Genomic DNA, 56051 nt, shown 5'->3' on the forward strand with positions numbered 1-56051 from the left:
GCCCCTCCCCGCGCCGCCCCACCACCCCGAAAGAAGGAAGGGCACCTTCTTATCGCTCCAGGTAGCGGAAGGGCACCTTCCTAACGCCCCAGGTGCCGCGAGCAGGGCAGGAGAGGCGCGGGTCAGCGGACCGGTGTCGGGGTGGAGCACTGGGCGAACTCCAGGGCCGGCGGTCCCGCGGCCGGGCCGGTGCACAGCTCCCGCATGACGCCGCGATGCCCGAAGGCGTCCTCACGGGTGTCGGTGAGCACCTCGACCCGCCCGTCCTGCTGCACGGTGTACGTGAAACGGATCGGGTCGCCCTCGATGGTCAGCCGGGTCACCCGCAGCACCGCGGGACGGTGCGCGCTGACGGCGTCGAGCAGGCAGGACAGCGAAGCGGGCGGCAGCTCGCTCCGGTGGCCCAGGTCATGGGTTCCGCAGTCGGCGGCGAGCATGGCGCCGGCCGTGGGCGAGGCCGACCCGGCGGGGCTGCCCGCAGGTGTTCCCGGTGCGCCCGCGGTCGTCCGGTCGGAGGTGCAGGCAGCCGCGGACAGCAGCAACAGCAGAGCGGGCAGGGCCTTCCAGCGCATCATGATCCTCCGTCGACGTCGTCGGCGGTTCGACCCGGCGCAGCGCCCAGCGGTTCCGCTGCACGGGCACCCGGCGGCCCGCCCCGATCGCCAGTCGGTGCGCACCTGGGCCAGACCGCCCCGGAGGTTGCTCAGCGGACCAGGGGAAGCAGGCCGCCGAGCGGGGATTCACGACTCATGCGGCGTTAACACCGGGCCGCATAGCCTTGCCGCCCATGAGGTACGTACGCGCAGTGCAGACGGCGATGTGGCTGCTCGCCCTGGTCGTCGGCGCACCGCTGCTGGCGCTGGGCCTGGAACGGACCCAGGCGATCTTCGGTGGCTGGTCGGACTGGCCGGAGTGGTGGGCGCGGGACATGTGGGCGCTGGCCGTCGGCCTGACCGTGTGGCTCGGCGCGCTGGCGGCGGGAGTGGCGTTCTCGGCGGTGCACCGCCGGTGGTCGGCGGTGGCGACCTTCGGGCTGGTGCTGGTGATGTCGCTGACCGCGGTCGGGTTCGTGTACGCGGCCCATCCGGAGCGTTTCGCGGACGTGTGGGAGCAGGTCGCCAGCGGCGAGCTGCCGCGGCTCTGACCGGCCGGTACAGGGACGGACGACTCGGCCTGTACGCCGGATGGAGTGTGCTATAGGCCGACTGAACTGCGGAAATTCACCGTCAACACCACCGTGGGCCGTCGTCGGGCCGGATGCGAGCGGAACAGGTTGTCAATGGCAGCCCGAGACCGTGTTCAGATCGAGATGCCCGTTCACCGCTTCAAGCCGGCAGGGTCGGCTAGCTCGGAAGTTCGACGGTTTGCTCGACCTGGAAGTCCTTCTTCGGAGGCGGCACCGTCGGCCAGGTGAAAACGTTGACGGTACGCGGGCCGAGCCAGCGCAGACTCCGCCCGATCTGCGCGAAGGCGTCGCTCTCGCACGGCGACTCCCACGCCTCACCCTCGTAGACCGGTGCGCCGCTGCGATCCTCCACGTGCAAGGTCGTCCGTCCGTCACCGTTGCCGTCAATCGTGTACGCAACGAACGCCTTCAACCGCCGATCTGGACTGGCCTTCGGCTTGGAAACAAGATGCAGTACGAGGTCGTCTGCCACACATGCGCGGTAAGCGGCTTCCAATGGTGCGGTCGCCCAGCCCTCGCTGGCAGCCATCCGCATCAAGTGGTACTGGACCACGTCAAGCGTGGCCAGCCTTCGCCTCCGATCGGGCAAGTCCAGGATCGCGGCGGCGAGGCCGAAGCCGCCCGGCGCGTTCAGCTTCGGCTCACAAGGAAAGCCGGCCGGAAGGCCGTCCAAAGGTTCACTGAACCGAACCCACCACGTATCCGACATGATCGGATCCCCGGCTGCGAGGTGGCGTGAGTACAGCTCCGTGACAGCCGCGGATTGCTTGCTGAATTTCGCTGGGGCACCACCTGCGGTGTAGCGACTGGGGAAGAGCGACGGCCAACAGTCGACATATCGCAAGCGGGTACTTCTCGGCATAGACCAAGCATCTCAAGCCGCGCCGACGCAGCTCCAGCGCCGACGCTCACCGACCGTGTGATCTCCGTGCCGCAATTGATCACCGCACCCAACCGGGCAGCACGCCACCCGCCATCAGTGTCTAGTCCCAGTACCCGCTTGGCCGATCCATCCCACCAGCTGCTTGACCCATCACCTAGATTTCTCTCGTGGACCAGGCGGGAAGCTTCAGTGAGGAGACGCGCGGGATCCTGCTCGAGTACGGATGGCATCCCGGCCGCAGCGTCGACATAGCGGGGTGGGAGGCCGAACTCGCCACAGCCGGATTCCCGCCCCTGCACCAGGCGGCGCGACAGTTCCTGATCGAGTACGGCGGGCTCAAGTTCCTGGACGGCGGGTCAGGCGTCACACGCGCCCGAGAGCCGTTCAGGCTGGTGCCGACCGCGTGCTCGGGCGAAGCCGACCGGTTCATCGACTGGGGCGAGCACATCAACCGCGACATCTCACCGATTGGTGAGCTGGCAGCCGGAACCTGTGCATGGGCCTACTTGGGCATGGATGAGCGCGGAGAGGTCTACGTCGTGATTGATCGTCTAGCATCCTTCGGCCGCCTGCCGCTGGCTTTGGACCGCCTCGTTCTCGGGCACATGCCACGTGAAGTCGAGTGATCTGGCACTTCTCGGCGCGTCAAGCAGCTACTGGAACGTCGATGTAAAGCATCTACGGGGGACAGCACACATGTTGGTGGCGGGCATGTTGGTGGCGGGCAAAGGGCCCGAACTTTCCCTACGAGGTCAAGGCGGCCGCAAGCGGCCGCGCCAGGGTCCCAGGGGCCACGGGTCGACACGCCAGCCTTCGGCGCGCGCCGACCCGGACCCCGGACCCCGGCAGCCAATCAGCGGACGCCTGTACCTCGACTGAGCAGATCGACTTTGCCGAAGGCGAAGAGTTGCCGCAGGTCAGCGCTCTGATCAATGCGGCTGGTGATCGATTGGCCGACGCTGCGGCCGTGGCTAGCGACGACGTACGTCAGAGCGTGCCGGAAGTGATCAAGCTGAGGATGGCCGCTCAGCGTGAGGAGATGATCTTTTGTCGACAGGGTGATCACAACGACGAAGATCATTTATTGTTTGATTCATGATCATTTCTTCGCACGTCAGCCGGACTAGCTGACCGCCGCTCCCGCCGCCGTCACATCCGTGCCACCTGATGTCTTTCAGGGTCAAAGTCAACCCCTCAACCTCGGGTTCCGGGGAGTCGCACCCCGCCCACCATCGACCCGGGCAAAGCCTTCATGATCTCCGGCCGTGGTCAAGACCGTTCCTCCAGTGGGGAGCTCCGTCTTGACCACGGCCGGAGATCATGACCACGGGGTGCGAGCCGACGGCAGACGGGGAGCCAGGTGGGACAACATCGTGCAAGCGTGTGCACCAGGATGTATCTGATGAACATGAACTGGCACGGCGTGCCGCAAGAATGGGATGTGCCCTGGGGAGATGTGTTCGAGGCGTCCGAGGAGGGTTCTCGGTTGGCCGCGCCATGTCCTGTGTGTGGCTCACATGCACTGCGCAGGTGGTTCGATCTACACGACCCGACGCCCCGACTGTCTGCCGGGATCCGCTGGGCGGGCAGGGGAAGCCAGTGGCAGTGGTGTGGTGATTGCCGAAGCTATCTGCACACCAGCGGTCTGGTACCCATGTGGTGGCACACCGACCTGGTGGTAGATCCCGAGACGCTGATGCACGATCCCGGTCCCATCCACGCAGTGATGGACGCATCGGAGCCAGGCGGGACAAGATCATGAGCGCTACGGCGTTCCCGCTATGTTCCCGTAGCCCTGCCCCGCACGGCTGGCGACCTCGGCCATCAGATCATTCCGCGAGATAGTCACGGCCACACAGTAACGGCGATAGCCCCATTCGCTAGGCCGCCAGGTAGTCACTGTCGCCTGCCCGTCAGGCCGCCTCCAGGCCGTCGAGCATGACTCCGGGCCGTCCTCAGGCCGTCAAACGGCGACCAACAACGACCGGCGTTGGCTGACAACACGAAGTTGAACAGCAGCTCAGAAGGCACGCCGGTGGCGCGACCATGAGGACGACGGACGAGTCGGCCTGTACGCCGGATTCTGTGCCGCGCTCGCGCGCGGCGGCGGCCATCCATCTAGGCCTGCCGTCGCCGGCAGGATCGAGCAACCTACCCGCGGACATCGGGCGGGCCACCCTCGAACGTCCGCGCGGCCACCCGCCCGCCGAAGCGGATCGAGCGGCCTTTCTTGGTCTTGCTCCGGGTGGGGTTTACCTAGCCACCCCGGTCACCCGGGGTGCTGGTGAGCTCTTACCTCACCGTTTCACCCTTACCCGCTGCCCCGGGGGGCGGCGGGCGGTCTGTTCTCTGTGGCACTGTCCCGCGGGTCGCCCCGGGTTGCCGTTAACAACCACCCTGCCCTGTGGAGTCCGGACGTTCCTCGGCATCGCCGGGCCGGAGCCCGTGATGACGCGACCGCCCGGCCGACTCGTCCGTCGCGTTGACCATGATACGTCCCCTGCCGCCGCCCGCGTCCGGGCCGCCGTCCGGGCAGTCCGGTGGATAACCTCGGGGGCGATGGATCTCGGTGCGCTGTTGCTGCTCGGTGCTGTCGGCGTCGCCGCCGGGAGCGTGAACGCCGTGGCCGGGGGCGGTTCACTGATCATGCTGCCGGTGCTGCTGGCGTTCGGGGTGCCGCCGGTCCAGGCGACGGTCACCAACTCGGTCTCGGTGACCGGCGGCTACTCCGCGAGCGTGCTGGGCACCCGGCCGGACCTGCGCGGCCAGGGCGCGCGGCTGCGGCTGCTGGCGCCCACGGTGCTGCTCGGCGCGCTCACCGGCTGCGTGCTGCTGCTGCACACGCCGCCGGGCGTGTTCGCCAAGCTGATGCCGCTGCTGGTGCTGGCCGCGTCGTTGCTGCTGGCGTTCCAGGAGCGGGTGGGCCGCCTGGTGGGCGAGCCGCACGCGCAGCCGGTCTGGTTGCGGTTCGTGCTGCTCTTTCTCGTCGGGGTGTACGGCGGTTACTTCAACTCGGTGCTCGGCGTCATCCTGATCGCGGTGCTGAGCGTGGTCGTGGTCGAGTCGATGAACCGCATCGTGGCCCTGAAGAACATCCTCCAGCTCGTCGTCGGCGTGGTCGCCACCACGATGTACTCGCTGTTCGGGCCGGTGTACTGGCCGGCGGTGGCGGTGCTGGTGCCGGCGACGCTGCTGGGCGGGTTCGCGGGCGCACGGGCGGGGCGGCGGCTGCCGGCGCGGACGCTGCGGGCGGTCATCGTGGCCTTCGGGGTGACCGTGGCAGGTGTGCTGTTCGTGCGAGCCATGTCATAGCGCGATGAACGCCCGTTCAGTGCGAAGATCGGGTATGGCATTGGACCTGGCTTCCCTTCCCGACGTCAGCGCGCTGACGGTAGGCATCCTCGGCGGCACCGGCGATCAGGGCCGCGGGCTGGCATACCGGCTCGCCCTGGCGGGGCAGGCGGTGCTGATCGGCTCCCGCAGCGCGGACCGGGCGGCGGCCTCGGCGGCCGAGCTGGCGGAGCTGTCCGGTGGGAACGTGGCCGGCGGCGACAACGCCGACGTGGCGGCGCGTTCGGACGTGCTGATCGTCGCGGTGCCCTACGCCGGGCACGCCGAGACGCTGGCCGGACTGGTCGAGCAGCTGGTCGGCAAGATCGTGGTGGACTGTGTGAACCCGCTCGGCTTCGACAAGCAGGGGCCGTACGCGCTGCGGGTCGACGAGGGCAGCGCCGCGCAGCAGGCGGCGGCGATCCTGCCCGAGGCCCGGGTGACCGCGGCGTTCCACCACGTCAGCGCGGAACTGCTGGCCGACCCGGCAGTGACCCGCATGGACCTGGACATCCTGGTCCTCGGCGACGACCGCGAAGCGGTGGCCGTGGTCCAGGCGCTGGCGGGCCGCATCCCCGGCATGCGCGGCATCCACGCCGGCCGCCTGCGCAACGCCGCCCAGGTCGAAGCCCTCACCGCCAACCTCATCGCCATGAACAAGCGCTACAAGGCCCACTCCGGCATCCGCATCACCGACGTCTGACCCACCCCGGCCCAACCCCCTGGCAAGGCCGGGGCGGCCCGGTCGGTCAGAAGGTGTGGTCGGCGGTGGGGAAGGCGCCGTCGTGGACGTCGGCGGCGAATTCGGCGGCCGCGCGGGCGAGGACGCTGTGCAGGTCGGCGTACTTCTTGACGAAGCGGGGGGTCGGGCCGGCGGAGGCGGGGCGCAGGCCGGCCATGTCCTGCCAGACGAGGACCTGGGCATCGGTGTCGGGGCCCGCGCCGATGCCGACGGTGGGCACGCCGATCTCGGCGGTGACCTGCTTGGCCACGTCGCCGGGCACCATTTCGAGAACGACCGCGAACGCGCCCGCCGCGACGACCTCGCGGGCCTGGCGCAGCAGCGTCGCGGCCGCGTCGTCACCGCGGCCCTGCACTCGGTAGCCGCCGAGCTGGTGCTCGGACTGGGGGGTGAAGCCCAGGTGGGCCATGACGGGGATGCCCGCGCCGGTGATCATCTCGATCTGGGCGGGGCGGAAGCCCTCCAGCTTGACCGCGTGGCAGCGGGCTTCCTTCATGAAGCGCACCGCGGTGCGCAGCGCGACCTCGGGGGACTCCTCGTACGTGCCGAACGGCAGGTCGCCGACGACCAGTGCCCGCTTGGTGGCGCCGACCACGGCGCGGACCAGGGGGAGCATCTCCTCGACGGTCACCGGCAGGGTCGACTCGTAGCCGAACACGTTGTTGGCGGCCGAGTCGCCGACGAGCAGCACCGCGATGCCGGCCTCGTCGAAGATCTGGGCGGTGTACTGGTCGTACGAGGTGAGCATGGCCCACTTCTCGCCGCGCTCCTTGGCCAGCTGCAGGTGGCGGGTGCGCACCCGCGAGCCGGCCGGCCCGCCGTAGAGGGAGGGCACACTGTCGGACATCGCTGTCTCCTCTCGCCTCGAGGCCGCGTTCACGGTCCCCGGGTCTCGAGGAGAATGTTTCCACCTGTTGAACACCCGATGTCAGGGTTCAGTGCACTAATTCACTGAGACATGCCCGCCGGCTACCGCGGGCGGCGATCAGCTCTCTCGCCACCGGTTCGTGATGGGCAGGCGGCGGTCGCGGCCGAACGCCTTGAACGAGATCTTGGTGCCGGGCGCGGACTGGCGGCGCTTGTACTCCGCCCCGTCGACCAGGCGCAGGATCCGGTCCACCAGCGCCGGATCGTGCCCCTCGGCGACCAGCTCGTCGCGGCCCTGGTCGCCGTCGACGTAACCGGCCAGGATCGCGTCCAGCTGGTCGTACGGCGGCAGCGAGTCGGTGTCCAGCTGACCCGGGCGCAGCTCGGCGCTCGGCGGCTTGGTGATGGAGCTCTCCGGGATCACCTCGCCGACCGTGTTGCGCCAGTGCGCGAGCTTCCACACCAGCGTCTTCGGCACGTCCTTGAGCGGGTTGAACGCGCCGACCGAGTCGCCGTAGAGGGTGGAGTAGCCCACCGCCAGCTCGCTCTTGTTGCCGGTGGTGAGCACCAGGTGCCCCTCCTGGTTGGACAGCGCCATCAGGATCACCGCGCGCACCCGTGCCTGCAGGTTCTCCACCGCCAGGCCGGACAGGTTCAGGTTGGACAGGAACGCGTCCACCATGTGCTGGATCGGCTCGACCCGGTAGTCCAGGCCGGTCAGTCGGGCCATCTCGGCGGCGTCGTCGCGGGAGTGCTGCGAGGAGTGCCCGCTGGGCATCGAGACGCCGACGACGTGCTCGGCCCCGAGCGCGTCGACCGCGATCGCGGCGACGACCGAGGAGTCGATGCCGCCGGACAGGCCGAGCAGGACCGACTTCGCGCCGTTCTTGCGCACGTAGTCGCGCAGGCCCATCACCAGGGCGTTCCACACCTCGGCCTCGTCGCCGAGGCGGTCGGCGATGCCCGCGTCGGCGGCCGGACCCTCGGGCGTGGCCCAGGAGGTGGTCAGCGGGATCCGGGCGACCCGCATGGTGCCCAGGTGCCCGACGGGCGCGTCCGGGTCCGCCTCGGGCAGGTGCAGGTCGTGCACCAGCAGCGCCTGGTGGAACTGCGGACCGCGGGCCAGCAGCGTGCCGTCCGCCGCCACGATCATCGAGTCGCCGTCGAAGGTCAGCTCGTCCTGGCCGCCGATCATGTTGACGTACGCCACGGCCGCCCCGGCCTCGGCGGCCCGGCGCTGCACCAGCGGCAGCCGCACGTCGTCCTTGTTCAGCTCGTACGGCGAGCCGTTGATGTTGATGACGAGCCCGACCCGGGCCGACGCGGCCACCGCGAACGGGCCGCCCGCCTGCCAGATGTCCTCGCAGATGGTCAGCGCGACGTCGGCCTGGCTGCCGTCGGCCCACTGCGCCCGCACCACGGTCAGCGTGTCGCCGGGCACGAAGTAGCGGTCCTCGTCGAAGACGCCGTAGTTGGGCAGGTGGTGCTTGTGGTAGTGGGCGGCGACCACGCCGCGGTGCAGCAGCGCCAGCGAGTCGCGGGGGCCGACCGGCGAGGTCGAGTCCGCGCCCAGCCGCGCCGGGCCGTCCGCGTCGAGGAAGCCGACGATCACCGCCAGGTCGCCCAGCCCGTCGGCGGCCAGGTCGGCGGCCAGCCGCACCAGCGCCTGCTGGGAGGCCTCGACGAAGGACTGCCGGAACACGAGGTCCTCGACCGGATACCCGGTCAGCATCATCTCGGGGAAGGCGACGATGTGCGCGCCGGCCTCGGCGGCGCGGGCGGACCACTCGCGCACCATGGCGGCGTTGCCGGCGAGGTCGCCGACCGTCGGGTTGACCTGGGCGAGAGCGAGACGCAGCGTGGCGGTCATACCCAACATCTTCGCGCACACCCCACCCGCCGCGCGTTTCCCACCAGGCGTGTGCCCTGCCACAGTCCGGCAGGGCGCCGCCCGCTCCAAGGTCATCCGACTTGCCTGGCACCCGTGCGTATCTTGCGACCGCATTCGCCCACCTGCCAGGCAAGTCGAATGATCAAGGCGAGGCGCGGGTGCGGCGGTCGAGGAGGTGGTTGGCGGTGTAGTGGGTGAGGTTGGTGACCAGGATGGCCGGGGCGACGACGGCGACCACGCCCGCGAACTGGGCCTCCAGGCGCAGCGCGAGGATGATCGCGGTGATGCCGTTCTGCTGGGCGAAGGCCAGGTGCAGCCGGTCAGCCGGGGGCATGTTGCGGGTGAGCAGCCAGCCGACCAGGATCTGCGCCGCGAACGCGGCCACGCCCAGGCTGATGCCCTGCGGCAGCGCGATCCCGCCGATGAGCAGCAGCCCCAGCAGCACCGTCGCGGCGTACAGCGCGCCCTGGGTGATCCGGGGCAGCAGCCGCTCCAGCCAGGCGGGCCGCAGGAACAGGCCGACCAGCGCGAGGCCGAGCATCAGGAACTGCCACACCGCCACCGCCGCCGCGAGGGCGAGCAGGGCGGTGGCCCGGCGCGGCCGGTCCCGCACCCCGAAGCGCCACACCAGCCACACCAGACCCGCGAAGAGCAGGTTCAATCCCAGATCGACGGCGTACGCCGCCAGCCCGTCCGCGACGTGCACGCCCTGCTCGCCCCGGTGGTCCAGACCGAGCGCGTCGGTCGCGACGGCGGCCGCGTAGACGGTGAGCACCACGGTGATCGGGTCGTCGAACGAGGACCACGCGGCCAGCACGGTGCGCGCCCGGGGAGAGAGCCGGTCGTCGCCCAGCAGCGCGGCGACCGACAGCGGGTCGATCTGGGCCACCACGATGCCCAGCAGCAGGAACAGCGGGTCCTGCCAGGCCAGCGCCAGCGCCACCCCGATGACGGCGGCCTTGACGACCACGCCGACGGTGACCGCGGTGACGATGAGCCGCCGGTCCTGCCGCGCCCCCGCGGTGTCGATGCCGTACGTGCTGCCGTACAGGCCGATCGCCAGCAGGGCCGCGGTGGCCAGCAGGTAGGGGGTGGAGTCGGTGGCGTCGGCGATCCGGACACCGGTGACGGCGGCCGCGCCGAGGCCGATCAGGACGGCGAGAGCCAGCCAGGCGAGACGGCGCATCGAGCCATCCTAAGCGGACGGCTCCACGGCACTCGATGTCCGTTCAGCCCAGCGGGGTCGGCCGTACACCGCCGAGGGTGATGGGCAGCAGCTTCTTGGCGGCCTGCTCCAGCAGCCCGGTGAACCGGCCCAGATCGGCGACGGCGCCGCCCTGGCGCTCCCCGGAGTCCATCTCGCGCAGCATCGACAGCACCCCACCCACCCGGCCCAGCGCCAGGTAGCCGGTCATGGTCCGGTCCTTGCCGGTGAGCGTGAAGCGCAGCGCGTACGCGTCGCCCTCCAGCTTCAGCAGGTCGGCGGGCAGCCGGTCGCGCGGCACGTCCTCGACGCGCACCCGCACCGCGGTGCCGTCCTCGAGCACCGCGTTGAAGTCCCGGCAGCGCTGGCCCATCCGGCGCAGCTCGTTGAGGGTGCCGAGCGCGCCGTCGCCGGTGAAGGTGCTGAGCACCTGCGTGATCAGCGTCGGCCCGCGGTGCCCGGAGACGGCCTGAGCGCTGGGCTGCGTGCGGGCCTTCGGGTGGGTGGCCACGGTCGCCGCGGCCGTGCGGATCAGCTCGTCGGGCGCACCGAGCAGGGCCGCGCAGCGCTCCGGCCGGGGCGTGCGCACGCGGGGCGACGGGCTGGGCGGCTGCGGGGCGTAGCTGGCGGGCAGGTCGACGTCGGCCAGCAGCGCAGCCTGTAGCTCAGGCTGGGTCGCGGTGATCGGCAGCGTCTTGCGGGCCTCGGTCGCCTGGGCCTGCTGCTGGCGGTGGGTCGCGCCGAGCACCCCGGCCAGGGTGAGCGCGCCGATCAGCAGCCCACCGAGGGCGATACCGCCCGCGATGGTGCGGTGGCGCACCGGGAAGAGGGTGTCCAGGCGGTTCATGGGCGCTCCTTGCGCATCGAGGGGAGCTCCGATTCACTGACCGGTCCAACGGGGTGAAGGGCGTCGAAGTTGCGGCATCACGGTGCCCCGGCGTACAGCTGGGGCATGGCGTAACGTGCCCGTAATGAGGCCGCGCCAGACTGGCCCGGAGATCTCGTCTGAGAGAGGCATGCCGTGGATCGTCAGCAGGAGTTCGTGCTGCGTACGCTTGAGGAGCGCGACATCCGCTTCGTGCGCCTCTGGTTCACCGACGTGCTCGGCACCCTGAAGTCGGTCAGCGTCGCGCCGGCGGAGCTGGAGTCGGCCTTCGAGGAGGGCATCGGCTTCGACGGCTCCGCGATCGAGGGCTTCGCCCGGGTGTACGAGTCCGACATGATCGCCATGCCGGACCCGACCACGTTCCAGGTGTTCCCGTTCGAGGGCGGCGGCTCCGGCGAGAGCGCCCGGATGTTCTGCGACATCCTCATGCCCGACGGCACGCCCAGCTGGGCCGACCCGCGCCACGTGCTGCGCCGGGCGCTGTCGAAGGCGGCCGACAAGGGCTTCACCTTCTACACCCACCCCGAGGTCGAGTTCTTCCTGCTCGCCGACGCGCCCGCGGACGGCGGCGTGCCGACCCCGGTCGACGCGGGCGGCTACTTCGACCACACCACGCACGCCATCGCGCGCGACTTCCGCCGCCAGGCGGTGCTGGCGCTGGAGCGCATCGGCATCTCCGTGGAGTTCAGCCACCACGAGGTCGCCCCCGGCCAGCAGGAGATCGACCTGCGGTACGCGGACGCGCTGACCACCGCCGACAACATCATGACCTTCCGGCACGTGATGCGGGAGGTGGCGCTGTCGCACGGGGTGCGGGCCACCTTCATGCCCAAGCCGTTCACCGACCAGCCCGGCAGCGGCATGCACACGCACCTGTCGCTGTTCGAGGGCGAGCGCAACGCCTTCCACGACCCGGCCGACCCGCACAAGCTGAGCAAGACCGCCAAGGCGTTCATCGCGGGCGTGCTCACCCACGCGCGGGAGTTCACCGCGGTCACCAACCAGTGGGTGAACTCGTACAAGCGGCTGTTCCCGCAGATGATCCCGGACCGGATCAGCGAGGCCCCGGCGTACGTCTGCTGGGGCCACCTGAACCGTTCCGCCCTGGTGCGCGTGCCCGCGTACGGCAAGCCGAACTCGGCCCGGGTCGAGGTGCGCTCGATGGACTCGGCCTGCAACCCCTACCTGGCCTTCGCGGTGCTGCTCGGCGCCGGCATGAAGGGCATCGAGGAGGGCTACGAGCTGCCTCCGGGCGCCGAGGACGACGTGTGGGCGCTGTCGAACGCCGAGCGCCGCGCGATGGGCTACTCGGCGCTGCCGGAGAACCTGTCCGAGGCGATCGACGTCATGGCCGGCTCCGAGCTGGTCGCCGACGTGCTCGGCGAGCACGTGTTCGACTTCTTCCTGCGCAACAAGCGCGCGGAGTGGGAGGAGTACCGGCGCGAGGTGACCCCGTTCGAGCGGATCCGTTACCTGGGTGCGCTCTAGCAGCCCAGGTATCGGTGGCTCAGCCTGGGTGCGCTGTAGATAACCTGCTCAGCCCCGTGCGGACGCCCGTGTTGCGGGCGTCCGCTAGCCTCCCGAGCGACATTCGGATGCAGTGGAGGCATAGATGGTGCAGGACCTGGTCACGGGTGCGTGGCAGAGCGTGGTGTTCGGGGTGGCCGGCATCTGTCTGATGGCGGTCGGATTCATCGTGGTGGACCTGCTGACGCCGGGCCGCCTGCGGGAGCTGATCTGGCACCAGCGCAGCAGCAACGCGGCGCTGCTGCTGGCGGCCAACCAGCTGGGCATCGCGCTCATCGTGTTCACCGCGATCTTCACCAGCTACGAGGACTTCGGCAAGGGCCTGGCCTCCACGGTGATCTTCGGTCTGCTCGGCGTCGGCCTGATGGCGCTGGCCTTCCTGGCGCTGGACTGGCTGACCCCCGGCCGCCTCGGCGAGATGATCGCCGAGATCGAGCCGCACCCCGCCGCCAAGGTCACCGCCGCCACCCACTTCGGCGCGGCCCTCATCGTCTGCGCCTGCATCGCCTGACCCACCCGGCCACCGACCCTCCGCGACGTGTTGCGCCGGTGGGTGCAGAGCAAGCTTTCGGGTGCAGAGCAAAGTCTGCGCCATCGATCACCGCCCGGCCCGCGCGCCCGGCGGTGATCGCCGTTTGCGGTCAGAAAGTGCGGTCGAACCGCAGATCTTGAAACGAAACGGCGATCATGCCGGGGTCAGGGTGTCGGCGAGGAGTCGGTCGCAGGCGGCGAGCAGGGCGGCGCGGAGCGGTGCGGCGCGGTCGGCGAAGGAGCGCTGGGCGGCGGCGTATTCGGCGCGGCCCTCGGGGGTCTCGATGCGGACCGGGGGGAAGCCCAGGTCGGCGAGGTCGTAGGGACTGGCGCGCATGTCGAGTTCGCGGATCTCGCGGGACAGCGCGAAGCAGGCGGTGACCAGCTCGCTCGGGACCAGCGGGGACAGCTTGTAGGCCCACTTGTAGAGGTCCATGTTCGCGTGCAGGCAGCCGGGCTGCTCCAGGGCGGGCTGCAGCTCGCGGGTCGGCTGGTGGACGTTGAGCGGGCGCGCCGGGGCGGTGAAGAAGCGGAACGCGTCGAAGTGGGTGCAGCGTACGCCCCGGTCCTGGACAACCTCGGCCGTCGCGGCGGGCGACAGGCGCAGCGGCCAGGAGTTGTGCCGGACCTGGTCCTGGGTCTGGCGGTAGACCATGGCCCACTCGTGCATCCCGAAGCAGCCCAGCTGGGCCGGGCGGGACGCGGTCGCGGCCAGCAGGTCGCGGATCCAGCGCACCGCGTCGGCCCGCCTGGCCAGCAGGGCAGGGTCGAGCACGACACCGCCGTCGACGGCGAGGTAGTCGCGGTCCGGCGCGCCGTCGCGCAGCACGACGCCGTGGCCGGGGTGCCAGCGGCGCAGCTGCGCCGGGCGCAGCGAGTAGTACGTGAACAGGAAGTCGTGCACGGGGTGCTTGACCCCGTCACGGCGGCGCGCCAGGTGCTGCGCCAGCCAGCCGTCCACCAGCTCCTCGTGCGCCTGCCGGCGGGCACGCCAGACGTCGGCGTCCAGAACCTCGGTGGCGGCGGTTTCCACCAGGCCAGGGTACCGGCGCTCGCGGACTAGGTAGCGACACCAACTAGCTTGCTGTGCTACCGTCTCGCGCCATGGAGCTGGAGCGGCGCAGCCAATGGCTGCGGGGAGTGCTCGACCTGTGCGTGCTCGGCGTGCTCGCCCACCGCGAGTCCTACGGCTACGAGCTGATCCAGTCGCTGCACGCGGCGGGGCTGGACGGCATCCAGGGCGGCACCCTCTACCCGGTGCTGCTGCGGCTGCAGCGCGGCGGCCAGGTCGCCGCGCACTGGCGCGAGGGCGGGTCCGGCCCGGCCCGCAAGTACTACCGGATCACCCCGGCGGGCGCCGAGACGCTGCGGCGCTCCGCCGCCGACTGGGAGGCCTTCGCGGGTGGGGTGAGCGCGATTCTGCGAGAGGTGGCCGCACGGTGAGACACGACACCTGGCTCGATGCCCTCGCCGGCGAGCTGCGCCGGCACGGGGTGGCCGAACCGACGGCGGGCAACGTGCTCGCCGAGACGGCGGCCCACCTGTGGGAGAGCGGGGACGACCCGCTGCGGGCCTTCGGGCCGCCGCAGGCGTACGCCGCGACGGTCGCCGAGAGCGTGCGCCTGGAGCCGCCACGGCGTGTGCCGGGCGGGCCGGTGCTGCTGGAGGTCGCCGGGATCACCAAGCGGTACGGCCGCCGCACCGTGCTGCGCGAGGTGAGCCTGGCGGTGCGCGCGGGCGAGGTCGCCGCCGTGGTCGGCGCGAACGGCTCCGGCAAGAGCACGTTCCTCGGGATCTGCGCGGGCCTGGTCAGCCCCGACCGGGGCGAGGTGCGGGTGCACGGCAGCCTCGGCTACTGCCCGCAGGGCGGCGGCACCAGCGACTTCCTCGTGCCCGACGAGCACTTCCTGCTGGTGGGCGCGGGCCGCGGGCTGCCACGGGCGCAGGCGCGCGACACCGGCCGGGCGGGCGCCGCCGCGCTGGACTGGGATCCGCGGGGCGCCACGCAGGCCCGCCACCTGTCCGGCGGCACCCGGCAGAAGCTCAACCTGGTGCTGGCGGGCCTGGGTGACCCCGACGTGCTGCTGCTGGACGAGCCCTACCAAGGCTTCGACCAGGGCTCGTATCTGGATTTCTGGCAGCAGGTGCGGCGCTGGCGCGACGCGGGCAAGGCGATCGTGGTGGTCACCCACCTGCTGAACACCCGCGACGGCGTCGACACGGTGCTGGACCTGACACCGCGGGAGGAGCGGGCATGAACAAGACCTTCGTGGTCGCGGAGATGGCGCTGCGGGAGATCGCCCGTCGCCGCGGCGTGCTGGCCATCCTGCTGATCTTCCCGCTGGCGTTCTATCTCAGCCGCCGCGACTCCCACGCGGGGCAGTCGATCCGGTTCGTGTGCCTGGGGATCGGCTGGGCGATGAGCACCGCGGCGCTGTTCGCGGGCAGCGCGGCGCGGGCCGTCGAACCGCGGCTGCGGCTGTCCGGATACCGCAGCAGCCACCTGTACCTGGGCCGGCTGGCCGCGCTGTGGACGGTCGGCCTGCTGCTGTCGGCGCCCTACTACGTGCTGATCCGGATCGACCAGGAGCACATCCGGTACGGGGCGATCGCGCTCATCATGCTGCTGACCGTGGCGGTCGCCGCACCGTTCGGGCTGGCCCTCAGCGCCGCCCTGCCGCGGGAGCTGGAAGGCATGCTGGTGCTGCTCATCGTGGTGGGGCTGCAGATGATGATGGACCCGGCCGGCTCGGCCTCCCGGCTGCTGCCGTTCTGGTTCAGCCGCGAGATCGGCACCTACGCCGTGGACCACACCGACGGCGGCTACCTGACCCGGGGCCTGATCCACGCGGTGGCATGCCTGGCGGCACTGCTGGCCGTGGTGGCGGTGGCGTCCGGCTGGCGGCTGCGACAGCGGTCACACCTGCGCTTCGTGGCCCGGCGCTGAGGCGGCCGCCGCATCCGTCCCGGGTGGAGCGAGCGAGGTCACACCGGGCCCACGGCGTAAGTTGGAGCTGAAATCCGATAAAAGATCTTCAGCTGGGGGCTGTGGTGCGCATCGCACGCTTTGTTCATCCGGGTGGCATGTCGTTCGGGGTGGTGGAGGGTGATCCCGACGCCGGCGCCCAGGCGCTGACGGTACGGGCGATCAACGGCCACCCCTTCGGTGAGCTCGACCTCACCGAGCAGCGCTACGCGCTGGCCGACGTACGCCTGCTCTCGCCGATCCTGCCCAGCAAGGTGATCGGGGTCGGGCGCAACTACGCCGACCACGCCGCCGAGCACGGGGCGGAGGTGCCCAAGGAGCCGCTGCTGTTCCTCAAGCCGTCCACATCGGTGATCGGACCGCACGACATCATCCGGCTGCCCGAGCAGTCGCACCAGGTCGAGCACGAGGCCGAGCTGGCTGTGGTGATCGGCGCCACCGGCGCGCGCCGGGTGGACCGGGCCGGGGCCGAGAAGGCGATCTTCGGGTACACCATCGCCAACGACGTCACCGCACGCGACCTGCAGAAGAGCGACGGCCAGTGGACCCGGGCCAAGGGATTCGACTCGTTCTGCCCGCTCGGCCCGTGGATCGACACCGCCGTCGACGTCTCCGACGCCGAGGTGCGCTGCGAGGTCAACGACGAGGTCCGCCAGCTCGGCCGCACCTCGCAGATGGTCTTCGACGTGCCCACCCTGGTGTCGTACGTGTCCCACGTCATGACGCTGCTGCCCGGCGACGTCATCCTCACCGGCACGCCCGCGGGGGTGTCGCCGCTGGTGGCGAAGGACGTGGTGGCCGTGCGGATCCAGGGTCTGGGGGAGCTGCGCAACCCGGTCGCCGCGCGATAGGGATACCGATTTGGCGCTGCCGGGGAGGTCAGGTAAAGTTCATCCCCGGCAGCGGAAACGGTGCCAATGGGGTATGGGGTAATTGGCAGCCCAACTGATTCTGGTTCAGTTAGTCTAGGTTCGAGTCCTGGTACCCCAGCAACCAAGCAAGATCGGGTGAGAGCCTGATTCGCGCGAGGCTGCTGGACCTGCTAAAGTTCAGCGGGCCGCCAAGCTGAGAGATCAGCGAGGCGGTCGAAAACTGAAGAAGATGTTCTCCGGAACATCGACCTGGCCCCGTCGTCTAGCGGCCTAGGACGCCGCCCTCTCAAGGCGGTAGCGAGGGTTCGAATCCCTTCGGGGCTACCAGGTTTTCAAGAAGCTCACGAGCGATGCTCGTGGGCTTCTTTCGTTCACACGGGTCGGTCGGGGCGGCGTTCCCGGATTCCGCGAACAGCCCGATGGCGACGGGCCCCGCGCCGCGCCGTCATGGCGCGGGGCGGGGCCCGTCGCGTTCGCTCAGAGGCCGGAGAGCCGCTGGCCGGCGCGTACGACGGCCATGGCGTGCCGGTCGCCTGGGCGGCGGCCGAGACGCTCGATGGGGCCGGAGACGCTGATCGCGGCGATGACGCGGCCGGTGCGGTCGCGCACGGGGGCGCTGACCGAGGCCACGCCCGCCTCGCGCTCGGCCACCGACTGCGCCCAGCCACGGCGGCGCACCTCGGCCAGCGTGCGGCCGGTGAACTTGCAGCGGGGGAGCAGGGGCATGACCGCCTCGGGGGGTTCCCAGGCGAGCAGGATCTGGGCCGCCGAGCCCGCCGTCATCGGCAGGATCGCGCCGACCGGCACGGTGTCGCGCAGGCCGCTGGCCCGTTCCGCGGCGGCGACGCAGAGCCGCTCGTCGGCCCTGCGCAGGTAAAGTTGTGCGCTCTCGCCGGTGGCGTCCCGCAATGCGGACAGCAGCGGCTCTGCGGCTGTCAGCAGGACGTCGGGGGCGGCGTTCGCGAGTTCTCCAAGGCGGGGACCGGGACGCCAACGTCCCTGCGTGTCCCGTACCAGCATCCGATGAATCTCCAGCGCCTGCGCCAGCCGGTGCGCCGTTGCTCTCGGCAGCTTGGTGCGATCGACGAGTTCGGCGAGGCTGGCGCCGTCGACACACGCGGCAAGGATCACTACCGCCTTGTCAAGGACGCCCACGCCAGACATACTGTGTCCCACAGACCGAAACATACCTCCCAAGATGCGGGATGTCCAGATGGTGGGAGCAACCCAGTGAGCAGGACCCTTGCCCAGAAGGTCTGGGACGCACACGTGGTACGCCGCGCTGACGGTGAACCGGACCTCCTCTATATCGATCTTCATCTGCTGCATGAGGTGACCAGCCCGCAGGCCTTCGACGGCCTCCGGCTGGCCGGGCGCAAGGTCCGCCGGACCGATCTGACGATCGCGACCGAGGACCACAACACGCCCACCGACAACCTGCTGACGATCGCCGACCCGGTGTCGCGTACGCAGATCGAGACGCTGCGCGCCAACTGCGCCGAATTCGGCGTGAAACTGCACCCGCTCGGCGACCCGCAGCAGGGCGTCGTCCACGTCATGGGCCCGCAGCAGGGCCTGACCCAGCCGGGCATGACGATCGTCTGCGGCGATTCGCACACCTCGACGCACGGCGCGTTCGGCGCGCTGGCCTTCGGCATCGGCACCTCCGAGGTGGAGCACGTGCTGGCCACGCAGACGCTGCCGCAGGCCCTGCCGAAGCAGATGGCGGTCACCGTCACCGGCGAGCTGCCCCCGGGTGTCTCGGCCAAGGACCTGATCCTGGCCCTGATCGCCCAGGAGGGCACCGGCGGTGGCCGGGGTTACGTGGTGGAGTACCGCGGCCCCGCGATCGAGAAGCTGAGCATGGAGGGGCGGATGACCGTCTCCAACATGTCCATCGAGTGGGGCGCCAAGGCCGGCCTGATCGCGCCGGACGAGACCACGTTCGCCTGGCTTAAGGGCCGCAACTTCGCGCCCAAGGGTTCCGACTGGGACGACGCGGTGGCCTACTGGCGCAGCCTGCCCACGGACGAGGGCGCGGTGTTCGACAAGGAGGTGTTCCTCGACGCGAGCGCGCTGACGCCGTTCGTCACCTGGGGCACCAACCCGGGTCAGGGCGCCTCGCTGGACGCGGTGATCCCGGACCCCGAGTCGTTCGCGTCCGAGTCGGAGCGCGCCGCGGCCCGCCGGGCGGTGGAGTACATGGACCTCACCCCGGGCACGCCGCTGCGCGACCTGGCCGTGGACGTGGTCTTCGTCGGCTCCTGCACCAACGGGCGGCTGGAGGACCTGCGCACCGCCGCGGACGTGCTGCGCGGGCGCAAGGTGGCCGACGGCGTGCGGATGCTGGTGGTGCCGGGTTCGGCCGCGGTGCGGGCGCAGGCCGAGGAGGAGGGCCTGCACGAGGTCTTCACCGAGGCGGGCGCCGAGTGGCGGTTCGCCGGGTGCTCGATGTGCCTGGGCATGAACCCGGACACCCTGAAGCCGGGCCAGCGCTCGGCGTCGACGTCCAACCGCAACTTCGAGGGGCGGCAGGGCAAGGGCGGCCGTACCCACCTGGTGTCCCCGGCGGTGGCCGCGGCGACCGCCGTGACCGGCCACCTGTCCGCTCCCGCCGACCTGGACGCCGTCGGCGCCCGCTGAACCGAGGTAGATCGAAATGGAGAAGTTCACCGTTCACACCGGCACCGCGGTGCCGCTGCGGCGTTCCAACGTGGACACCGACCAGATCATCCCGGCGGTGTACCTCAAGCGGGTCACCCGCACGGGCTTCGAGGACGGCCTGTTCAGCGCCTGGCGGGAGGACCCGTCGTTCGTGCTGAACAACCCGGCCTACGCCGGGGCCAGCGTGCTGGTCGCCGGGCCGGAGTTCGGCACGGGATCCTCGCGCGAGCACGCGGTCTGGGCCCTGAACGACTACGGCTTCCGGGTGGTCATCTCCCCCCGGTACGGCGACATCTTCCGGGGCAACTCGCTCAAGCAGGGTCTGCTGACGGTCGAGCTGCCGCAGGCGGCCGTGGAGACGTTGTGGGACCTGGTGGAGGCCGATCCGGCTGCCCCGATCGAGGTCGACCTGGTCGCCCGCGAGGTGCGCGCCGGTGGTCAGAGCTGGGCTTTCGACCTCGATGACTTCCTGCGCTGGCGGCTGATGGAAGGCTTGGACGACATCGGTTTGACGCTGCGCCACGAAGAGGCGATCACCGCGTTCGAGGGCCACCGCCCGGCTTTCGGGGTACTTGTCGGATAGGTGCTGAACCGCGACAGCAACGTTATTGCCCCCGTCCTGTTATCAGGATGGGGGCAATTTTCTTTGCGACACATAGGTGGTTTTTAACCCTCCTGTTGGCATATTGCTGACGTTGGGCCTACTGTGCGCACAGAATGACTGTTATGAGTCCAGTAGCACCATACGGGAGGAATCCGTGAACAAGACTGAGCTGATCGACGCGATCGCCGCTCACCCGACCGTGGTCGACAAGAAGACCGCCGCGGCCGTGCTGGAGGCCACGCTCACCGAGATCCAGAACGCGGTCACCAAGGGCGACAAGGTTTCGCTGACCGGCTTCGGTGTCTTCGAGAAGCGGGCCCGGGCCGCTCGCATGGCGCGCAACCCGCGCACCGGCGAGGCGGTCAAGGTGAAGAAGACGTCGGTGCCGGCCTTCCGGCCCGGCGCGGGCTTCAAGGACACGGTGGCCGTCGGCAAGGTCGCCGCCCCGGCGAAGAAGGCGACGAAGTCCGCCGCCAAGAAGACCGCCGGCGCCAGCACCCGCCCGGCCGCGAGCAAGGCCACCGCCGCGTCGAAGACGGCCCCGGCCAAGAAGACCGCGACCAAGAGCACCGCCAAGGCGACCACGGCCAAGGCCACCACGGCGAAGGCGACCGCGGCCAAGGCCACCACCGCCAAGAAGACCACGGCGGCGAAGACGGCCCCGGCCAAGAAGACCGTGACCGCGAAGGCGACCACCGCGGCGAAGAAGACGACCGCCAAGGCGACCACGGCCAAGAAGGCCCCCGCCAAGAAGGCCGCCAAACGCTGACCGGTCCCGATATCCCTTTCCGAACAAAGCCGCACCCGCGCCGAGTTGAGACGGCGCGGGTGCGGCTTTTCCGGCTCCGGTGCGGCGGCGGCAGGGCCGAACACGGCTCGGCGGCCCGGCACGCGGTAGGCGGGCCGCTCAGCGTTGCGGCGGCTGGGAGCGCCCCTGGCAGCCCGAGATGCGCAGCATGGCTCGCACCGTCTGGCGCGGGGTCGGGGCCGCGGGCAGGGGTTCGGCGTCGCCGCCGGTCCGGAACGCCTGCAGCAGGTAGCCGACCAGCCGCCGCCACGCGTTCGGCGCCGCCTGGGCGGTCCCGCGCAGCACCCCCGCGTTGGCCATCAGCATGAGCGGCAGATCCTCGGGCACGTAGTCCTCGCGCAGCGAACCCTCGGCCTTGGCCCGCTCCACCAGGCCCACGAAACCGTGGTAGAGCGTGACACGGCGGGCCTCGAACTCCCGCGCGCCCGGAAACGACATGGTGAGCACGTCGGCGAGCCCGCCGTCGGACGCCTGCATACGGCACACCTCCTGCACGTAACCGGCGAAGCCGGTCCAGCCGTCGGGGGCCTGCTCGGCCGTGTGCAGCGCGTGCTCGTACTGGTCGAACTTGCGGGAGGCGGCCGCGACCATCAGGTCGTCACGGGCGGGGAAGCGCCGGTAGAGCGTGGCGATGCCGACCCCGGCCCGGGCCGCGATCTCCTCCAGCGGCACGTCGAAGCCGCGCTCGGCGAAGGCGTCGCAGGCGGCGTCGACAATGCGCTCGCGGTTGCGGGCGGCGTCGGCGCGAAGCGGTGGTTCCACCATGATCACCAGGGTAGCAGGACTGGAGGTGAGCCTCCGGTTAGTGCTACCGTCGCGGCACAAACGGAGGAGATCCACCACTTAGCCTCTCGTTCGACAAGGAGATTCTCGTGAACATCGCCCTTTGGGTCGTGCAGATCCTGCTCGGCGCGGCCTTCCTCGGCGCAGGCGTGATGAAGTCCACCAAGAGCAAGGAGGACCTGGCCCCGAAGATGCCGTGGGTGAACGACTTCTCGCTCGGCACGCTGCGGCTGATCGGCGTCACCGAGCTGCTGGCGGGCATCGGCCTGATCCTGCCCTGGGCGACCGGCATCGCCCCGATCCTCACCCCGCTGGCCGCGTCCGGCCTGGTCGTCATCATGGTGCTGGCGGCCGTGGTGCACGCCCGGCGCAAGGAGTACCCCGGCATCGTCGCCAACGTCGTGCTCGGCGCGCTGGCGCTGTTCGTGGCGCTCGGCCGCTTCTGATCAGCGCGTTCACGGGGTGAGGGTTAAGAAGGGCACCTTCTTATACGTGGAGCGACAAGAAGGTGCCCTTCCTTTGGGTTTTGCCCCAGCGGGCGGGGTAGGCGCGGCGGGCGATGGTGGCTTGGGCGCGTTCGTGGTCGGCGAGGCGGGTCAGGGTGGTGGCCAGGTCGGGGTGGGACTCGGCCAGGGTGAGCCAGGTGGCGGCGGCCAGGGCGGCGTCGGTGTGCTCGCCGAGGGCGTCCTGCAGGCGGGCGAGGGATTTGGCCAGCCGGGCGGTCGGCCGGTCGCCGGCGGCTGCGGCCGCCTCGGCGGCGTACCGGGCGCGCTTGACGTGGATGCGCACCTGGTGCCAGTCCACATCGGGCGCGGAGCGCTTCAGCGAGCCGGCGCCGGGCACGCCCTTGGTGCCGTGGACCAGGCGACCCCAGGGACGGGCCAGCAGCCCGGGCAGCGCCTGCGCGGCAGGCGCCGTGGCCGCGGGTGACAGCGGGACGTGCCGGGTGGCCGCGGTGAGCCGTTCCATCAGGGCCAGGTAGCGGCGGGTGCGCAGGGCGGCCAGCAGGTCCGCGTACGCCTGCTCGCGCCGTGCCGCCAGGATCGTGTCCAGGGCGGCCAGCTCGCCGTCGTCGGCGCCGGGGACGGCGGCGGCCGTGGTGTGCAGCCGGTCGCGCAGCACCTCCGCGTCGCGGGCCGCGCCCAGCAGGTCACCCAGCCAGCCCAGCTCCGCCCGCAGCGGCCGGGCCCAGCGCTGGTCCAGCAGCGGCTTGAAGGTGCGCAGATCCGACCGCAGCCGCCGCACGCCGACCCGCATCTGGTGCACGGCCGTGTCCGCGTCGGGCAGCGGCTCGTCCAGGCGCACCAGGGGATCGTGCGCCACGATGCGGGCCACCGCGCCGCGCACCGCGGCGATGACCACGTCCGCGGCCCGGGCGGTCGCCGGCAGGGTGGCGGCCGGGGGCAGCAGATCCGGGGGGTACGCCGCCGCGGCCCCCAGCGCCCGCACGAGCTTGGGCGTGAAACCGCCCGCCCGGGCGCCCGCCGCCAGCAGCAGCTCCTCCACAGCGGACAGCAGTTCCGGCGACCCGCCCGTGCGCTCGACCTCGATCTCGCGGAACGTGCGCGGCACCGCCGTGCCGGAGAGCACCTCGACGGTGTCGTCGGCGACCTCCGCCAGGCGGGAGCCCGCGGCGTCGCACAGGTCCACCCGCTGCCGCCGGGTGCGCAGCACCGCGACCGGAGTCAGCGGCGACCCCCTGGTCAGTGCCGCGACCAGCCAGGTCAGCGCCTCCGGCGGCACCGCCGGGTCACCGCCCGCCAGCGAGATCTCCTGCCGCACCCCGGGCACCGCCGTGGGCAGCTTGACCGTCCACGGCAGCGCGTCGCCGACGCGGTGGCGCAGCGACGCCCCGGCCCGGGCCAGCCGCAGCCCGGCCGTGTCGAAGTAGGTCGCGGTCAGCGTCACGGCCGGCCGAGCCGCCGGGCGGGCATCCGCCACGGCGAGCTCGGGCAGCACGAACGAGGGCGAGACGTCGTACTTGCGCTCTTCTTCCAAGGTCACCGCTTGAGCATCCGCTCCAGCAGCAGGGCCTGCAAATCGACCCGGGGGTGATCCGAAGTGGAGATGTGGTGGGTCCAGGTGCCGTCCGGATTGAGGTCGAACGCCTCGATCCGGTCCGACATCGACACGTTCAGCAGCTCGGCCAGCTCGGTCCGGGACGGCTGGTCGGTCACCTGGATCAGCGCCTCGACCCTGCGGTCCAGGTTGCGGTGCATCATGTCGGCCGAGCCGATCCAGAACTCGGCCCGCCCCCGGCCCGCGGCCACGTCGCCGTTGCCGAACCGGAACAGCCGCGAATGCTCCAGGAACCGGCCCAGGATCGAGCGCACCCGGATGTTGTCCGACAGCCCCGGCACCCCGGGCTTCAGCGCGCACATGCCGCGGATCAGCAGATCGATGTGCACACCCGCCTGCGAGGCCCGGTAGAGCGCGTCGATGACCTGCTCGTCGACGAGCGAGTTCACCTTGATCTGCACCAGCGCCGGCTTGCCCTCGCGGGCGTAGCCGGCCTCCCGCTCGATGCGCTCGATGATGCCCGCCCGGATGCCGTGCGGCGCCACCAGCAGCCGCCGGTACGCCGTCTGGCGGCTGTACCCGGTCAGCGTGTTGAACAGGTCGGTCAGGTCCGCGCCGACCTCCGGATCGGCGGTGAGCAGCCCGAAGTCCTCGTACAGCCGGGCGGTCTTGGGGTGGTAGTTGCCCGTGCCGACGTGGCAGTAGCGGCGGATCTGCCCGCCCTCCTCCCGCACCACCAGCGCGGTCTTGCAGTGCGTCTTCAGGCCGATCAGGCCGTAGACGACGTGGCAGCCCGCCCGCTCCAGCATCCGCGCCCAGCCGATGTTGGCCTTCTCGTCGAAGCGTGCCTTCACCTCGACCAGCACCACCACCTGCTTGCCCGCCTCGGCCGCGGCGATCAGGGCGTCGACGATCGGGGAGTCGCCCGAGGTCCGGTACAGCGTCTGCTTGATGGCCAGCACGTGCGGATCGGCCGCCGCGTGCTCGATGAAGCGCTGCACGCTGGTGGAGAAGGAGTGGTACGGGTGGTGCACCAGGATGTCGCCGTCACGCAGGATGTTGAACATGCTGCGGGTGGACTCGCCCTCACGCAGCCGGGCGTGAGTGGCCGGGACGAAAGGGGGGTCCTTCAGATCCGGGCGGTCGCAGTCGTAGAGCTGCATGAGCCCGGACAGGTCCAGCGGGCCGGGCACCCGCAGCACGTCCCGCGAATCCACCTCCAGCTCGGTGACCAGGGTCTGCAGCACGTGGTCGGAGATGTCCGCAGCGACCTCCAGACGCACCGGCGGGCCGAACCGCCGCCGCATCAGCTCGCGCTCCATGGCCTGCAGCAGGTCCTCGTCGCGGTCCTCGTCGATCTCGACCTCGGCGTTGCGGGTCACCCGGAACACGTGCCGCTCCACCACCTCCATGCCGGAGAAGAGCTGGCTGAGCTCGTTGGCGATCAGCTCCTCGATCGCCAGGAAGCGGTAGGTGTTGCGGCCCTCGGCCGAGGGCCGGCCGACCGGTTCGATCCGGACGAAGCGCGGCACGTTGTTGGGCACCTTGACCCGGGCGAACAGCTCCTGGCCGGTCTCCGGCTCGCGCACCACCGCGGCGAGGTTGAGTGACAGGCCGGAGATGTACGGGAACGGGTGCGAGGGGTCGAACGCCAGCGGGGTCAGCACCGGGAAGACGTGCTCGCGGAAGTACACCCGCATCTGCTCGCGCTCGGCGTGCTCCAGATCCGTCCAGCCCAGAATGTGGATGCCCGCCTTGCTGAGGGCGGGGCGGATCACCTTGGTGAACTCGGCGGCATGGTCGGCGACCAGTTCGGCGGTGCGCTCGGAGACCATCTCCAGCTGCGCCCGGGGCGGCAGCCGGTCGGCGCCGCGGGTGGGCAGGCCGGTCTCCAGCCGCCGGCGCAGGCCGGCGATGCGGACCATGAAGAACTCGTCGAGGTTGCTGGCGAAGATCGCCATGAACTTCATCCGCTCCAGCAGCGGCAGGCGCGGATCCTCCGCCAGCGCCAGCACGCGGGCGTTGAAGTCGAGCCAGGAGACCTCGCGGTTGAAGTAGCGGTCCTCGGGCAGCTCGGTCAGCGCGGTGCTGGCGAACTCGGGGACGACCACGGTGACCGGCGGGCTGGCCGGATGCGGTCGGGAGGTCGGCTCGGCCGGGCTGCTCAGCACGGGCAGGTCGGCGGTCTGCTCGGGTGAGGCCTGCGCAACGACGGTGTCGGCGGGCGGTGCCGGGGCGTCCATCACGACGACGGCGTCGGCGTACGGCGGCACAGAGGTGTCCGTGGCGGCCGCAGGGGCCTCCACAGGCGTGGACGGGGTCGGCGTCGGGGCGTTGCCGGCCTTCTTGCGGGGTCGTCGCGGGGCTGCGCTCACCAACTCATTTTTGCCCTATCGGGGTGAACAAGAGATGAACTCGGCTCAGCGCGCCGATGGCCGACGCACGCCAACCGGACGCGGGTCACACCCGGCGCAGATCAGGGCATGGTGGGAATGGTGACCCGGCGCAGCCTGCCCTCGGCGTCGTGCTCCAGGCGCACCCGCTGGCCCAGGCGCAGCAGCCGCAGCCCGGAGGCGTCGAACGCGGCCCGGTCGAAGGCGACCGGGGTGCCGTCGTCGAGCAGCAGCGAGCCGGTCCGGGTGTCGGGGTCGAATGTCGCGACGGTGCCCTGCATGGCGTTCACGCTACGCGGTCACGTCCTCGCAGAGCACCCCCCAGCCCCGCACCACGGCGAGATCGGCGGCGGTGTCGACGTCGCGCCGCAGCGTCGGCCACGCCCCGGCCAGGCGCAGCGCGCCGGAGCGCTCGTGCGCGCCGGCCGACCCCGGCCCGAACCGCGGGTCGAGCGCACCGCCGGGCGCGGCCACCAGCAGCACCGTGCCCACGCCCGCCGCGTCCGGCACGAACGCCCGGCGTCCGGCCGCCGCGGCCAGCGCTTCGGACAACTCCGTGGGGCGTAGCGCCGGGACATCGGCGGGCAGCGCCACCACCGGCCCGGCAGCGGCCGCCGGACGGCTGAGGTCCCCGGTGCCGACAGGGGCTCCGCCGGGTGGCGCGTCGCCCCCGGCCACCGCGGCCGCGGCCCGCCGGAGCGCGTCGTTCAGGTCCCGGCCCTCGTCGGCCAGCACGCCCGCACCGCAGGCGCGCAGCACCGCCGCCGCGCGGGAGTCCCGGGTGACCACCAGCACCCTGGCCACACCCTCGGCGGCCAAGGCGGCGGACACGGTGGCGCGGGCGAGATCCAGCACCAGATCCTCGTGCCGGGCGGCGGCCCCGCGCAGCCGGCTCTTCGCCTCGGCGAGCGGCTTCAGCGGCACCAGCACGGTGACTCCGGGTGCGTACACTCGGCCATTCTGGCAGCCCGTCCGGTCGGTCAGCGGGGCGGCGGCCTCCGGCGGCTGAGGTCGTCACCCGGGCGGACATGGCATGATGCGCTGAACATGGACGGCACGACGGCGGGTCGCGGCAGCGACGGGCCGGTCGGCCCAGCGCCCCGGTGCGTGGCGGAACGCCCGAGGCCGGACCATGATCCGTGAGGATTCACTCGCGGGCGGTGTTACAGACACCCTGACGCGGGCATGCGGACGGGTGGAGGACAGGGAGGCTTCGTTGGCGCGGCGCAGGCTGGGCTTCTGGTCGCGGTTCGCGGTGTGCTTGGTCAAGCCACCGCTGATCGCGCTGACCAAGCGGGACTGGCGTGGCTGGGAGCACATCCCGGCCGACGGCGGCGTGATCCTCGCGGTCAACCACGTGTCGCACGCCGACCCGTTCACCACCGCGCACTACGTCTACGACTCCGGCCGCTGGCCGCAGTTCCTGGGCAAGGAGAGCGTCTTCCGGATCCCGCTCGCCGGGAAGATCCTGTACTGGTGCCGCCAGATCCCGGTGCACCGGGGCACTGCCGACGCGGTCAAGGCGCTCGACGCCGCGGTGGCGGCGGTGCGGGCGGGCGGTGCGATCGTGATCTACCCCGAGGGCACCACCACCAAGGAACCCGACCTGTGGCCGATGCGGGGCAAGACCGGGGTGGCCCGACTGGCCCTGGCCACCGGCGCCCCGGTGATCCCGATCGCGACCTGGGGCCCGGAGAAGATCTTCGACCCGCGTACCAAGAAGATCCGGCTCATGCCGAAGATCCCGGTGTCGCTGTGGGCCGGACCGCCGGTCGACCTGTCGAAGTGGGCCGGCGCGGAGCCGAGCGCGACGGTGCTCAACGAGATGACGGACGCCGTCATGATCCGCCTGCGCGACCTGCTCGCCGAGATCCGCGGTGGCCAGGCCCCGCCGATCTGGAGCCCGGGTGGCGGCGACGCCGCGGCCGACCAGGCCGTGACCGCGGCCGCGGACAAGCCCGCCAGGCCGGATGCCGCCAGCAAGGACGGGGCCCGATGAGGGCGGCCGTGCTCGGCGCGGGTTCCTGGGGCAGCGCGTTCGCGAAGATCCTCGGCGACGCGGGCAACGACGTGGTGCTGTGGGCGCGCCGGCCGGAGATCGCCGCCGCCATCCGCGACACCGGCCGCAACCCGGAGTACCTGGAGAACACGCCGCTGGGCGAGCGGGTGACCGCCACCGCCTCGGCGACCGAGGCGATCAAGGGCGCCGAGCTGGTGGTGCTCGCCGTGCCGTCACAGACGCTGCGGGTCAACCTGGGCGACTGGGCGGCCGACCTGACCGAGGACTCGACCCTGGTGTCGCTGATGAAGGGCATCGAACTGGGCACCACCCAGCGGATGAGCCAGGTCATCGTCGAGGCGGCGCGGGTCGCGCCCGACCGGGTCGCCGTGGTCAGCGGCCCGAACCTGGCCGGCGAGATCGCGCTGGAGCAGCCGGCCGCGACCGTGGTCGCCTGCAGCGACATCGACCGGGCCACCCGCGTGCAGCACGCGATCACCACGCCCTACTTCCGGCCGTACACCAATGACGACGTGGTGGGGTGCGAGCTGGGCGGGGCGGTCAAGAACGTGATCGCGCTGGCGTTCGGCATCGCGCACGCCATGGGACTGGGCGACAACACCAAGGCGATGCTGATCACACGTGGGCTGGCCGAGACCGCGCGGCTGGGCGTCGCGCTCGGCGCGGACCCGCTGACCTTCTCCGGCCTGGCCGGGCTCGGCGACCTCGTGGGCACCTGCATGTCTCCGCTGTCGCGCAACCGCACCTTCGGCGAGCACCTCGGCCGGGGCAAGAGCCTCGAACAGGCCCAGGCCGCGACCCGGTACACCGCCGAGGGCGTCAAGAGCTGCCTGGCGATCCGGGATCTGGCCCGCTCGCACGGCGTCGAGATGCCGATCACCGAGCAGGTGGAGCGGGTCTGCCACGAGGGCGTCGACCCCAAGGTCGCCGTCGCGGCCCTGATGTCCCGCTCGACCAAGGCGGAGTGACCAGGGGCTACGTTCTCTGCATGACAATGCAGTACGGGGACAGCACCCGTTCCCTCCATGCAGGCATGCCCGAACCCGTCCCGGGAGCACCGATGCTGCCCGGTCCCGTGTTCGCCGCGCCCTACCACCTCGACCCCGAGGGCTACACGCCCGGCGTCGACGGGTACGGGCGGGGCGACAACCCCACCCGGCGACTGCTGGAGAGCGCGATCGGGGAGCTCGAGGGCGGCGACTGCCTCGCCTTCGCCAGCGGCCAGGCGGCGATCACCGCCCTGCTGCTGTCGGTGCTGCGCACGGGCGACACCCTGATGATCCCGTCGGACGGCTACTACAACGTCCGCTCCTTCGCCGCGTCCACGCTGGCCCGCCTCGGCGTGACCACGGTCGAGGCGCCCACCGCCGGGCCGTACCCGTCGTTCGAGGGTGTCCGGCTGGTGCTGCTGGAGACCCCGGCCAACCCGGGCCTGGACCTGGTCGACATCGCCGCGGTCGCGCGGGCCGCGCACGCCGCCGGGGCGCTGGTCGCGGTCGACAACACCACCGCCACCCCGCTCAGTCAGCGGCCCCTGGAACTCGACGCCGACGTGGTCGTCGCCTCCGGCACCAAGGCCCTCGCGGGTCACTCCGACATGCTGCTGGGCTATGCCGCGACGAACTCGGCCGAACTGCTCGACGCGATGCGGCAGTTCCGCACCCTGGCCGGTGCGGTGCCCAGCCCGTTCGAGTGCTGGCTGGCGCGGCGGTCCATGGGCACCCTCGCGCTGCGGCTGCGCCAGCAGTCCACCAACGGGGCCGCGGTGGCGGCGCTGCTGCGCGAGCACCCGCTGGTCGACGCGGTCCGCTGGGCCGGCGACAGCGACCTGGCCGCCCGCCAGATGCGCATCATCCCCGGACTGGTCTCGTTCGAGCTGCCCTCGGCCGAGCACGTGGCGGCGTTCCTGCGCGCCTCGGCCCTGGTCGCCGCGGCGACCAGCTTCGGCGGCCTGCACTCCAGCGCCGACCGCCGCCACCAGTGGGGCGACAGCGTCCCGCCCGGCTTCGTCCGCTTCTCCTGCGGCGTCGAGGACACCGAGGACCTGCTCGCCGACCTGACTCAGGCCCTGGACGTCGCCGCGAAGCTGTGACCAGGGGCCGCCGCCGGCTCAGTCCTGGTCCGGCGACGGCGGGAGGAGTACTCCCCGAACGTATTTGCTCTGCACCCAAAAGCTTGCTCTGCACCCACCCACGCAACGTTGCGCCGATGGGTGCAGAGCAAGCGAATGGGTGCAGAGCAAATACGGTGGAGGCGTATGTCGCTGGGGATCAGGCCTGGGCCGGTGTGGGGGCTGAGCCAGGCGTTGGAGCCGGGGTCACAACGGGCGGGGCGGCACCGGGCGGGGCGGCCTCGGAGACAGCCAGGGCCAGGATGTGGCGGCGGACGATCAGCAGCGGGATGATGCCGAACAGGCCGAACGAGATGTCGATCGGGATCCACCACCAGGGCAGACCGCGGATCGGGGCGGCGATCAGCGCCAGCGGGACCACCGCGACGCAGCACAGCATGCCCCAGTGGATCACCCAGAGGTTGCGGACCGGGTCGCGCAGCGGGCCGTAGAAGGCCATCGCGATGACCAGGTGGGCGAAGGCCAGCCAATCGGTGCCGTACGCCAGGAACGGGAAGTCCCGGTCGGCGGTCTCCGCGCCGGTGCGGACCGTGCCGATGAAGTCGACCAGCGCGTCGGGGGCCGGCACCCAGCTCTCCCGGAGCAGGCCGTCCACCCAGCGCAGCTCGGTGACCAGGGGGAAGGCCGTCACGCCGCTGAGCACGAGGCCGACGATGAAGAAGACGAGCCAGTACCGGATGCGCCGCAGGCGCGCCTGAGGGGTCACGCTCCGGGATGGTAGTGCCACCCTGGGGTGCCGTGCGACGTGCTCTTCACCGGATCGCCACAACGCACGGTAGGGTCAGCCGCGTGAGTGAAAGCAGCCAGCGTAAGACCCGTGTCGCCGTCGTCTTCGGCGGTCGCAGCACCGAGCACGCCATCTCCTGTGTCAGCGCGGGCAGCATCCTGGCCGCGCTCGACCCGGCCGAGTTCGAGGTCGTTCCGGTCGGCATCACGAAGGAGGGCCGCTGGGTGCTCACCTCGGGCGACCCGGCGCAGCTCGCCATCGAGGGCCGCAGCCTGCCCGAGATCACCGCCGCCTCCGGCCAGGCCATCGTGCTGCCCGCCGACCCGACCAGCCACGAGCTGGTCGTGCTGGAGCCCGCCGAGGGCGCCGCCGCGCTGGCCGGGGTCGACGTGGTCTTCCCGGCGCTGCACGGGGCGTACGGCGAGGACGGCACCATCCAGGGGCTGCTGGAGATGGCGGGCATCCCGTACGTCGGGGCCAACGTGTTCGCCTCCGCGGCCGCCATGGACAAGGAGTTCACCAAGAAGCTCGCCGCCGCCGAGGGCATCCCGGTCGGGCCGTACGCGGTGCTGCGCAACGGGCAGGAGCTCAGCGAGGCCGACAAGGAGCGGCTGGGCCTGCCGGTGTTCGTCAAGCCGTCGCGGGCCGGGTCCTCGTTCGGCATCACCAAGGTCTCCAGCTGGGACCAGCTCGACGCCGCGCTGGCCAAGGCGCGCGCGATCGACCCGAAGGTGCTCGTCGAGGCGGGCATCGTGGGCCGCGAGGTCGAGTGCGGCGTGCTGGAGAGCGAGGCCGGCGGCAGCGCCGAGGCCTCCGTGCTGGCCGAGGTGCGGGTCGTGGCCGGCGGCCACGAGTTCTACGACTTCGAGGCGAAGTATCTCGGCGAGGACTGCGAGTACGACCTGCCCGCGAACCTGCCCGCCGAGATCGCGGCCGAGGTCCAGGAGCTGGCCGTGCGCACGTTCACCGCGCTGGACTGCGCGGGCCTGGCCCGGGTCGACTTCTTCGTCACCGACGACCTGAAGGTCTACCTCAACGAGATCAACACCATGCCGGGCTTCACCTCGACCAGCATGTTCCCCCGGATGTGGGCGGCCAGCGGCCTCGACTACCCGAAGCTGGTGTCCCGCCTGATCCGCACCGCCCAGCGGCGCGGCACCGGCCTGCACTAGACAGGTCAGGCGCGGGTGCCGCAGCCCGGCGGGATGCGCTCGGCGTGGGGCACGGTGGCGACCAGCGTCTTGGAGAAGTTGATGACCCACTGGCCGGGCGTGTCGTACGCCGCCGGGACGGTGACGCGCACGGGCACCTCGCGGTCGACCGTGGTCCACGCGCCGTCGCCCTTGTGCCAGCAGACGCCGTCCAGGGTGTACACGTCGTCGGTGGGCGGGTAGGTCGGGGACGGGCCGCCGCAGGCGAGTGTCAGGGCCGGTTCGCCGTACGCCGCGTTCTGCTCGTGGCCGGCGGTGACCGCGCGGCGCGGCAGCTCGCGGACCTGCTCGGGCAGTTGTGACAGCAGCGCCCGGCACACCGTGGCCTGCCGCTCGTTCAGCGCGGGGGCGTCCATCGTCACCGGCGTGGTGGGCATCACCTGCGGGCCGGCGGCGACGCTGGGCTCCGGGGCGGGCTCGGCCGGCGGCCGCATGGCCTGGAAGAAGCCGAACCCCGCGAGCAGTGCGATCGGCAGCGCGACCACGGTGGCGATCGTCTTGGCGGACCGTCGGCCCGACCGTGCCGTCTGGTCGTTACTCATAGGTGGATGATGGGGCACGTCAGGGTGCGGGTGATGTTGGGTATCAACTGGATCTGTGACAGCACCAGTTTGCCCAGTTCGTCGACGGTGTGCGCCTCGACCATGGCGATCACGTCGTACGGGCCGGTCACCGCGTCCACCCGGGTGACACCCTGGATTTCGCCGATGGCCGCGGAGACGTCGACGGACTTGCCGACCGACGTCTGAATCAGGATGTAAGCGTGGACCACGGACGACTCCTTCACACGTGCCGCCTGTGAAAGTACCTCAATGAGGGTGCACAGGCTGCGGCAGGAGGCGCAAGGGTGAGGAAGGAAGCCACATGAGCAGGCGCGACGAGGAAACAGCATGAGCGAGCTTCGCGAGCGAATCATGGTGACACGGGCTCATGCCGCCGACGAGCGTAGCGAGGAGAAGGCATGAGTATTGCGCGGACGGGGGAGTTCGGGCTGATCGAACGGGTGGTGGCGCGGTTGGGCACCGGGCCGGCCACCATCATCGGGCCGGGCGACGACGCGGCACTGGTCATCGCCTCCGACGGGCGGGTCGTCGCCTCCACGGACGTGCTCGTCGAGGGGCGGCACTTCCGGCGGGACTGGGCCGAGGCCGAGGACATCGGCCGGCGGGCGGCGGCGGCGAACCTCGCCGACATCGCCGCCATGGGCGCGACCGCGACGGCGCTGCTGGTGGGCCTGTGCATCCCGCCGGACCTGGACGTGGCCTGGGCCGAGCAGCTGTCCGACGGGCTGGCCACCGAGGCCGCGCTGGTCGGCGCGAGCGTGGTCGGCGGGGACATGACCGCCAGCCCCACGCTGACCATCGCGGTGACCGCGCTCGGCGACCTGCACGGGCTGGCGCCGGTGCTGCGGTCGGGCGCGCAGGTCGGTGACGTGGTGGCGCTGGCGGGGCGGGTGGGTTTCGCGGCGGCCGGCTACACGGTGCTGTCGCGCGGCTTCCGCACCCCGAAGATCCTGGTCGAGGCGTACCGGCGGCCGGTGGTGCCGTACGCGCTGGGGCCGGCCGCGGGGCGGGCCGGGGCGACCTCGATGATCGACGTGTCGGACGGGCTCATCGCCGATCTCGGGCACATCGCGCACGCCAGCAAGGTGGGCGTCAACCTGCACCGCAGCGCGTTCAAGGTGCCGGAGCAGATGCGTGACGCGGCGCTCGCGCTGGGCGTGGACCCGTACCAGTGGCTGCTGGCCGGTGGCGACGATCACGCGCTGGCCGCGACGTTCCCGGTGGACGTGCCGCTGCCGGAGGGCTGGCACGTGATCGGCGAGGTGATCGAGGGCAGCACGGTGACGCTCGACAACCGCCCGTGGTACGGCCCGAAGGGGTGGGACCACTTCCGGGCATAGCGGGCATGCGCAGTATCCTCGGCGCCGTGACCGAGATTGAGATCAAGCCGACGCGCTACGGCGGGTCGGTCGCCCGAAAGCTGATCGCCGAACTCATGGCTGACCTGGCCGAACGTTACGGCGATTCCGACGCGACCCCGATCGAGGCCGTCGAGTTCGACCCGCCGGACGGCGGCTTCTTCGTGGCATACCTCGACGGCTCGCCGGTCGGCTGCGGCGGCTGGCGCAGCTGGGCGGGCTCCGAGGAGATCGCCGAGATCAAGCGTGTCTACACCTCGGCCACGGTGCGCGGCAAGGGCGTGGGCAGGGCGATCATGGCGGCGCTGGAGTCCGACGCACGGGCGCACGGCCGCGTCCGCGCGATCCTCGAGACGGGCACCGCCCAGCCCGAAGCGATCGCCCTGTACCACGCCATCGGCTACCAGCTGATCGACAACTTCGGCCACTACCGCGACGAGCCCGGCTGCCGCTCCTTCGGCCGCACTCTCTGACCCCCCACCCCGCCCCCTTCCCGGGTCGCAACTCTTAAACACTCGCGCCTTCACCCCGCTCGTGAAGGCGCAAGTTTTTAAGAGTCGCGCCAAGTTGGGGCGGGGTATGGGACGGCAAAAGGCCGCCGAGTGGAACTCGGCGGCCTTTTGGGAAGTCTCGCGTCAGGCGCGGGTGACCTTGCCGGCCTTCAGGCACGAGGTGCAGGCCTGGACCTTGCGGGAATTGCCGCCACCAGCGGGGGTACGCACCGTCTGGATGTTCGGGTTCCAGCGGCGGTTGGTCTTCTTCTTCGACCAGGGCACGTTGTGACCGAAGCCCGGTCCCTTGCCACAGACGTCGCACACGGCAGCCACGGAAATCTCCTGAGTTCGTCTTGATCAACCAACCCGACCAAGCGTCACTGTGCCGGGAACTTTGCCAGGGTACCTGACTCGCACGGCACGTGCCCAATCGGGGCGGAGCCGCACGACGGCATCTGGCGCGTACGACGGCTGGCAACACTCTACCGGCCGCCACGCCGAGCGCGAGAACCGGGTGCGGCACCGATAGGCTTGCGCGCGTGCTGGAGGTCCTGGACATCGCGGCGGTGCGGCGCTGGAGCTCGCTGGCCGTGGCCGGTTTGAGTCGGCACGAGCAGGCGCTGAACCAGCTGAACGTGTATCCGGTGCCCGACGGCGACACCGGCACCAACCTGCTGCTGACGCTGTCCGCGGCGGAGCAGGCGCTGGCCGGCTCGCTGACCGACGCGCCGTCGGCGGGGGTGGTGCTGCGCACCATGGCCCGCGGCGCGCTGCTGGGCGCGCGCGGCAACTCCGGCGTCATCAGCGCGCAGTGGCTGGCCGGCCTGGCCGACTCCGTGGACGGCGACGGGCTGGCGGCGGCGCTCGACGCGGCGGCCAAGTCGGCGTACGCCGCGGTGGCGCACCCCGTCGAGGGCACCATCCTCTCCGTGGCCAGGGCTGCCGCCGAGGCCGCTGATCAGGGCTCCGACGAGCCGGCCGCCGCGCGCGCGGCGGTGCTGGGGGCGCGGGAGGCGCTGGCGCGCACACCGGAGCAGCTGCCGGTGCTGGCCGCGGCCGGGGTGGTGGACGCCGGCGGGCAGGGCCTGGTGCTGCTGCTGGAGGCGCTGCTGGAGGCGCTGACCGGTGAGCACGACGAGAGCGAGGTCGACGGCGCCGCGGCGCGTGACCCCGAACACGGGCATGACCACGATCACGCCGGGCACGGCCACGGGGCGGGGCGGGCGGCGCTGACCTACCGCGGGCCCGCGTACGAGGTGCAGTTCCTGATCGACACGGGGGCCGCGGAGATCGCCGAGCTGCGGCGCGCGCTGGACCGGCTGGGCGACTCGCTGGTCATCGTCGGCGGTGCGCCGACCTGGCGGGTCCACGTGCACGTGGACGACGCGGGCGCGGCGCTGGAGGCGGGGCTCGCGGCCGGACGGCCGTACCAGATCCAGATCACCCACCTGACCAGCGCGACCGCCGAGGGCGCGCCGCGGCGGCCCGATCCGACGGCCCGCGCGGTGGTCGTCACCGCGGCCGGAGACGGCATCGAGGAGCTGCTCATCGCCGAGGGCGCGGTGGCCATCGGCGGCAACCCGTCCACCGCGGAGGTGCTGGACGCGATCCTCGCCACCGGCGCGGGCCGGGTGGCGGTGCTGCCCACCGACTCCAACCTGCGCGCGGTGTGCCAGGCCGCGGCCGAGGAGGCGTTCGGCGAGGGCGTGAAGGTGCGGGTGGTGCCCACCCGCTCGCCGGTGCAGGCCCTGGCCGCGCTGGCGGTGCGCGACCACGCCCGCCGGTTCGAGGACGACGTGATCGCGATGGCCGAGGCGGCCGGCGCGTGCCGCTCGGCGGAGGTCACCACGGCCAGCCGGGAGGCGCTGACGGTGGCCGGTCGCTGCCGCCCGGGAGATGTCATCGCGCTGATCGAGGGCGAGGTCAACCTGATCGGGGACGACCTGGTGACGGTGTGCTGCGGGCTGCTGGACCGCATGCTGGCCAGCGGCGGCGAGCTGGTGACCCTGCTCACCGGCGCGCAGGCCCCGGAGGGGCTGGTCGAGGCGCTGACCGCGCACGTGGCGACCCGCTGGCCGTTCGTCGAGGTGCATGCGTACCCCGGTGGCCAGCCGCACTACCCGCTGCTGGTGGGGGTCGAATGAGCGGGCGGCATGTCAGGGGGCCGCGGGAGGATCAGGTATGACCTCCGCGGACGTGGACACCGACCTGTCGAAACTGGTCGGGGAGAAGACCGCCAAGGCCCTGAAGACACACCTCGACCTGTACACGGCCGGTGACCTGCTGTTCTACGTGCCCCGGCGGTACGACCAGCGGGGCGAGCACACCGACATGCGCACGCTGGAGATCGGCGAAGAGGTCACCGTGCTGGCCCAGGTGCTGCGCACCACCACCCGGCCGATGCGGCAGCGGCGCGGCAGCATGCTGGAGGTCGTCGTCGGCGACGGCGCGGGCGGCCAGCTGGTGCTGACGTACTTCCAGCAGGCCTGGCGCGAGCGCGACCTGCGCCCCGGGCGCTGGGGCCTGTTCGCGGGCAAGGTCAGCGACTTCCGCGGCCGCCGCCAGCTCAACAGCCCGGAGTACGTGCTGCTCGACCAGGGCGCCGCCGACGGCGAGGTGGCCGCCGAGGTGGAGGAGTTCGCCGGGGCGCTGATCCCGGTGTATCCGGCCGCCGCCGCCGTGCCGACCTGGGTGATCGCCCGCTGCGTGCGGGTGGTGCTGGACACGATCACCATGCCGCCGGACGCCATGCCGTCCCGGATCCGCGCGGAGCGCAAGCTGCTCGACCTGGACACGGCGCTGCGCGAGATCCACCGCCCGTCGTCCAAGGAGATGCTGTACATCGCCAAGCGCCGGCTCGCCTGGGACGAGGCGTTCGCGGTGCAGCTGACCCTGGTGCGGCGCAAGCGGGAGGCGGCGGCGTGGCCCGCCAGGCCCCGGCCGCGCCGCGACGACGGCCTGCTGGCCGGATTCGACGGCACGCTGCCGTTCACGCTCACCGACGGCCAGCTCGCGGTCGGCGAGGAGATCGCCGCCGACCTGGCCGTGGCGCACCCCATGCACCGGCTGCTGCAGGGCGAGGTCGGCGCGGGCAAGACGCTGGTCGCGCTGCGGGCCATGCTGCAGGTCGTCGACGCGGGCGGGCAGGCCGCGCTGCTGGCCCCGACCGAGGTGCTGGCGACCCAGCACCACCGGGGCATCACCCGGATGCTCGGCCCGGCCGGGCGCGCCGACGAGCTGGACGGCGACCCGAACGGCACCCAGGTCGCGCTGGTCACCGGCTCGCAGGGGGCGGCCGCTCGGCGCAAGGTGCTCGCCAAGGTCGCCGACGGCAGCGCCGGGCTGGTCATCGGCACCCACGCGCTGCTGTACGAGGGAGTCGACTTCCGGGACCTGGGACTGGTCGTCGTCGACGAGCAGCACCGCTTCGGCGTGGAACAGCGCGACGCGCTGCGGGCCAAGGCCGAGCAGCCGCCGCACGTGCTGGTGATGACCGCGACCCCGATCCCGCGCACTGTCGCCATGACCGTCTACGGCGACCTGGAGGTGTCCACGCTGTCGCAGCTGCCCGGCGGGCGCTCGCCGATCGCCTCGCACGTGGTGCCGGTCGCGGAGAAGCCGGCGTTCCTGGAACGGGCCTGGCGGCGCGTGGTCGAGGAGGTCCAGCAGGGCCATCAGGCGTACGTCGTCTGCCCGCGCATCGGTGACAGCGCCACCGACGACGACACCCCGCCGCCCGACGACGCCGTCGAGGACGAGCGCCGCCCGCCGGTGGCTGTGCTGGACGTCGCCCCGCTGCTGGCCGAGGGCCCGCTGCGCGGCCTGCGGATCGGGGTGCTGCACGGCAAGCTGCCCGCCGACGAGAAGGACGCGATCATGCGCGCGTTCTCGGCCGGGCAGCTCGACGTGCTGGTCGCCACGACCGTGATCGAGGTCGGGGTGGACGTGCCCAACGCCACCGCGATGGTCATCCTCGACGCCGACCGGTTCGGCGTCTCGCAGCTGCACCAGCTGCGCGGCCGGGTCGGCCGGGGTAGCGCGCCGGGCCTGTGCCTGCTGGTCACCGAGGCTGTGGCGGGCACTCCGGCGCGCGAGCGGCTGGACGCGGTCGCCTCCACGCTCGACGGTTTCCGGCTCGCCGAACTCGACCTGGAGCAGCGCCGCGAGGGCGACGTGCTGGGCGCGGCCCAGTCCGGGCGCCGCTCGCACCTGCGCCTGCTGTCCCTGCTGCGCGACCGCGACCTGATCGGCGAGGCCCGAGCCGAGGCCGAGGCCCTGCTGGCCGACGACCCGGACCTGTCCGCACATCCGCTGCTGGCCGACCAGATCGCCCGCCTCGTCGACACCGACCGCGCCGAGTTCCTCCAGAAGGGCTGACGCCCGCCCAGGCGAGGCCGCTCCCGGCGCTCCGCGAACGCCCGAGGCGCCGGGCCACCGCGCTCCTTGATCGTCCGACTTGCCGGGCACCTGTGCGAATCATGGGCGGCCGTTCGACCGTCTGCCTGGCAAGTCGGACGATCAAGGGAGGTACGCAGAACGGGGCGGGTCCGTCAGGACCCGCCCCGTTCTCATGTGCCTATTGCTGTCAGACCTCGGTCATGTTCAGCCGGCGACGTCGCGCCAGCATGAACACCGCGAAGCCGACGGCGACCAGCAGCAGACCGGAGATCACGAAGATCGTGACGTTGGTACCGGTCTTCGGCAGGGTCGGCGGGGCCGACGGGGAGGGGGACGGCGACGGAGCGTTGCACTTCTCCGGCTTCTGCCAGGTCTCCGTCTTGAGCTTCACGCCGTTGACGGTGATGTCGACGCTCAGGGTGTCACCGGTGGCGGTGAACTCCTTGGTCGCCTTCTCGGTCGGCTGGAGGGTGAACTTGACCGCGTCGCCGTTGCTCGGGTCGAGCACGATCTCCGCGGGCGAGCCGTCCTCCGGGTTCACGATGTTGAAGGTGAGGCCGGTGCAGGTGCTGACGACCTCGCCCTCGACGGTCTCGCAGCCCCTCGGCGTGGCCCACGACACGGTGTCCCACTTCTTGCCGTCGATGGTCACCTCGACGGACAGGCTGCTCTCCTCGCCGAGCGGGAAGTCGACCGTCTCGACCGTGCCGGGGGCCAGGGTCTTGGTGACCGCGTCGCCCTTGGTCGGGGTCAGCACGATCGTGGTCTGCTTGCCGTTGGCCGGGTTGTCCAGCGTGATCTTAAGGTTGAGGCAGGTGCTGTCGACCTTGACGCCGATCGGGTGGCAGTCGGCCGAGTCGGCCCACGAGTAGGTCCGGTCCGGCATGCCGGCGGCGGTCACCTTGATGCCGGTGGCCGACTCCTTCGGGACCTCGACGGTGGTGGACTTGCCGGGCTCCACCGAGACGGTCTTGCTGAAGCCGTTCGCGCCGGTGATGGTGAACTCGGCGTTCTTGGTCGCGGCGGCGTCGTTGGTCAGGTTGACCGTCACGACGTCACACGTCGAGGCAAAGAGCGCCTCGGGCTTGGCGACCTTCTTGACACAGGCCTCGGAGAACTCCAGGACCTCGGTCGCGTAGACCTCTTTCTTGTTCCAGTCGGTGGCCGACTCGAGCTTCACCTTGAGGCGCGCCCCGCTGGCGTTGCCGGGCACGACCTGGGTGGCTTCCCGGGTCTTGCCCGCGCCGATCGGGTCCTTGTCCTTGAGGCCGACGATGTCGGACTCGTTGGCCAGCTTCTGCCAGGTGGTGCCGTAGCGGACCGCGGTGGTGTCACCGCCGGTGGTGATGACGAACGCCGTGGTGTCCACGAGCGACTGGTTCGTCACCGCCCACTTGACGTTCCACTTGCCGGTCACGTTGTCGCAGGACGCGCTGCCGGTCACGGAGATGCCGAGCGCGCAGTCACTGAGCTTGAGGTCCGTGCTGACGGTGCGGCTCTCGGTCACGTCGTCGCGGGTGCCGGGCTGCTTTTCCCAGAGCACCTCGACGTAGAGCGAGACCTTCTTGACGTCCAGCCCGACCTTCTGGACGGCGGTCAGGGAGCCCTTGTTCTTCTTCGGCAGGGTCTTGCCGACGGCGAGCGTGCCGCCGGTCAGGCTGCCGGTCGGGGACGGCGTGATCTTGGTGATCTTGCCCTCCCACTGGGTCTCGCTGTTCTCGATGGTCCAGTTGATGGTCCAGCCGTCGGTCGCGCAGATGGCGACGGGCTCGAGCTCGGGGTGGTGCGCCTGCGCCGGGCTGCCCAGGGCCACCGCGCCCATGAGGCCGAGCGCCACGCTGCCGGTCACTGCGAGCAGGCGGCGGAAGATGGGACGTTTCACACGTGCTCCAGATAGGGGTGTTTGGGACAGGAGATGAAGCTGTGAAGCGACCGCCTGACCCTAGTGAAGCCCGCGTTGGCGTACTAAGTCGTCGTCCAGCCAAAACGTGAAAAGATGCTGAATCGTTATCGACTTTGAGTGACAGCGGTGATCACCGTGGCGCTACGCAATCGCCCAGCTCAGATCCCGTCACCGTGGGCGTGGCCCGATCGGTCGCCCGCGATGCCGTAGCGTCGAGATCGTGACCAGGATTGTGGCCGGCCGGTACGGCGGGCGCCGGCTCCATGCCCCCACCGGCCGCGACACCCGGCCCACCTCCGACCGGGTGCGCGAGGCGCTGTTCTCGGCCCTGGAGGCCATGACGGACCTGTCCGGCGCGCGGGTGCTGGACCTGTTCGCCGGCTCGGGCGCGGTGGGCCTGGAGGCGCTGTCCCGCGGGGCGGCGCATGTGCTGCTGGTGGAGTCCGACGCCAAGGCCGTCCGGGTGATCCGGGAGAACATCGCCGCGCTCGGCGCGGGCGCCGCGGCCCGGGTGGCCGCCGCCAAGGCGACGACGGTGCTGGCCGGTGGGCCGGCCGACGGGGCCTACGACATCGTCTTCGCGGATCCGCCGTACGCGCTGGGTGAGGAGGACCTCACCGCGGTGCTGGCCGGGCTCGCCGGCCACGGCTGGCTCGCCGACGACGCGGTGCTGGTCGTGGAGCGCTCCAGCCGGTCCCCGGAACCCGCCTGGGTGCAGGGTGTCACTGGTGAACGCGGCCGCCGTTACGGGGAGACCGCCCTTTGGTACGGTCGCGCCGTTGCGCAGAGTGGCGGAGCGGTCTTACCGGAAGGGTGAGCAGCTAGTGAGGCGTGCGGTCTGTCCCGGGTCTTTCGACCCGGTCACCCGGGGGCATCTGGACATCATCGATCGCTCAGCGCGGCTGTTCGACGAGGTGATCGTCGCGGTGCTGGTGAACCAGAGCAAGCAGGGCCTGTTCTCCGTCGAGGAGCGCATCGAGATCCTGCGCGAGGTCACCAAGAACCTGCCCAACGTGCGGATCGAGTCGTTCCGGGGACTGCTGGTCGACTACTGCCGGGACAACGACGCCCAGGTCGTGGTCAAGGGCATCCGCGCGGTCAGCGACTTCGACTACGAGCTGCAGATGGCGCAGATGAACATCGGCCTGTCCGGGGTGGAGACCCTGTTCATGCCGACCAACCCGCTGTACTCGTTCGTGGCCTCCAGCCTCGTCAAGGAGATCGCCAAGTGGGGCGGCGAGGTCTCCTCCTTCGTTCCCGAGCTGGTCGAACGGCGTCTGCTGGAGAAGTTCCGGGACGTCGGAACCGCCTGAACCGCAGGTCCGTCGCGGCGACGCGCCGCAGGGGTCCCCGGTCTGCCGTGAGGGTGGACGGGGGACGCATCATGGTGTGGACAACAACGCTGGACAAGGAGTGACCGTCGGTGGACCCACTCGACCGTATTGACGACATCATCGCCCTGGTGGAAGCCGCGCGATCGGTGCCGATGTCGCGTAACTGCATGGTCGACCGCGGTGAGCTGATCGGCGCGCTGGACCAGCTCCGGGCAGAGTTGCCCGGCGAGCTGCGGCGCTCCGCCGCCCTGCTGGAGGAGCGGGACAAGATCCTCGACTCCGGTCGGCGCGAGGCGGACCGCATCATCCACGAGGGTGAGCAGGAACACGCCCGGCTCGTCTCGGTGAACGAGATCACGGTCTCGGCCGAGCACGAGGGCTCGCGCATCGTCGGCGAGGCCCGTGCCGAGGCGCAGCGCCTGCGCGAGGAGGTCGACGAGTACGTCGACACCGCGCTGGGCAACTTCGAGCAGTTCCTGACGCGCGCCCTGGCCTCCATCGAGCGTGGCCGGGACAAGATGCACGCGCTGCGGGAGATCGGCTCGTTCGTCCCCGGCGACGACGACCGCCCGCTGCCGTTCTGACCGGAGCCCGTCGGGGCGGCCGCTCGGTGTCATCCGTGGCGCGGCGAAGGATGACACCGATCAAGGCCGCGTAGCGGGCTCCGCATGCCGGAGTCGGTTCGACGCGGGCCTGCCGCTTCAGGTAATCTTCTACGTCGGCCTGCGATAACGGCCTCCATCTACCTGCTCAGTGAAAGCTCATGCCTGCACACTCGACGAAACACCTCGACCCGCGCGCTCCGCTCGTCCTCGACACTCGGGACCTGCCGCGAGGCGCGGGGTCGATGCGTACCATCCAGCGGGTGGTGCCGGCGCCGGCGGAGCTGGGTCTCCAGCTGATCGGCGTGCCCGAGGGTGCGGACCTGACGCTCGACCTGCGGCTGGAATCGGTGTCGGAGGGCGTGCTCGTCTCCGGGACCGTCTCCGGCGAGGTGACCGGCGAATGCGGCCGGTGCCTCGCCGACATCGGCGAGTCGCTGACCGTGAACATCCAGGAGCTCTTCGCGTACGCGGACAGCGCCACGGACGAGACCACGGACGAGCACGAGGTGGGCCGGCTCCAGGACGACATGATCGACCTTGAGCCGGCGCTGCGGGACGCGGTGGTGCTGGAGCTGCCGGTCAATCCGCTGTGCCGAGAGGACTGCCCAGGGTTGTGCCCCGATTGCGGGGTGCGCTGGGACGACCTGCCCGAGGGTCACACCCACGAGCAGCTCGACCCGCGCTGGGCGAAGTTGAGCAAGCTGACCGGCTCTTCAGGGCCGGACGAGCCGGCTGAGCCGGCGCCCTAGATCGGCTGTTTGCCCGCCGCGTTCACCGCGGCGGGTGCCGAGACCCGGGTACGACGGCTGCGGCCGTACCGAGATAATGGTCGGCGACCGCCGACTACTACTGAGGAGTAAGACAGTGGCAGTCCCGAAGCGCAAGATGTCGCGCAGCAACACCCGTCACCGCCGGGCGCAGTGGAAGGCGACCGCGGTCGCGACCGTGGCCTGCCCGCAGTGCAAGTCGGCCAAGCTGCCGCACGCCGCGTGCAGCGTGTGCGGCACCTACAACGGCCGCCAGGTTCTCGAGGTCTGAGTCTCAGGCGATCCCGGTGCATCCGGGAAGCTGTGAAACGTCACGTCGCCGGCTGGTTCTCGCCAGCCGGCGACGTCGCCGTACCTGTGCTGCCCCTCAGCCGCCGGGAGGGGAGTGACTGATGGCCTCGAAGCCGTCGCAGGACACGCGTGCCGCCGAGCGGTCCGCGCAGCTCGCCGCGTCCGATCTCGCGGCGGCCTTCGGCGTGACGCTGGAGCCCGAGCTGCTTGAGCGGGCGCTGACCCACCGCTCGTACGCGTACGAGCACGGCGGCCTGCCCACCAACGAGCGGCTGGAGTTCCTCGGCGACGCCGTGCTGGGCGTCGTCATCACCGCCTCGCTCTACCAGGCGCACCCCGACCTGCCCGAGGGCCGGCTGGCGAAGCTGCGGGCCAGCGTGGTCAACTCGCGCGCCCTGGCCGGGGTGGCCCGTTCCCTCGGCACCGCCGGCATCGGCCAGCACCTGCTGCTGGGCAAGGGCGAGGAGACCACCGGCGGGCGCGACAAGGAGTCGATCCTCGCCGACACGCTCGAAGCGCTGCTGGGCGCGATCTACCTCGAGCACGGCATGGAGAAGGCCGCCGAGGTGGTCCGCGCGCTGTTCGACCCGCTGATGGCGGAGTCCGCGCGCCGGGGCGCGTCGCTGGACTGGAAGACGAGCCTGCAGGAGCTGACCTCCGCGCACGGCTGGGGCGTGCCCGAGTACGCCATCGAGGAGCAGGGCCCCGACCACGCCAAGATGTTCACCGCCTGGGCGGTCGTCGGCGGCGAGCGGTTCGGCGGCGTGACCGGCCGCACCAAGAAGGACGCCGAGCAGCGTGCCGCGGAGGACGCCTGGCAGGTGCTGTCGCACCGGGCCGTGGACACCTCCCACCCGGAGGCCCGCGAGGCCTGACGGCGCCGCCCACCGCCCGCCCGAGGGGCTCGGGTGTCGGCGGGAACGTCGGTGGTGTTGTTCATGATGTGGAGTGCGCCCGGGCTCCGGCCCGGCGCGTTTCCGATCACCGTGTGGCCGGGCCGCCCGCGCGGCCGGCGAGGGAGGCTGGAGCCATGCCGGAGTTGCCCGAGGTCGAGACGGTCCGCAGCGGGCTGGCCCGCTGGGTGGTCGGCCGCACCATCGCCACCGTGGAGGTGCGGCACCCCCGTGCCGTGCGCCGCCACCCGGCCGGGGCGCAGGACTTCGCGGACGTGCTGGCCGGGCGCACGATCACCGAGGCCCGCCGCCGGGGCAAGTACCTGTGGCTGCCGCTGGACAGCGGCGACGCGGTCGTCGGCCACCTCGGCATGTCGGGCCAGCTGCTGGTGCAGCCCGCCGAGGCGGCGGAGGAGAAGCACCTGCACATCCGGTTCGACTTCACCGACGGCGGCCCGCAGCTGCGCTTCGTCGACCAGCGCACCTTCGGCGGGCTGGCGGTCTCACCCGGCGGCGCGACGCTGCCCGCGGAGATCGCGCACATCGCGCTCGACCCGATGGACGAAGCCTTCGTCGAGGCGGATTTCCTGGCCGCGCTGCGGCGCAGACGCACCGCGGTCAAGCGGGCGCTGCTCGACCAGACGCTGATCTCGGGGGTCGGCAACATCTACGCCGACGAGGCGCTGTGGCGGGCCAAGCTGCACGGCGAGCGGCCCAGCGACGAGCTGACCAAGCCGGCCGCGGCGCGGCTGCTCGGCCACGTGCGCGACGTGCTCGGCGAGGCGATCGAGGTCGGCGGCACCACGTTCGACGCGCTGTACGTCAACGTCAACGGCGAGTCCGGCTACTTCGACCGCTCGCTCAACGCGTACGGCCGCGAGGGCGAGCCGTGCTCGCGGTGCGGGTCGCCGATCCGGCGCGAGCAGTTCATGAACCGCTCGTCGTACTCGTGCCCGCGCTGCCAGCCCCGCCCGCGCACGGTGGGCCGGGCCTGACGGTCAGCCCGGCGGGCGGTCGGGGGAGCCGGGCACGGTGAGGTCGGCGTCGGCGTGCACGGCGTCGAGGAGGCCGACCGGCAGGGACATCCGGTGGGCCTGGGTGACCAGGTCGTCGACGACGCTGCGCGGCGCCCCGGCCAGCTGGTCCAGCGCCGCGGCGTCGAAGCCCTTGTCCCGGCACAGCCGCAGCCGGTCGGTGAGGATCGGCGTGATCCGGGTGCGCAGCTCGGCCTCGGGCGCGTCCCAGCGCACCCGCCCGGCCGGGTCGGTCATCTCGGCGGGGAAGCGCGCGGCGTCGGGCCGGTCGTGCTCCACGGCGGCCAGCGGCAGGTAGCAGACCGCCCGGCGGCGGGCCCGGTGCAGGTCCTCGACGGTGGACGCGGCGGTGGTGAACCCGTCCAGCACGTACACGTCGGCCGCGGTCGACTGCGGCGGCGCGGCCAGCGACCACTGCCAGCGCAGCTGCTCGGGCAGCGCGGCCGGCGGCGGGGCGTCGTACCAGTGCGACGGCCGGGCCGGCGTGGCACAGGCGACGCAGCCCAGCACGACCAGCGCGCTGACCGGCACGCGTATTCCGGCGACCCGCACGGCTACACCGGCACCGGCACGACCGCGGACGCGCCGTGGATGGAGGCCTCGTGGGTGGCCAGGCCGAACCGTGCGCCGCGGCCGCGCATCAGCTCGTGGCAGGCCGCGATCTGCTCCAGCGGGACCGAGTGCACCAGGTGCGCGTCACCGGGCCGGACGCCGGACTCGGTGCCGTGCCGGTAGCGGTCCCACGGGCCCTCGTAGGTGCACAGCACCGCGCCCAGGCCCCGGTAGATCGAGTCCGTGGGACGGCCCGGGTTCACCAGCAGGGTGTCGAACCCGATGCGGCGGGCCGCGCGCACCGCGACGGCGACCGGGCCGATCGAGTACGGGCTGGTCGGCGCCTGGTCGAAGAAGACGCCCCGGACCGGGTAGCCGGCCCAGCGGCCGAGTTCGGCCCGCACCTGCTCGGTCGGGCGGGCACCGAAGGCCAGGTCGACGTAGCCGAGCAGGCAGGCCCCGGCGCGGACCAGCCGTGTGGTGGCCGCGGTCCAGGTCGGGTCGAGCCCGCTGCCGGGCCCGGCGTCGATGTTGAGCAGGACGGTGGCGCCGACGCCGGCAGCCTCGATCGTCGCCCACAGCTCCGGGTTCAGCTGGGGGTGTGCGGGAAGTGGCAGCAGGGGGGTCACGCTCGTACAACGACCGATATCGGTGCGCCGCGACTACCCGGAGGTGACTGTCGGCTAGCCGACCGACCCGGCCCGCCCACTATTCGCGGCCGAACTCCCTGTGCGCCGCTACTCGCGGCCGAACTCCCTGTGCGCCGCTATTCGCGGCCGAACTCCTGCGTCCAGTACGCCGTGCGCCCCTGGTAGGACAGCCCCACCCCGGTTGCCAGCGCGTCGCAGTTCAGGATGTTGTTGCGGTGCCCGGTGCTGGCCATCCAGGCTTCGACGACGGACTCGGCGGTCGAGAAGCCGTAGGCGATGTTCTCGCCGGCCGCGTGCCGGCGCGGGTAACCGGCGTCCTCCAGACGGTCGACGAAGCTGCTGCCGTTGCGCCCGGTGTGGCTGAAGTAGTCGAGGCGGGCCATGTCCGCGCTGTGCCGACGGGCCGCGACGCTCATGCGCTCGTCGGTGCGCATCCGGTGGCAGCCCGCCCGCTCCCGCTCCCGGTTGATCAGGATGGCGACCTGGTCCTCCAGGACGGTTATCCGGTCGCTCTCGGGGCTGGTGCCCGGGGCGGCGGCAGCCCGCGCGGCGGCGGGAGGGCTCGCGGTGAGCGCGCCCGGCCCCGGGGCCCGCGCCGCGGCGGGCGCGGTCCGCGACCCCGGCGGGGTGATCCGCGATGACGGAGTGTCACCGGAAAGGGAGACCGTGGTGTCACCCGTACCGGTGACATGGCCGGTGCCCGCGGTGGCGGCCGAGCCGGGCGCGGCGGAGCTGACGACCGGTCCGTCCAGGGTCAGCGCGACGCCGAGCAGGGCGGCGACCAGCGCACCCGAGCCGACGAGCGCGGGCCACCACCGCAGAGGCGCACGATGCCGGCCGGCGTAACGGCCACGAGGTGCCACCGCCTGACGCTAGCAAGCCGGGACGGTTTGTCCCCTCTCGACACCTTCCGCGATGTGTGGCGCAGGGCAACTTGACGTGACCGTCGTATCGGCGGAGTATGGATACGTCGCCAGTCGCGCCCGACCGCGCTCGCCAGCCATATCCGGAGAAACATTCCGGATGGCACGGGCCGGGAGCCGCGAATAACTGGGCGCGCGTTTGGCCGGCGAACCGGCAGCGCTTCACAAGGAGACGATATGGCGAAGGCCCTCTATGGCCACGTCACCGCTGCGCCTGATCGGCGTATGCTCGACGAGGTCACCCGGTTGCGTGCCACGGTGCGGGCACTGGAGTTCGAGGTAACCCGGTTGCGTGCGGAGAACGATCGGCTGGCGGCTGCTGCTGCCGAGGCCGACGACTTCTTCCGCATCGCCGAACCGGCTCTCACCTGAGCGATTCCCGCGTCAGCGGGACCGTGGCCGACCGCTTGACGCGGGTCGCCACAGTGCACCAGTCCTTATGCGCGCCTCCACTCCTGTGGCGGCGCGCTTCTTTTTGTGCGCCGGGCTGTTTTCACGCCCGGGGCGGTTTAACCGTCGGGCAGCGTAGGGCATACGACAGCGGCGGCAACGGTGGCGCGTCCGGAGGGCCGATCTCCTCGCCGGGTACCCTGCAGCTTTGACCCGATAGCATGTGCCACCCGCCGACCGGCGGGATCGCTGATGATCATTTTCGGAGCGCCGTGCACCTCAAGAGCCTGACGGTGAAGGGCTTCAAGTCCTTCGCCTCCGCGACCACGCTGCGGCTGGAGCCGGGCATCACCTGTGTGGTGGGCCCCAACGGCTCCGGCAAGTCCAACGTGGTGGACGCGATCTCCTGGGTGCTCGGGGAGCAGGGCGCCAAGGCGCTGCGCGGCGGCAAGATGGAAGACGTGATCTTCGCGGGCACGTCCGGCCGCCAGCCGCTGGGCCGCGCCGAGGTCACCCTGACCATCGACAACGCCGACGGCGCGCTGCCGATCGACTACACCGAGGTCTCGATCACCCGCCGGATGTTCCGCTCCGGCGAGAGCGAGTACGAGATCAACGGCGACGCGTGCCGGCTGATGGACATCCAGGAACTGCTCTCCGACTCCGGCATCGGCCGCGAGATGCACGTCATCGTCGGCCAGGGCCAGCTCGACGCCGTGCTGCACGCCAAGCCCGAGGACCGGCGCGCGTTCATCGAGGAGGCCGCGGGCGTCCTGAAGCACCGCAAGCGCAAGGAGAAGGCGCTGCGCAAGCTGGACGCGATGCAGGCCAACCTGAACCGCGTCACCGACCTCACCGACGAGCTGCGCCGCCAGCTCAAGCCGCTGGGCCGGCAGGCCGAGGTGGCCCGCCGCGCCGCGACGATCCAGTCCGACCTGCGCGACGCCCGGCTGCGGCTGCTCGCCGACGACCTGTTCACGCTGCGCACGACCCTGGACAAGGAGGTCGCCGACGAGGCGGCCCTGCGCACCCGGCGCGAGCTGGTCGAGGAGGAGTACGAGCAGGTCCAGCTGCGGCTGTCGGCGCTGGAGTCGGCGCACGCCGCCGACGCGCCCGCGCTGACCCAGGCCCAGGACGTCTGGTATCAGCTGTCCGCGCTGCAGGAGCGCTTCCGCTCCACCGCCCAGCTGGCCGCCGAGCGGCACCGCCACCTGGCCGCGCCGACCGAGGACGAGCGGTCCGGCCGCGACCCCGACCGGCTGGAGGCCGAGGCCGAGGCGGTACGCGAGCAGGAGGAGGCGCTGCGCGAGGCGCTGACCGAGGACCAGGTGCGCCTGGCCGAGGCCGTCGAGCGCCGCCAGGAGCTGGAGCGCCAGCTCGCCGGAGCCGAGCGGGCCCTGGTCGCCGCGGTGAAGGCGATCGCGGACCGGCGCGAGGGCATGGCCAAGCTGTCCGGGCAGGTCAACGCGGCGCGTACGCGCACCGCGACCGCCTCGGAGGAGATCGAGCGCCTGTCCACGGCGTACGGCGACGCCGCGATGCGCGCCGAGGCCGCCCAGGAGCAGGTCGACGCGGTCGCCGAGCAGACCTCCGACGCCGACCGGGACAACGCCGACCTGGACACCGCCCACGCCGTCGCGGTCGCCGCATACGACGAGGCCAACGCCGCGGTCAAGCGCGCGTCCGACGCCGAGCGCGCCGCCGAGAAGGAGGCCACCGGCTGGAAGGCCCGCGAGGAGGCGCTCGCGCTCGGTCTCAACCGCAAGGACGGCGCGGGCGCGCTGCTGGCCCGCGGCGGCGAAGTGCCCGGCCTGCTGGGCAGCGTCGCGTCGCTGCTGGCCGTCGAGCCCGGCTGCGAGGCGGCGCTGGCCGCCGCGCTGGGCGCGCTGGCCGACGCGGTCGCGGTGTCCGGCGTCGACGAGGCGGCCGAGGCGATGCGGCTGCTCAAGATCCAGGACGCGGGCCGGGCCGCGCTGCTGATCGGCACGCCCACCCCGCAGTCGCGGCCCGACGTGGCGCTGCCGCCCGGCGCGCGCTGGGTGCTCGACGTGGTGCGCTGCGCCGACACCATCCGCCCCGCGATCACCAGCGCGCTGCGCGACGTGGTGCTCGTCGCCGACCTGCGGGCCGCGTCGGCGCTGGTCGCCGCGCACCCGGCGCTGCGCGCGGTGACCGCCGAGGGCGACCTGGTCGGCGCGTTCTCCGGGGCCGGCGGCTCGGCGAAGGCCCCCAGCTACATCGAGGTGCAGGCGGCCGTCGACGAGGCCCGGGCCAAGCGCGCCGCGGCCGAGGAGTCGATCGCCGTGCTGCGCGCGGAGATCGCCGAGACCCGCGAGATCGCGACCGGGCGCAAGGCGGAGGTGGACGCGGCCGCCGCCGCCAAGCGCGCCGCCGAGGGCGAGCGCAACGCCGCCGCCCGCCGCCTGGCCGAGGTCAGCGCCGCCGCCCGCTCCGCGCAGGCCGAGGCGCAGCGCCTGGCCGCCTCCCGGGACAAGGCCGTCGCCGCCCGCGAGCAGGACCTCGTGCACCTGGCCGAGCTCGAAGAGCGGCTGATGGCGGCGGAGTCCGTGCCGGTCGACGAGGACCCGTCCACCGCCGAGCGCGACCAGCTCGCCGCGCTGGTGCCGCAGGCCCGCCAGAACGAGGTCGAGGTGCGCCTGGCGGTGCGCACCGCCGAGGAGCGCGTCTCGCAGATCGCGGGCCGTGCCGACTCGCTGCTGCGCCAGGCCGCCGCCGAGCGCGCCGCCCGGGAGCGGGCCGCCGCCCGCAGGGCCGCCCGCGAGCGTGGCGCGGCCGTCGCCAAGGCCGTCGAATCCGGCACCCGCGAGGTGCTGACCAGGCTCACCGTGGCACTGGAGGAGGCCGCGGAACGCCGGGACACCATCGCCGAGGCGCGTACGGCCCGGGAGGCCGAGCTGGCCCAGGTACGCAACGGCGCCAAGCGGCTCGGCGACGACCTGAACCGGCTCACCTCCGAGGTGCACCGCGACGAGGTGGCGCGCGCCGAGCAGCGCATGCGCATCGAGCAGCTGGAGACCCGCGCCGCCGAGGAGTTCTCGCTCGACGTGGAGACCCTGCTCGGGGAGTACGGCCCCGAGGTCCCGGTGCCGGTGGTCCTGCTCGGCTCCACCGACTTCGCCGAGCCGGAGCCCTACGACCGGGCCATCCAGGAGAAGCGCGCCGCCAAGGCCGAGCGCGACCTGGGCCTGCTCGGAAAGGTCAACCCGCTGGCGCTGGAGGAGTTCGCGGCGCTGGAGGAGCGCTACAAGTTCCTCTCCGACCAGCTCGAAGACCTCAAGGCGACGCGCAAGGACCTGCTCACCGTGGTCAAGGATGTGGACGACCGCATCCTGGAGGTGTTCGCGACCGCGTTCGAGGACACCGCGCGCGAGTTCCAGGTGGTCTTCCCGATCCTGTTCCCGGGTGGCGAGGGCCGGCTCGTGCTGACCGACCCGGACAACATGCTCACCACCGGCGTCGAGGTCGAGGCGCGCCCGCCGGGCAAGAAGATCAAGCGGCTGTCGCTGCTGTCGGGTGGCGAGCGCTCGCTGACCGCGGTGGCGATGCTGTGCGCGATCTTCCGCGCCCGCCCGAGTCCCTTCTACATCATGGACGAGGTGGAGGCGGCGCTCGACGACGTCAACCTCGGCCGCCTGATCACCCTGTTCCAGGAGCTGCGCTCGCGCAGCCAGCTGATCATCATCACGCACCAGAAGCGCACCATGGAGGTCGCCGACGCCCTGTACGGCGTGACCATGCGCAACGGTGTGACCGAGGTGATCAGCCAGCGTCTGAAAGGCGAGTCCGCATGAGGCGCCGGCCGGCCGAGGCCCTGCTGATCGACTTCGACGGCGTGCTGCGCCACTTCGACGCGTCGGCGTACGGCGACTTCGAGGCCCGGCACGGCGTCGCGCCCGCGAAGCTGCTGGAGTCCGGGCTGGAGTGGCACCGCCAGCTGCCGGCCGTCACCGGTCACTGGACCCGGCAGCAGTGGCTGGACGAGATCGCCGCGCACACCGGAGCCTCCGCGGCGGCGCTGACCGAGTGGGACGCCTACCGCGGCTACGTCGACGAGACCGTGCTGGCGTTCGTCCGCGAGGTGCGCTCGTCCGGCCGCAAGGTCGGCCTGGCCACCAACGCCACCGACGACCTGCACGACGACCTGGCGCTGTTCGGCCTCAAGGACGACTTCGACGCGGTCGTCTCCTCGGCGGAGCTGGGCGTGCACAAGCCGTCGAAGGAGTTCTTCAAGGCCGCCTGCCTGGCCCTGCAGACGCCCGCCGACCGCTGCCTGTTCCTCGACGACACGGACCGCAACATCCGCGGCGCCCGCGTGGCCGGCCTGTCCGCCCTCCGCTTCACCGGCCCCGCCGACCTCCCGTACGCCCGCGCCGCCCTCGGCCTCTGACCGAGACCGAGGTGAAAGTTTCTCTCGGGATGTGGAATGGGTAAGGGGCGGTGACAACCGGATCTCCATGCTGGGCGTGACTACTACCGGACTCTTGACGATCTCCAGGGCCGCCTCTCGCTGAGAGAGCGATCTCCGGTAGCCGCGAGGGTGCGTTTGACCCGATTCGGCGAGGGGAGCGCGGCGATGTCGTCGTCGCTGGTAGTGGACCGCGTGACGGTGGAGTACGCCGCCGGAGCGCCGGTGCTGCGTGACGTGTCCGTGACGGCACAGGCGGGCCGCATGCTCGCGGTGACCGGGCCGTCCGGCGCGGGCAAGACCACGCTGCTGCGCGCCATGGCGGGCGTGCTGCGCCCGGTCAGCGGCGCGGTGGCGGTGGACGGCCTGGCGCTGCGCGACCGCGACGACGCGGTGTCCCGGCGGGTGGTGCTGATCCCGCAGGACAACGGCCTCGCCACCATCCTCACCGCGGGCGAGAACGTGCAGGTCGTGCTGGTGGCCAACGGGTTCTCCCCGGAGGACGCCCGCCGCGCGACGGCCGAGTCGCTGGAGCACGTGGGCCTGTCCGCGCAGGCCGGGCAGCTGGTCGAGGAGCTGTCCGGCGGCCAGCAGCAGCGTACGGCGATCGCCCGCGGCCTGGCTCTGTCCGGCGCGATCCTGCTGGCCGACGAGGTCACCAGCGAGCTGGACGCCGCCAACCGCGCCCGGGTGCTCGACCTGTTGCGCGCCGAGGCCGACCGGGGGGCCTGCGTCGTGCTGGCCACCCACGACCTGGAGGCGGCCGCGGCCTGCGACGCCGAACTTCACCTGCTCGACGGCGCTGCCGAGCTGGTCCGGGCCTGACGGCCGTCCGAGCCCACCTTTCGCCGACCGTGGAAGCGCTCCCCGCGCCGTTCCGGCAGCCGGACCCCCCGAAGAGGTAACCCATGCTCCGCTTGGTGCTCGGCGTGCTGGCCAGCCGCCGCAGCCAGGTCGTGACCCTGGCGGTGCTGGCCGTGCTGGCGGTCGCCGCCGGCACCGCGGCTCCGCTCTACGCCTCCGCCGCCGATCGCGCCGTGGTCGCCGCCGAACTGCGCGCGGCCACCGCGGCCGAGCGCGCCATCACCTTCACCGCCGAGATCGCGGCGGCCAACGGGTACACCTCGCAGCTCGACAGCCTGCGCGGCCAGGTCGCCGAGCGCACCGACGGCAGCGGGCTGACCGAGGTCGTCGGGGTGCACGCGGACGGGCGGGTGCCCGGCGTGTCGCCGGTCGACGCCCCGCTGTCCATGCGTGCGGACGTGTGCGAGCACCTGGTGCTCACCGCCGGGACCTGCCCGGCCGCCGCGGGCGAGGTGGCGATCAGCGAACCCACCGCGCAGCGGCTCGGCGTGAGCACCGGCGGCGAGTTCGCCTACCAGGCCAACCGGGCCCCCGCGCCGGTGACGCTGCGCGTGGTCGCCGTGTACGACCCCGCGGGGCCGCTGGCCGGCGGCGACCCGTACTGGGCCGGGCGGGCCGACTTCACACCGCGGCCGCAGCGGGCGGGCAACCCGCTGTTCGTGGCCGCGCCGACGGTGGCGGCGCTCGACGCGAGCACCCTGATCGCGACCGTGGACATGATCGCCGGGGACGAGACCTTCACGTCCGGCAACCTCGACGGGCTGACCGAGGTCGTCAAGCCCGGCATGGGCCTGGTCGGGGTGCGGATCGACAACGGGCTGCCCCGGCTGCTGCAGCGGATCGAGGACACCCGGGAGGTGCTGCGCCTGGCCGCCCCGCTCGGCGCGGTGCAGCTGCTGGTCGTGTGCTGGTTCGTGCTGCTGATGGCGATCGGCTACACCGCGTCGGAGCGGCGCGGCGAGCTGGCGCTGGGCCTGCTGCGCGGGGTGCCGCCACGGCACCGGGCGCTGCTCGCGCTGGGCCCGACCGCACTCGTGCTGCTGGTCGCCGCGCCGTTCGGGGTGCTGCTCGGCTGGCTGCTGGTGCGCCTGCTGACCTGGGCGACGTTCGCGCGGGCCCAGGACGTCGTGCTCGACCAAGGGGGACTGCTGGCAGCAGTCGGCACGCTGCTCGTCGTGATGATCAGCGCGGCGGTCGCCGAGCGCCGGGTGTTCTCCGGCTCGCTCATGGAGGGGCTGCGGCAGGTGCCGACCCGGCGGCGGCGGCGCGTCGGGCTGGTCGAGCTGGCCGTGGCGGTCGTCGCGCTGGCCGCGATCGGGCAGTCGTACGCCTCCGACAGCCAGGAGGGCGGGCTGCCGCTGCTCGCCCCGCTGCTGCTCGCGATCGTGGTCGGCCTGCTCACCGCCCGGGTGGTGCGCTCCGCGGCCACCCGGTTCGGCGCGTCCCGGCTGCACCGCGGTCGCCTCGCGCACGGGCTGGCCGCGCTCCAGGTGGCCCGCCGTCCCGGCGCGGACCGCCTGGTCGCGCTGACCGTCGTCGCGGTGGCCCTGGTCGGGTACACGGTGAGCGCGTGGGACGTGGCCGCGGGCGCGGCCCGGGAACGGGCCGAGCTGTCGCTCGGCGCGCCGCGGGCGCTGACCGTCTACGCGCAGTCGCGTACCGCGCTGCTGACCGCGGTCGCCAAGGCCGACCCGGCGGGGGCCTGGGCCATGGCGGTGACCCGCCAGGACGACCCGGACCTGACCCTGCTGGGGGTGGACAGCACGCGGCTGGCCGCCGTGGCGCTGTGGCCCGACGGCGCGACCGTGTCCGCGGCCGACACCGCACGCCTGCTGCGCGCCCCCGCGGGCGACCCCGTGCTGGTGGCCGGCGGCGGACTGGAGTTGGACGTGCGCACCACCGATGACTTCGACGGGCCCATGCGGCTGACCGTCGCCCTGGTCGGGCCGGACGGGGCGCCGGTCACCGGCATGGTCGAGATCGCGGACGGCGCCGGCCGCCGGCAGTACCGGCTGGACCTGCCGGCGTGCGCGGTCGCGCCCGGCTGCCGGCTGTTCTGGCTGAGCTTCCCCGTCTCGCCCGACGGCTTCTGGCTGCACGGGCTGCGCCAGCTCGGCCCGGACCGCACCCTGCTGGAGGGGCGGGCCATCGGCGCGGCCTCGCGGTGGCGGCCCGAACTGGGCGCCGAGCGCGAGGTCACGGTGCTCAACGCCGACGACGCGGTGAGCATGCGCTACGTGCCCAGCGATCCGCGCCAGATCAGCACCGACAACAGGGTGTACGTCTCCGACGCGCCCGTGCCGCTGCCGGTGGTCGCGGCCGGGCCGCCGTGGCTGGCGCA

56 protein-coding genes, 2 tRNA genes and 1 other RNA gene (1 of these 59 running past the window's edge) are annotated in these 56051 nt (G+C 71.9%); 36 read left to right on the top strand and 23 right to left on the bottom strand.

The features are described 5' to 3' along the window. Positions 1-122 precede the first annotated feature (122 nt). Positions 123-575, bottom strand: coding sequence for a DUF4362 domain-containing protein (locus HAV39_RS35170; RefSeq protein WP_239121071.1), 453 nt, complete (start codon positions 573-575; stop codon positions 123-125). Positions 576-787: 212 nt separating this feature from the next. On the opposite strand from HAV39_RS35170, the gene HAV39_RS35175 reads away from it, so the two are divergent. Then, positions 788-1144 carry a hypothetical protein gene (locus HAV39_RS35175; protein ID WP_191843498.1) on the top strand — a complete coding sequence of 119 codons (357 nt, stop codon included), beginning with the start codon at positions 788-790 and terminating at the stop codon, positions 1142-1144. A gap of 199 nt (positions 1145-1343) precedes the next feature. Here HAV39_RS35175 and HAV39_RS35180 read toward each other — a convergent pair whose 3' ends face one another. Continuing rightward, positions 1344-1895, bottom strand: coding sequence for a hypothetical protein (locus HAV39_RS35180; RefSeq protein ID WP_191843499.1), 552 nt, complete (start codon positions 1893-1895; stop codon positions 1344-1346). A gap of 341 nt (positions 1896-2236) precedes the next feature. Here HAV39_RS35180 and HAV39_RS35185 point away from each other — a divergent pair, with 341 nt between their 5' ends. Further along, positions 2237-2695, top strand: coding sequence for an SUKH-3 domain-containing protein (locus HAV39_RS35185; RefSeq protein ID WP_191843500.1), 459 nt, complete (start codon positions 2237-2239; stop codon positions 2693-2695). Positions 2696-2922: 227 nt separating this feature from the next. On the opposite strand, the gene HAV39_RS35190 is transcribed toward HAV39_RS35185, so the two are convergent. Then, entirely contained in the window at positions 2923-3150 is a 228-nt protein-coding gene (locus HAV39_RS35190) for a hypothetical protein (RefSeq protein WP_191843501.1), read from the bottom strand. A gap of 975 nt (positions 3151-4125) precedes the next feature. Continuing rightward, positions 4126-4542, bottom strand: an RNA gene (gene rnpB / locus HAV39_RS35195) — RNase P RNA component class A. 86 nt (positions 4543-4628) lie between these two features. Here rnpB and HAV39_RS35200 point away from each other — a divergent pair. Continuing rightward, positions 4629-5381, top strand: a complete 753-nt coding sequence (locus HAV39_RS35200) for a sulfite exporter TauE/SafE family protein (protein ID WP_191843502.1) — start codon at positions 4629-4631, stop codon at positions 5379-5381. 34 nt (positions 5382-5415) lie between these two features. Next, on the top strand, positions 5416-6102 hold the full coding sequence (gene npdG / locus HAV39_RS35205) for an NADPH-dependent F420 reductase (protein WP_191843503.1): 687 nt from the start codon (positions 5416-5418) through the stop codon (positions 6100-6102). Positions 6103-6148: 46 nt separating this feature from the next. Here the strand turns inward: npdG and panB are convergent, their stop codons facing one another. The 4 genes from panB to HAV39_RS35225 form a co-directional block, all read right to left on the bottom strand. Next, positions 6149-6988, bottom strand: a complete 840-nt coding sequence (gene panB / locus HAV39_RS35210) for a 3-methyl-2-oxobutanoate hydroxymethyltransferase (protein ID WP_191843504.1) — start codon at positions 6986-6988, stop codon at positions 6149-6151. A gap of 138 nt (positions 6989-7126) precedes the next feature. Then, on the bottom strand, positions 7127-8878 hold the full coding sequence (locus HAV39_RS35215) for an NAD+ synthase (RefSeq protein ID WP_191843505.1): 1752 nt from the start codon (positions 8876-8878) through the stop codon (positions 7127-7129). Positions 8879-9041: 163 nt separating this feature from the next. Next, positions 9042-10085: a hypothetical protein gene (locus tag HAV39_RS35220; RefSeq protein WP_191843506.1), complete on the bottom strand. Its 1044-nt coding sequence runs from the start codon at positions 10083-10085 to the stop codon at positions 9042-9044. A 43-nt stretch (positions 10086-10128) separates the two neighbouring features. Beyond that, the gene (locus HAV39_RS35225; RefSeq protein ID WP_191843507.1) at positions 10129-10950 is read right to left on the bottom strand and encodes a hypothetical protein; all 822 of its coding nucleotides are present in this window, start codon (positions 10948-10950) and stop codon (positions 10129-10131) included. 174 nt (positions 10951-11124) lie between these two features. Here HAV39_RS35225 and glnA point away from each other — a divergent pair, with 174 nt between their 5' ends. Together glnA and HAV39_RS35235 are read left to right on the top strand one after the other, a co-directional pair. Then, a complete protein-coding gene (glnA, locus tag HAV39_RS35230; RefSeq protein ID WP_155390121.1) occupies positions 11125-12477 on the top strand; it encodes a type I glutamate--ammonia ligase in 1353 nt (450 codons plus the stop codon). A gap of 124 nt (positions 12478-12601) precedes the next feature. Continuing rightward, positions 12602-13027: a DUF350 domain-containing protein gene (locus HAV39_RS35235; protein ID WP_120318457.1), complete on the top strand. Its 426-nt coding sequence runs from the start codon at positions 12602-12604 to the stop codon at positions 13025-13027. A 174-nt stretch (positions 13028-13201) separates the two neighbouring features. Here HAV39_RS35235 and HAV39_RS35240 read toward each other — a convergent pair whose 3' ends face one another. Next, a complete protein-coding gene (locus HAV39_RS35240) occupies positions 13202-14080 on the bottom strand; it encodes an RNA-binding protein (RefSeq protein WP_191843508.1) in 879 nt (292 codons plus the stop codon). 71 nt (positions 14081-14151) lie between these two features. On the opposite strand from HAV39_RS35240, the gene HAV39_RS35245 reads away from it, so the two are divergent. From HAV39_RS35245 to HAV39_RS35270, 6 genes are all read left to right on the top strand, one after another. Then, positions 14152-14490: a PadR family transcriptional regulator gene (locus tag HAV39_RS35245; RefSeq protein ID WP_120318459.1), complete on the top strand. Its 339-nt coding sequence runs from the start codon at positions 14152-14154 to the stop codon at positions 14488-14490. Continuing rightward, on the top strand, positions 14487-15305 hold the full coding sequence (locus HAV39_RS35250; protein WP_191843509.1) for an ATP-binding cassette domain-containing protein: 819 nt from the start codon (positions 14487-14489) through the stop codon (positions 15303-15305). The genes HAV39_RS35245 and HAV39_RS35250 overlap by 4 nt, the downstream gene beginning before the upstream one ends. Further along, positions 15302-15994, top strand: a complete 693-nt coding sequence (locus HAV39_RS35255) for an ABC transporter permease (protein WP_191843510.1) — start codon at positions 15302-15304, stop codon at positions 15992-15994. The genes HAV39_RS35250 and HAV39_RS35255 overlap by 4 nt, the downstream gene beginning before the upstream one ends. Before the next feature lie 104 nt (positions 15995-16098). Beyond that, entirely contained in the window at positions 16099-16884 is a 786-nt protein-coding gene (locus HAV39_RS35260) for a fumarylacetoacetate hydrolase family protein (protein ID WP_191843511.1), read from the top strand. Between the two features lie 67 nt (positions 16885-16951). Then, positions 16952-17023 (top strand) — tRNA-Gln (locus HAV39_RS35265). A gap of 133 nt (positions 17024-17156) precedes the next feature. Next, positions 17157-17232, top strand: a tRNA-Glu gene (locus HAV39_RS35270). 150 nt (positions 17233-17382) lie between these two features. On the opposite strand, the gene HAV39_RS35275 is transcribed toward HAV39_RS35270, so the two are convergent. Beyond that, complete coding sequence (locus HAV39_RS35275) at positions 17383-18069, bottom strand: IclR family transcriptional regulator (protein ID WP_120318463.1); 687 nt, start codon at positions 18067-18069, stop codon at positions 17383-17385. Between the two features lie 66 nt (positions 18070-18135). On the opposite strand from HAV39_RS35275, the gene leuC reads away from it, so the two are divergent. The 3 genes from leuC (at position 18136) to HAV39_RS35290 (ending at position 20942) form a co-directional block, all read left to right on the top strand. Beyond that, the gene (gene leuC, locus HAV39_RS35280) at positions 18136-19548 is read left to right on the top strand and encodes a 3-isopropylmalate dehydratase large subunit (RefSeq protein ID WP_191843512.1); all 1413 of its coding nucleotides are present in this window, start codon (positions 18136-18138) and stop codon (positions 19546-19548) included. A 16-nt stretch (positions 19549-19564) separates the two neighbouring features. Continuing rightward, positions 19565-20152, top strand: coding sequence for a 3-isopropylmalate dehydratase small subunit (gene leuD, locus HAV39_RS35285; RefSeq protein ID WP_120318465.1), 588 nt, complete (start codon positions 19565-19567; stop codon positions 20150-20152). 160 nt (positions 20153-20312) lie between these two features. Continuing rightward, on the top strand, positions 20313-20942 hold the full coding sequence (locus HAV39_RS35290; RefSeq protein WP_275413959.1) for an HU family DNA-binding protein: 630 nt from the start codon (positions 20313-20315) through the stop codon (positions 20940-20942). A 138-nt stretch (positions 20943-21080) separates the two neighbouring features. On the opposite strand, the gene HAV39_RS35295 is transcribed toward HAV39_RS35290, so the two are convergent. After that, positions 21081-21746: a TetR/AcrR family transcriptional regulator gene (locus HAV39_RS35295; RefSeq protein WP_191843514.1), complete on the bottom strand. Its 666-nt coding sequence runs from the start codon at positions 21744-21746 to the stop codon at positions 21081-21083. A 107-nt stretch (positions 21747-21853) separates the two neighbouring features. Here HAV39_RS35295 and HAV39_RS35300 point away from each other — a divergent pair, with 107 nt between their 5' ends. Next, entirely contained in the window at positions 21854-22210 is a 357-nt protein-coding gene (locus HAV39_RS35300; RefSeq protein ID WP_120318467.1) for a DoxX family protein, read from the top strand. A 40-nt stretch (positions 22211-22250) separates the two neighbouring features. Here the strand turns inward: HAV39_RS35300 and HAV39_RS35305 are convergent, their stop codons facing one another. From HAV39_RS35305 to HAV39_RS35320, 4 genes are all read right to left on the bottom strand, one after another. Then, positions 22251-23768 carry a CYTH and CHAD domain-containing protein gene (locus HAV39_RS35305; protein ID WP_239120842.1) on the bottom strand — a complete coding sequence of 506 codons (1518 nt, stop codon included), beginning with the start codon at positions 23766-23768 and terminating at the stop codon, positions 22251-22253. Next, on the bottom strand, positions 23765-26026 hold the full coding sequence (locus HAV39_RS35310; protein ID WP_191843566.1) for an RNA degradosome polyphosphate kinase: 2262 nt from the start codon (positions 26024-26026) through the stop codon (positions 23765-23767). Before HAV39_RS35310 ends, HAV39_RS35305 begins: the two co-directional genes overlap by 4 nt. A gap of 233 nt (positions 26027-26259) precedes the next feature. Then, a complete protein-coding gene (locus tag HAV39_RS35315) occupies positions 26260-26457 on the bottom strand; it encodes a cold-shock protein (protein WP_191843515.1) in 198 nt (65 codons plus the stop codon). 10 nt (positions 26458-26467) lie between these two features. Beyond that, positions 26468-27127 carry a CofC family guanylyltransferase gene (locus HAV39_RS35320; protein ID WP_191843516.1) on the bottom strand — a complete coding sequence of 220 codons (660 nt, stop codon included), beginning with the start codon at positions 27125-27127 and terminating at the stop codon, positions 26468-26470. 265 nt (positions 27128-27392) lie between these two features. Between HAV39_RS35320 and HAV39_RS35325 the strand changes: the two genes are divergently transcribed. Genes HAV39_RS35325 through HAV39_RS35335 form a run of 3 tightly spaced genes read left to right on the top strand, consistent with a single transcriptional unit; the run spans position 27393 to position 30288 of the window. Then, entirely contained in the window at positions 27393-28175 is a 783-nt protein-coding gene (locus tag HAV39_RS35325; RefSeq protein ID WP_191843517.1) for a lysophospholipid acyltransferase family protein, read from the top strand. Further along, positions 28172-29164 carry an NAD(P)H-dependent glycerol-3-phosphate dehydrogenase gene (locus HAV39_RS35330; RefSeq protein ID WP_191843518.1) on the top strand — a complete coding sequence of 331 codons (993 nt, stop codon included), beginning with the start codon at positions 28172-28174 and terminating at the stop codon, positions 29162-29164. Before HAV39_RS35325 ends, HAV39_RS35330 begins: the two co-directional genes overlap by 4 nt. A 20-nt stretch (positions 29165-29184) precedes the next feature. Next, positions 29185-30288 carry a cystathionine gamma-lyase gene (locus HAV39_RS35335; protein ID WP_191843519.1) on the top strand — a complete coding sequence of 368 codons (1104 nt, stop codon included), beginning with the start codon at positions 29185-29187 and terminating at the stop codon, positions 30286-30288. Between the two features lie 178 nt (positions 30289-30466). Here HAV39_RS35335 and HAV39_RS35340 read toward each other — a convergent pair whose 3' ends face one another. After that, the gene (locus HAV39_RS35340; RefSeq protein WP_203736550.1) at positions 30467-31033 is read right to left on the bottom strand and encodes a hypothetical protein; all 567 of its coding nucleotides are present in this window, start codon (positions 31031-31033) and stop codon (positions 30467-30469) included. Between the two features lie 83 nt (positions 31034-31116). Here HAV39_RS35340 and HAV39_RS35345 point away from each other — a divergent pair, with 83 nt between their 5' ends. After that, positions 31117-32226, top strand: a complete 1110-nt coding sequence (locus HAV39_RS35345) for a D-alanine--D-alanine ligase family protein (protein WP_239120843.1) — start codon at positions 31117-31119, stop codon at positions 32224-32226. Positions 32227-32231: 5 nt separating this feature from the next. Here HAV39_RS35345 and HAV39_RS35350 read toward each other — a convergent pair whose 3' ends face one another. After that, complete coding sequence (locus tag HAV39_RS35350) at positions 32232-32807, bottom strand: DUF3515 family protein (protein ID WP_191843521.1); 576 nt, start codon at positions 32805-32807, stop codon at positions 32232-32234. Then, positions 32804-33037: an Lrp/AsnC family transcriptional regulator gene (locus tag HAV39_RS35355; protein ID WP_120321724.1), complete on the bottom strand. Its 234-nt coding sequence runs from the start codon at positions 33035-33037 to the stop codon at positions 32804-32806. The genes HAV39_RS35350 and HAV39_RS35355 overlap by 4 nt, the downstream gene beginning before the upstream one ends. A gap of 189 nt (positions 33038-33226) precedes the next feature. Here HAV39_RS35355 and HAV39_RS35360 point away from each other — a divergent pair, with 189 nt between their 5' ends. Next, positions 33227-34168 (top strand): thiamine-phosphate kinase, encoded by a 942-nt coding sequence (locus HAV39_RS35360; protein WP_191843522.1) that lies wholly within the window; start codon positions 33227-33229, stop codon positions 34166-34168. 26 nt (positions 34169-34194) lie between these two features. Beyond that, positions 34195-34659: a GNAT family N-acetyltransferase gene (locus tag HAV39_RS35365; protein WP_120318478.1), complete on the top strand. Its 465-nt coding sequence runs from the start codon at positions 34195-34197 to the stop codon at positions 34657-34659. Between the two features lie 162 nt (positions 34660-34821). On the opposite strand, the gene rpmB is transcribed toward HAV39_RS35365, so the two are convergent. Further along, a complete protein-coding gene (gene rpmB / locus HAV39_RS35370) occupies positions 34822-35013 on the bottom strand; it encodes a 50S ribosomal protein L28 (protein ID WP_120318479.1) in 192 nt (63 codons plus the stop codon). A 206-nt stretch (positions 35014-35219) separates the two neighbouring features. On the opposite strand from rpmB, the gene HAV39_RS35375 reads away from it, so the two are divergent. Both HAV39_RS35375 and recG read left to right on the top strand, forming a co-directional pair. Further along, positions 35220-36824, top strand: coding sequence for a DAK2 domain-containing protein (locus tag HAV39_RS35375; protein WP_191843523.1), 1605 nt, complete (start codon positions 35220-35222; stop codon positions 36822-36824). A 37-nt stretch (positions 36825-36861) separates the two neighbouring features. Further along, on the top strand, positions 36862-39057 hold the full coding sequence (gene recG / locus HAV39_RS35380) for an ATP-dependent DNA helicase RecG (protein ID WP_191843524.1): 2196 nt from the start codon (positions 36862-36864) through the stop codon (positions 39055-39057). A gap of 208 nt (positions 39058-39265) precedes the next feature. On the opposite strand, the gene HAV39_RS35385 is transcribed toward recG, so the two are convergent. After that, on the bottom strand, positions 39266-40960 hold the full coding sequence (locus tag HAV39_RS35385) for an LPXTG cell wall anchor domain-containing protein (RefSeq protein ID WP_191843525.1): 1695 nt from the start codon (positions 40958-40960) through the stop codon (positions 39266-39268). A gap of 241 nt (positions 40961-41201) precedes the next feature. Here HAV39_RS35385 and rsmD point away from each other — a divergent pair, with 241 nt between their 5' ends. The 7 genes from rsmD to mutM all read left to right on the top strand — a co-directional run bounded on the left by rsmD (position 41202) and on the right by mutM (position 45866). After that, positions 41202-41798 carry a 16S rRNA (guanine(966)-N(2))-methyltransferase RsmD gene (gene rsmD, locus HAV39_RS35390; RefSeq protein WP_191843526.1) on the top strand — a complete coding sequence of 199 codons (597 nt, stop codon included), beginning with the start codon at positions 41202-41204 and terminating at the stop codon, positions 41796-41798. Positions 41799-41805: 7 nt separating this feature from the next. Beyond that, the gene (gene coaD / locus HAV39_RS35395) at positions 41806-42294 is read left to right on the top strand and encodes a pantetheine-phosphate adenylyltransferase (protein WP_120318483.1); all 489 of its coding nucleotides are present in this window, start codon (positions 41806-41808) and stop codon (positions 42292-42294) included. Positions 42295-42404: 110 nt separating this feature from the next. Beyond that, positions 42405-42899 carry an ATP synthase subunit B family protein gene (locus HAV39_RS35400; protein WP_120318484.1) on the top strand — a complete coding sequence of 165 codons (495 nt, stop codon included), beginning with the start codon at positions 42405-42407 and terminating at the stop codon, positions 42897-42899. A gap of 179 nt (positions 42900-43078) precedes the next feature. Continuing rightward, a complete protein-coding gene (locus HAV39_RS35405; protein WP_191843527.1) occupies positions 43079-43669 on the top strand; it encodes a YceD family protein in 591 nt (196 codons plus the stop codon). 115 nt (positions 43670-43784) lie between these two features. Beyond that, on the top strand, positions 43785-43958 hold the full coding sequence (rpmF, locus tag HAV39_RS35410) for a 50S ribosomal protein L32 (protein ID WP_144120517.1): 174 nt from the start codon (positions 43785-43787) through the stop codon (positions 43956-43958). A 121-nt stretch (positions 43959-44079) separates the two neighbouring features. Then, the gene (rnc, locus tag HAV39_RS35415) at positions 44080-44853 is read left to right on the top strand and encodes a ribonuclease III (protein ID WP_191843528.1); all 774 of its coding nucleotides are present in this window, start codon (positions 44080-44082) and stop codon (positions 44851-44853) included. Positions 44854-45008: 155 nt separating this feature from the next. After that, positions 45009-45866, top strand: a complete 858-nt coding sequence (gene mutM, locus HAV39_RS35420) for a bifunctional DNA-formamidopyrimidine glycosylase/DNA-(apurinic or apyrimidinic site) lyase (protein WP_191843529.1) — start codon at positions 45009-45011, stop codon at positions 45864-45866. 3 nt (positions 45867-45869) lie between these two features. Here the strand turns inward: mutM and HAV39_RS35425 are convergent, their stop codons facing one another. The 3 genes from HAV39_RS35425 to HAV39_RS43070 form a co-directional block, all read right to left on the bottom strand. Beyond that, positions 45870-46457: an endo alpha-1,4 polygalactosaminidase gene (locus tag HAV39_RS35425; protein ID WP_191843530.1), complete on the bottom strand. Its 588-nt coding sequence runs from the start codon at positions 46455-46457 to the stop codon at positions 45870-45872. Positions 46458-46459: 2 nt separating this feature from the next. Next, on the bottom strand, positions 46460-47086 hold the full coding sequence (locus HAV39_RS35430) for a spherulation-specific family 4 protein (protein ID WP_191843531.1): 627 nt from the start codon (positions 47084-47086) through the stop codon (positions 46460-46462). A 137-nt stretch (positions 47087-47223) separates the two neighbouring features. Further along, on the bottom strand, positions 47224-47970 hold the full coding sequence (locus HAV39_RS43070; RefSeq protein WP_239120844.1) for a CAP domain-containing protein: 747 nt from the start codon (positions 47968-47970) through the stop codon (positions 47224-47226). Between the two features lie 237 nt (positions 47971-48207). Here HAV39_RS43070 and HAV39_RS35440 point away from each other — a divergent pair, with 237 nt between their 5' ends. The 5 genes from HAV39_RS35440 to HAV39_RS35460 all read left to right on the top strand — a co-directional run. Beyond that, complete coding sequence (locus tag HAV39_RS35440) at positions 48208-48402, top strand: hypothetical protein (protein WP_120318491.1); 195 nt, start codon at positions 48208-48210, stop codon at positions 48400-48402. A 290-nt stretch (positions 48403-48692) separates the two neighbouring features. Beyond that, complete coding sequence (smc, locus tag HAV39_RS35445) at positions 48693-52232, top strand: chromosome segregation protein SMC (protein ID WP_191843532.1); 3540 nt, start codon at positions 48693-48695, stop codon at positions 52230-52232. After that, positions 52229-52828, top strand: coding sequence for an HAD-IA family hydrolase (locus HAV39_RS35450; protein WP_191843533.1), 600 nt, complete (start codon positions 52229-52231; stop codon positions 52826-52828). Before smc ends, HAV39_RS35450 begins: the two co-directional genes overlap by 4 nt. Before the next feature lie 186 nt (positions 52829-53014). Further along, entirely contained in the window at positions 53015-53671 is a 657-nt protein-coding gene (locus tag HAV39_RS35455; RefSeq protein WP_191843534.1) for an ABC transporter ATP-binding protein, read from the top strand. Positions 53672-53754: 83 nt separating this feature from the next. Continuing rightward, positions 53755-56051 carry the 5' portion of an FtsX-like permease family protein gene (locus HAV39_RS35460; RefSeq protein ID WP_191843535.1) on the top strand. The gene runs 709 nt beyond the window's last position, so the window shows 2297 of its 3006 coding nt (coding positions 1-2297); its start codon is at positions 53755-53757; the stop codon falls past the right edge of the window.

The sequence above is a fragment of the Catellatospora chokoriensis genome, from assembly GCF_011297315.1.
Taxonomy (GTDB): domain Bacteria; phylum Actinomycetota; class Actinomycetes; order Mycobacteriales; family Micromonosporaceae; genus Catellatospora; species Catellatospora citrea.

Coding starts and splice junctions, on each gene's coding strand:
- HAV39_RS35360 (WP_191843522.1), top strand. CDS start 33,227: ATGAGTATTGCGCGGACGGGGGAGTTCGGGCTGATCGAACGGGTGGTG.
- HAV39_RS35275 (WP_120318463.1), bottom strand. CDS start 18,069: ATGTCTGGCGTGGGCGTCCTTGACAAGGCGGTAGTGATCCTTGCCGCG.
- npdG (WP_191843503.1), top strand. CDS start 5,416: ATGGCATTGGACCTGGCTTCCCTTCCCGACGTCAGCGCGCTGACGGTA.
- HAV39_RS35190 (WP_191843501.1), bottom strand. CDS start 3,150: ATGATCTTCGTCGTTGTGATCACCCTGTCGACAAAAGATCATCTCCTC.
- HAV39_RS35225 (WP_191843507.1), bottom strand. CDS start 10,950: ATGAACCGCCTGGACACCCTCTTCCCGGTGCGCCACCGCACCATCGCG.
- HAV39_RS35170 (WP_239121071.1), bottom strand. CDS start 575: ATGATGCGCTGGAAGGCCCTGCCCGCTCTGCTGTTGCTGCTGTCCGCG.
- HAV39_RS35245 (WP_120318459.1), top strand. CDS start 14,152: ATGGAGCTGGAGCGGCGCAGCCAATGGCTGCGGGGAGTGCTCGACCTG.
- panB (WP_191843504.1), bottom strand. CDS start 6,988: ATGTCCGACAGTGTGCCCTCCCTCTACGGCGGGCCGGCCGGCTCGCGG.
- HAV39_RS35440 (WP_120318491.1), top strand. CDS start 48,208: ATGGCGAAGGCCCTCTATGGCCACGTCACCGCTGCGCCTGATCGGCGT.
- HAV39_RS35315 (WP_191843515.1), bottom strand. CDS start 26,457: ATGCAGGGCACCGTCGCGACATTCGACCCCGACACCCGGACCGGCTCG.
- rnc (WP_191843528.1), top strand. CDS start 44,080: ATGGCCTCGAAGCCGTCGCAGGACACGCGTGCCGCCGAGCGGTCCGCG.
- HAV39_RS35455 (WP_191843534.1), top strand. CDS start 53,015: ATGTCGTCGTCGCTGGTAGTGGACCGCGTGACGGTGGAGTACGCCGCC.
- HAV39_RS35220 (WP_191843506.1), bottom strand. CDS start 10,085: ATGCGCCGTCTCGCCTGGCTGGCTCTCGCCGTCCTGATCGGCCTCGGC.
- HAV39_RS35295 (WP_191843514.1), bottom strand. CDS start 21,746: ATGGTGGAACCACCGCTTCGCGCCGACGCCGCCCGCAACCGCGAGCGC.
- HAV39_RS35350 (WP_191843521.1), bottom strand. CDS start 32,807: ATGAGTAACGACCAGACGGCACGGTCGGGCCGACGGTCCGCCAAGACG.
- recG (WP_191843524.1), top strand. CDS start 36,862: ATGACCTCCGCGGACGTGGACACCGACCTGTCGAAACTGGTCGGGGAG.
- leuD (WP_120318465.1), top strand. CDS start 19,565: ATGGAGAAGTTCACCGTTCACACCGGCACCGCGGTGCCGCTGCGGCGT.
- HAV39_RS35255 (WP_191843510.1), top strand. CDS start 15,302: ATGAACAAGACCTTCGTGGTCGCGGAGATGGCGCTGCGGGAGATCGCC.
- HAV39_RS35175 (WP_191843498.1), top strand. CDS start 788: ATGAGGTACGTACGCGCAGTGCAGACGGCGATGTGGCTGCTCGCCCTG.
- HAV39_RS35235 (WP_120318457.1), top strand. CDS start 12,602: ATGGTGCAGGACCTGGTCACGGGTGCGTGGCAGAGCGTGGTGTTCGGG.
- HAV39_RS35200 (WP_191843502.1), top strand. CDS start 4,629: ATGGATCTCGGTGCGCTGTTGCTGCTCGGTGCTGTCGGCGTCGCCGCC.
- HAV39_RS35215 (WP_191843505.1), bottom strand. CDS start 8,878: ATGACCGCCACGCTGCGTCTCGCTCTCGCCCAGGTCAACCCGACGGTC.
- HAV39_RS35405 (WP_191843527.1), top strand. CDS start 43,079: ATGCCTGCACACTCGACGAAACACCTCGACCCGCGCGCTCCGCTCGTC.
- HAV39_RS35335 (WP_191843519.1), top strand. CDS start 29,185: ATGACAATGCAGTACGGGGACAGCACCCGTTCCCTCCATGCAGGCATG.
- mutM (WP_191843529.1), top strand. CDS start 45,009: ATGCCGGAGTTGCCCGAGGTCGAGACGGTCCGCAGCGGGCTGGCCCGC.
- HAV39_RS35310 (WP_191843566.1), bottom strand. CDS start 26,026: ATGGACGCCCCGGCACCGCCCGCCGACACCGTCGTTGCGCAGGCCTCA.
- HAV39_RS35450 (WP_191843533.1), top strand. CDS start 52,229: ATGAGGCGCCGGCCGGCCGAGGCCCTGCTGATCGACTTCGACGGCGTG.
- HAV39_RS35330 (WP_191843518.1), top strand. CDS start 28,172: ATGAGGGCGGCCGTGCTCGGCGCGGGTTCCTGGGGCAGCGCGTTCGCG.
- HAV39_RS35180 (WP_191843499.1), bottom strand. CDS start 1,895: ATGTCGGATACGTGGTGGGTTCGGTTCAGTGAACCTTTGGACGGCCTT.